The 57,671-nt window shown below is 71.4% G+C and carries 51 protein-coding genes, 1 tRNA gene and 2 pseudogenes (2 of these 54 running past the window's edge); 38 read left to right on the top strand and 16 right to left on the bottom strand.

The window, feature by feature from the left end; translation table 11 throughout:
• Positions 1–437: the 3' end of a styrene monooxygenase/indole monooxygenase family protein gene (locus ACH4N1_RS13130; RefSeq protein WP_398096839.1), read on the top strand. It extends 817 nt beyond the left edge of the window; only the last 437 of its 1,254 coding nucleotides appear in the window; the start codon falls outside the window, past its left edge; the stop codon is at positions 435–437.
• 55 nt (positions 438–492) lie between these two features.
• The gene (locus tag ACH4N1_RS13125) at positions 493–801 is read left to right on the top strand and encodes a hypothetical protein (RefSeq protein ID WP_398096837.1); all 309 of its coding nucleotides are present in this window, start codon (positions 493–495) and stop codon (positions 799–801) included.
• Here the strand turns inward: ACH4N1_RS13125 and ACH4N1_RS13120 are convergent.
• The 10 genes from ACH4N1_RS13120 to ACH4N1_RS13075 form a co-directional block, all read right to left on the bottom strand.
• Positions 774–1,964 (bottom strand): NlpC/P60 family protein, encoded by a 1,191-nt coding sequence (locus ACH4N1_RS13120; RefSeq protein ID WP_398096836.1) that lies wholly within the window; start codon positions 1,962–1,964, stop codon positions 774–776. The genes ACH4N1_RS13125 and ACH4N1_RS13120 overlap by 28 nt on opposite strands.
• Before the next feature lie 260 nt (positions 1,965–2,224).
• Complete coding sequence (locus ACH4N1_RS13115; protein WP_398096834.1) at positions 2,225–2,542, bottom strand: hypothetical protein; 318 nt, start codon at positions 2,540–2,542, stop codon at positions 2,225–2,227.
• Positions 2,543–2,556: 14 nt separating this feature from the next.
• Entirely contained in the window at positions 2,557–3,207 is a 651-nt protein-coding gene (locus ACH4N1_RS13110) for a TetR/AcrR family transcriptional regulator (protein WP_398096832.1), read from the bottom strand.
• Between the two features lie 35 nt (positions 3,208–3,242).
• Positions 3,243–4,181, bottom strand: coding sequence for a diiron oxygenase (locus ACH4N1_RS13105; RefSeq protein WP_398096830.1), 939 nt, complete (start codon positions 4,179–4,181; stop codon positions 3,243–3,245).
• 292 nt (positions 4,182–4,473) lie between these two features.
• The gene (locus ACH4N1_RS13100; RefSeq protein ID WP_398096828.1) at positions 4,474–5,931 is read right to left on the bottom strand and encodes a peptidoglycan D,D-transpeptidase FtsI family protein; all 1,458 of its coding nucleotides are present in this window, start codon (positions 5,929–5,931) and stop codon (positions 4,474–4,476) included.
• Positions 5,932–5,980: 49 nt separating this feature from the next.
• A complete protein-coding gene (locus ACH4N1_RS13095; RefSeq protein ID WP_398096826.1) occupies positions 5,981–7,348 on the bottom strand; it encodes an FtsW/RodA/SpoVE family cell cycle protein in 1,368 nt (455 codons plus the stop codon).
• 53 nt (positions 7,349–7,401) lie between these two features.
• Positions 7,402–7,764, bottom strand: coding sequence for an SH3 domain-containing protein (locus tag ACH4N1_RS13090; protein WP_398096825.1), 363 nt, complete (start codon positions 7,762–7,764; stop codon positions 7,402–7,404).
• A gap of 42 nt (positions 7,765–7,806) precedes the next feature.
• Positions 7,807–9,264: an ATP-binding protein gene (locus ACH4N1_RS13085; protein ID WP_398096823.1), complete on the bottom strand. Its 1,458-nt coding sequence runs from the start codon at positions 9,262–9,264 to the stop codon at positions 7,807–7,809.
• On the bottom strand, positions 9,261–10,019 hold the full coding sequence (locus ACH4N1_RS13080; RefSeq protein WP_398096821.1) for a hypothetical protein: 759 nt from the start codon (positions 10,017–10,019) through the stop codon (positions 9,261–9,263). Before ACH4N1_RS13080 ends, ACH4N1_RS13085 begins: the two co-directional genes overlap by 4 nt.
• Positions 10,020–10,330: 311 nt before the next feature.
• Positions 10,331–10,837: a protein phosphatase gene (locus ACH4N1_RS13075; RefSeq protein WP_398096820.1), complete on the bottom strand. Its 507-nt coding sequence runs from the start codon at positions 10,835–10,837 to the stop codon at positions 10,331–10,333.
• A 110-nt stretch (positions 10,838–10,947) separates the two neighbouring features.
• Here ACH4N1_RS13075 and ACH4N1_RS13070 point away from each other — a divergent pair, with 110 nt between their 5' ends.
• The 8 genes and pseudogenes from ACH4N1_RS13070 to ACH4N1_RS13035 all read left to right on the top strand — a co-directional run.
• Positions 10,948–11,754: a nuclease-related domain-containing protein gene (locus tag ACH4N1_RS13070; RefSeq protein WP_398096818.1), complete on the top strand. Its 807-nt coding sequence runs from the start codon at positions 10,948–10,950 to the stop codon at positions 11,752–11,754.
• A gap of 136 nt (positions 11,755–11,890) precedes the next feature.
• Complete coding sequence (locus ACH4N1_RS13065) at positions 11,891–12,901, top strand: Ku protein (protein WP_398097110.1); 1,011 nt, start codon at positions 11,891–11,893, stop codon at positions 12,899–12,901.
• Between the two features lie 196 nt (positions 12,902–13,097).
• On the top strand, positions 13,098–13,355 hold the full coding sequence (locus tag ACH4N1_RS13060) for a helix-turn-helix domain-containing protein (protein WP_398096817.1): 258 nt from the start codon (positions 13,098–13,100) through the stop codon (positions 13,353–13,355).
• Positions 13,356–13,833: 478 nt separating this feature from the next.
• Complete coding sequence (locus tag ACH4N1_RS13055) at positions 13,834–15,591, top strand: glycoside hydrolase family 35 protein (protein WP_398096815.1); 1,758 nt, start codon at positions 13,834–13,836, stop codon at positions 15,589–15,591.
• A gap of 350 nt (positions 15,592–15,941) precedes the next feature.
• Positions 15,942–17,018 carry a LacI family DNA-binding transcriptional regulator gene (locus tag ACH4N1_RS13050; RefSeq protein WP_398096813.1) on the top strand — a complete coding sequence of 359 codons (1,077 nt, stop codon included), beginning with the start codon at positions 15,942–15,944 and terminating at the stop codon, positions 17,016–17,018.
• A gap of 242 nt (positions 17,019–17,260) precedes the next feature.
• The gene (locus ACH4N1_RS13045) at positions 17,261–19,858 is read left to right on the top strand and encodes a SpoIIE family protein phosphatase (RefSeq protein ID WP_398096812.1); all 2,598 of its coding nucleotides are present in this window, start codon (positions 17,261–17,263) and stop codon (positions 19,856–19,858) included.
• A gap of 709 nt (positions 19,859–20,567) precedes the next feature.
• Complete coding sequence (locus ACH4N1_RS13040; protein ID WP_398096811.1) at positions 20,568–21,242, top strand: hypothetical protein; 675 nt, start codon at positions 20,568–20,570, stop codon at positions 21,240–21,242.
• 313 nt (positions 21,243–21,555) lie between these two features.
• Positions 21,556–21,843 (top strand): annotated as a pseudogene (locus tag ACH4N1_RS13035) (site-specific integrase); the annotation flags it as partial.
• Positions 21,844–21,907: 64 nt separating this feature from the next.
• On the opposite strand, the gene ACH4N1_RS13030 reads toward ACH4N1_RS13035, so the two are convergent.
• Both ACH4N1_RS13030 and ACH4N1_RS13025 read right to left on the bottom strand, forming a co-directional pair.
• A complete protein-coding gene (locus tag ACH4N1_RS13030) occupies positions 21,908–22,561 on the bottom strand; it encodes a hypothetical protein (RefSeq protein ID WP_398096810.1) in 654 nt (217 codons plus the stop codon).
• Between the two features lie 280 nt (positions 22,562–22,841).
• Positions 22,842–22,913 (bottom strand) — tRNA-Arg (locus ACH4N1_RS13025).
• Between the two features lie 112 nt (positions 22,914–23,025).
• On the opposite strand from ACH4N1_RS13025, the pseudogene ACH4N1_RS13020 reads away from it, so the two are divergent.
• The 26 genes and pseudogenes from ACH4N1_RS13020 to ACH4N1_RS12895 all read left to right on the top strand — a co-directional run.
• A pseudogene (locus tag ACH4N1_RS13020) lies at positions 23,026–23,511 on the top strand (response regulator); the annotation flags it as partial.
• A 502-nt stretch (positions 23,512–24,013) separates the two neighbouring features.
• Entirely contained in the window at positions 24,014–25,141 is a 1,128-nt protein-coding gene (gene nrtL, locus ACH4N1_RS13015; RefSeq protein WP_398096808.1) for an ArgS-related anticodon-binding protein NrtL, read from the top strand.
• Between the two features lie 15 nt (positions 25,142–25,156).
• The gene (gene lysA, locus ACH4N1_RS13010; RefSeq protein WP_398096807.1) at positions 25,157–26,548 is read left to right on the top strand and encodes a diaminopimelate decarboxylase; all 1,392 of its coding nucleotides are present in this window, start codon (positions 25,157–25,159) and stop codon (positions 26,546–26,548) included.
• 144 nt (positions 26,549–26,692) lie between these two features.
• Complete coding sequence (locus ACH4N1_RS13005; protein WP_398096805.1) at positions 26,693–27,985, top strand: homoserine dehydrogenase; 1,293 nt, start codon at positions 26,693–26,695, stop codon at positions 27,983–27,985.
• 6 nt (positions 27,986–27,991) lie between these two features.
• Positions 27,992–29,050 (top strand): threonine synthase, encoded by a 1,059-nt coding sequence (gene thrC / locus ACH4N1_RS13000; protein ID WP_398096804.1) that lies wholly within the window; start codon positions 27,992–27,994, stop codon positions 29,048–29,050.
• Between the two features lie 354 nt (positions 29,051–29,404).
• Positions 29,405–30,334: a homoserine kinase gene (thrB, locus tag ACH4N1_RS12995; RefSeq protein ID WP_382782626.1), complete on the top strand. Its 930-nt coding sequence runs from the start codon at positions 29,405–29,407 to the stop codon at positions 30,332–30,334.
• A gap of 405 nt (positions 30,335–30,739) precedes the next feature.
• Complete coding sequence (gene rho / locus ACH4N1_RS12990) at positions 30,740–32,758, top strand: transcription termination factor Rho (RefSeq protein ID WP_398096803.1); 2,019 nt, start codon at positions 30,740–30,742, stop codon at positions 32,756–32,758.
• 169 nt (positions 32,759–32,927) lie between these two features.
• On the top strand, positions 32,928–34,673 hold the full coding sequence (locus ACH4N1_RS12985; protein WP_398096801.1) for a trypsin-like serine protease: 1,746 nt from the start codon (positions 32,928–32,930) through the stop codon (positions 34,671–34,673).
• Between the two features lie 163 nt (positions 34,674–34,836).
• Complete coding sequence (locus ACH4N1_RS12980) at positions 34,837–35,991, top strand: LCP family protein (protein WP_398096799.1); 1,155 nt, start codon at positions 34,837–34,839, stop codon at positions 35,989–35,991.
• A gap of 311 nt (positions 35,992–36,302) precedes the next feature.
• Entirely contained in the window at positions 36,303–36,524 is a 222-nt protein-coding gene (gene rpmE, locus ACH4N1_RS12975; protein WP_356567605.1) for a 50S ribosomal protein L31, read from the top strand.
• 105 nt (positions 36,525–36,629) lie between these two features.
• Positions 36,630–37,706, top strand: coding sequence for a peptide chain release factor 1 (prfA, locus tag ACH4N1_RS12970; RefSeq protein ID WP_398096797.1), 1,077 nt, complete (start codon positions 36,630–36,632; stop codon positions 37,704–37,706).
• An 81-nt stretch (positions 37,707–37,787) separates the two neighbouring features.
• Positions 37,788–38,627, top strand: a complete 840-nt coding sequence (gene prmC / locus ACH4N1_RS12965) for a peptide chain release factor N(5)-glutamine methyltransferase (protein ID WP_366057225.1) — start codon at positions 37,788–37,790, stop codon at positions 38,625–38,627.
• A gap of 115 nt (positions 38,628–38,742) precedes the next feature.
• A complete protein-coding gene (locus tag ACH4N1_RS12960) occupies positions 38,743–39,390 on the top strand; it encodes an L-threonylcarbamoyladenylate synthase (protein WP_363090955.1) in 648 nt (215 codons plus the stop codon).
• A complete protein-coding gene (locus ACH4N1_RS12955) occupies positions 39,387–40,064 on the top strand; it encodes a protein-tyrosine-phosphatase (RefSeq protein ID WP_392240921.1) in 678 nt (225 codons plus the stop codon). The genes ACH4N1_RS12960 and ACH4N1_RS12955 overlap by 4 nt, the downstream gene beginning before the upstream one ends.
• Before the next feature lie 116 nt (positions 40,065–40,180).
• A complete protein-coding gene (gene glyA, locus ACH4N1_RS12950; RefSeq protein ID WP_398096794.1) occupies positions 40,181–41,419 on the top strand; it encodes a serine hydroxymethyltransferase in 1,239 nt (412 codons plus the stop codon).
• A gap of 128 nt (positions 41,420–41,547) precedes the next feature.
• Positions 41,548–42,879, top strand: coding sequence for an MraY family glycosyltransferase (locus ACH4N1_RS12945; protein ID WP_398096793.1), 1,332 nt, complete (start codon positions 41,548–41,550; stop codon positions 42,877–42,879).
• Positions 42,880–43,191: 312 nt separating this feature from the next.
• Complete coding sequence (locus ACH4N1_RS12940) at positions 43,192–43,629, top strand: hypothetical protein (RefSeq protein WP_398096791.1); 438 nt, start codon at positions 43,192–43,194, stop codon at positions 43,627–43,629.
• A 273-nt stretch (positions 43,630–43,902) separates the two neighbouring features.
• Positions 43,903–44,670 carry a F0F1 ATP synthase subunit A gene (gene atpB, locus ACH4N1_RS12935; protein ID WP_398097108.1) on the top strand — a complete coding sequence of 256 codons (768 nt, stop codon included), beginning with the start codon at positions 43,903–43,905 and terminating at the stop codon, positions 44,668–44,670.
• 69 nt (positions 44,671–44,739) lie between these two features.
• A complete protein-coding gene (locus tag ACH4N1_RS12930) occupies positions 44,740–44,976 on the top strand; it encodes a hypothetical protein (RefSeq protein ID WP_015657805.1) in 237 nt (78 codons plus the stop codon).
• Positions 44,977–45,014: 38 nt separating this feature from the next.
• Complete coding sequence (locus ACH4N1_RS12925) at positions 45,015–45,563, top strand: F0F1 ATP synthase subunit B (RefSeq protein WP_398096789.1); 549 nt, start codon at positions 45,015–45,017, stop codon at positions 45,561–45,563.
• A complete protein-coding gene (locus tag ACH4N1_RS12920; protein ID WP_398096787.1) occupies positions 45,560–46,375 on the top strand; it encodes a F0F1 ATP synthase subunit delta in 816 nt (271 codons plus the stop codon). Before ACH4N1_RS12925 ends, ACH4N1_RS12920 begins: the two co-directional genes overlap by 4 nt.
• Before the next feature lie 126 nt (positions 46,376–46,501).
• The gene (atpA, locus tag ACH4N1_RS12915; RefSeq protein ID WP_398096785.1) at positions 46,502–48,091 is read left to right on the top strand and encodes a F0F1 ATP synthase subunit alpha; all 1,590 of its coding nucleotides are present in this window, start codon (positions 46,502–46,504) and stop codon (positions 48,089–48,091) included.
• A 20-nt stretch (positions 48,092–48,111) separates the two neighbouring features.
• Positions 48,112–49,029 (top strand): F0F1 ATP synthase subunit gamma, encoded by a 918-nt coding sequence (locus tag ACH4N1_RS12910; RefSeq protein ID WP_382789733.1) that lies wholly within the window; start codon positions 48,112–48,114, stop codon positions 49,027–49,029.
• Positions 49,029–50,465 carry a F0F1 ATP synthase subunit beta gene (atpD, locus tag ACH4N1_RS12905; RefSeq protein ID WP_382789731.1) on the top strand — a complete coding sequence of 479 codons (1,437 nt, stop codon included), beginning with the start codon at positions 49,029–49,031 and terminating at the stop codon, positions 50,463–50,465. The genes ACH4N1_RS12910 and atpD overlap by 1 nt, the downstream gene beginning before the upstream one ends.
• Before the next feature lie 132 nt (positions 50,466–50,597).
• Complete coding sequence (locus tag ACH4N1_RS12900) at positions 50,598–50,972, top strand: F0F1 ATP synthase subunit epsilon (protein WP_398096783.1); 375 nt, start codon at positions 50,598–50,600, stop codon at positions 50,970–50,972.
• A 142-nt stretch (positions 50,973–51,114) separates the two neighbouring features.
• Positions 51,115–51,561, top strand: a complete 447-nt coding sequence (locus tag ACH4N1_RS12895) for a DUF2550 domain-containing protein (protein ID WP_363090944.1) — start codon at positions 51,115–51,117, stop codon at positions 51,559–51,561.
• A 180-nt stretch (positions 51,562–51,741) separates the two neighbouring features.
• Here ACH4N1_RS12895 and ACH4N1_RS12890 read toward each other — a convergent pair whose 3' ends face one another.
• The 3 genes from ACH4N1_RS12890 to ACH4N1_RS12880 all read right to left on the bottom strand — a co-directional run bounded on the left by ACH4N1_RS12890 (position 51,742) and on the right by ACH4N1_RS12880 (position 55,646).
• Positions 51,742–53,562, bottom strand: a complete 1,821-nt coding sequence (locus ACH4N1_RS12890; protein ID WP_398096781.1) for a glycosyl hydrolase family 18 protein — start codon at positions 53,560–53,562, stop codon at positions 51,742–51,744.
• 160 nt (positions 53,563–53,722) lie between these two features.
• Positions 53,723–54,364, bottom strand: coding sequence for a response regulator (locus tag ACH4N1_RS12885; protein WP_398096779.1), 642 nt, complete (start codon positions 54,362–54,364; stop codon positions 53,723–53,725).
• 106 nt (positions 54,365–54,470) lie between these two features.
• Positions 54,471–55,646 (bottom strand): sensor histidine kinase, encoded by a 1,176-nt coding sequence (locus ACH4N1_RS12880; protein ID WP_398096777.1) that lies wholly within the window; start codon positions 55,644–55,646, stop codon positions 54,471–54,473.
• A gap of 150 nt (positions 55,647–55,796) precedes the next feature.
• Between ACH4N1_RS12880 and ACH4N1_RS12875 the strand changes: the two genes are divergently transcribed.
• Complete coding sequence (locus ACH4N1_RS12875) at positions 55,797–56,408, top strand: hypothetical protein (RefSeq protein WP_398096775.1); 612 nt, start codon at positions 55,797–55,799, stop codon at positions 56,406–56,408.
• Positions 56,409–56,412: 4 nt separating this feature from the next.
• Here ACH4N1_RS12875 and ACH4N1_RS12870 read toward each other — a convergent pair whose 3' ends face one another.
• The gene (locus tag ACH4N1_RS12870) at positions 56,413–56,985 is read right to left on the bottom strand and encodes a cob(I)yrinic acid a,c-diamide adenosyltransferase (protein ID WP_398096773.1); all 573 of its coding nucleotides are present in this window, start codon (positions 56,983–56,985) and stop codon (positions 56,413–56,415) included.
• Between the two features lie 448 nt (positions 56,986–57,433).
• Between ACH4N1_RS12870 and ACH4N1_RS12865 the strand changes: the two genes are divergently transcribed.
• Positions 57,434–57,671: the 5' portion of an STAS domain-containing protein gene (locus tag ACH4N1_RS12865; protein WP_086770578.1), read on the top strand. Its footprint extends 86 nt past the window's final position; the window shows 238 of its 324 coding nt (coding positions 1–238); the start codon lies at positions 57,434–57,436; the stop codon falls past the right edge of the window.

Below are 57,671 nucleotides of genomic sequence, written 5' to 3'. Positions count from 1 at the left end.
GCACCCTCGCCGGCCGTTACGCCCCCACCGTCCGCAACCCGATCGGCCGCCTCCCCGGCGGGGGCCTGGTGCTGGGCGTCGCCGACGTCGTCGTCGCCAACGACCCGATCACCGGCCAGGGTTCCAACTCCGCGTCCAAGTGCGCGGCCTCCTACCTCGCCTCGATCCTCGAGCAGGGCGAGAAGGAGTTCGACGAGGCGTGGATGCAGGCGACGTTCGACCGCTACTGGGACACCGCCCGGCACGTCACCAAGTGGACGAACGCGATGCTCGCCCCGCCGCCGGAGCACGTCCTCGACCTGATCGGCGCGGCCGGCGCTCTCCAGCCGGTCGCCGACCGCTTCGCCAACGGCTTCAACAACCCCGCGGACTTCGAGAACTTCTTCTACGAGCCCGAGAAGACGGCCGCCTACCTGGAGTCGCTCGCCGGAGCCTGACAGATCCCCGACCGGGGGCCGGGACAGCCGTCCGCAGCGGTGGCATACTCGCGCGATGTCCAAACTCACCGACCGGGTCTTGGGCCCGCGCCGCGCCGCGATACGTTCCTTCCACGAGACCGAGCGCAACCTCGTGGGAGTGAACGGCCCGGACGTGCTGCCCCACAACGAGACCGGCGTGATCGGCTGGGGCACCTCGTGGCGCATGCAGGGGCATCTGCTGATGGCGGAGCGCACCGGCCGGCCTCCGCTGTGCCGCTGGTCCCGTGAGGTGCCGCGGCTCGTCCGTGCCGTCCGGCCGCCCGCTCCGCCGCTTCCCCTGATGGGCGTGGACACCTACTGCGCGGCCCTGCTGTCCTCCTGACGCCCGGAAGGGTCCTCACCGTCGGGGGCCGGGAGGCCGGTGGTGACGTCGTTGCCCTCGTCCGAGCCGTCCGTCGCGGTCTCCGGGAGGGCGGGCGGCTCGTACCGGGGGCCGGCCGGCTCCAGCGGGTCCGGGCGCACGGCTCCGAGGATCGGGTTGGCCGCGATCGGGGACACCTTCACCGCGGCCCCCGGTCGCGGAGCCTGGACGACCCGCCCCTCGCCCAGGTAGATCGCGACGTGCGTGGCCTCGGGGAAGTAGACGACCAGGTCGCCGGGGCGCAGTTCGGCCAGGGGGATGTGGGCGAGTTCGGCCCACTGCTCCTGGCTGGTGCGGGGGATGGGGGAGCCGGCGGCCCGCCAGGCCTCGGAGGTGAGGCCCGAGCAGTCGTAGGACGCCGGGCCCTCCGCACCCCACTCGTACGGTTTGCCGAGCTGGCGCACGGCGTAGCGCACCGCGCGGTCGCCCTCCTCCGACGGGTTGCGGTCGTCGCTCAGCGCGCCGGACGCCATGATCTCGTCCTGGGCCTCGGCGACACCGTCGCGTTCGAGGCGGGCGAGGGCCGTGAGCTGGTCGGCGGTGAGCGAGGAGAGGAGTTCCTCCACGTCCTCCAGCCGGTGGCGCACCGCGTCGCGGTGCTTCTTCCGGCGCTCGGTGAGGGTGAGCTGCTCGTCGAGGGCGGCGCGGGCCCGGCGGGCGAGGCCGTCGGCCTTGCGTTCGCCGCCCGCCAGCCGGCTCACCGTCGCCACGCGCTCGCGCGCCAACCGGCCGATCACATGGCCCTGGTCGAGGGCGCGCTGCGGGTCGCGGGCGAGCAGCAGTTGTACGTAGGGGGAGAGGTCGGTGCTGGTCTGGTACTGCCGACTGGCCAGCCGGCCGGCCGCGCCCCGGCTCTCCTGGAGCGACAGGCGGGTCCTGGCCAGCGCCGCGGTGAGCCGGTCGGCCTCGGCCCGGCGTTCCGCTAGCTTCTCCTCGGTGGCGTTGTAGGTCTCGGTGGCCCGTTCGGCCTCCCGGTACAGCTTCTGAAGGTCCGTCAGCAGCTCGGCCACCGACCGCTCGCCGCCCGCCGGCGGTTCCGGTACGGCCGCGGCGACCCCGGGGGCCAGCAGCACCTGCGCGGCCAGCGCCGTCGTACATGCCAGACGCAGCAGCCTTCCTGACACTTCATCACCTCCGCCGCGGGGCGGTCCCTCCGCCCCGCACGGCGAGCATCAGGGGTGCGTGCGGACTCCGCGCGCCGGGTGTGAGCGGTTCGGCGCAACGGAGTCACCCGTCGGCGTCGTCCCGGTCGCCTCCCGGCGTGGCGTCGGACTCCGGCTCCTCCGGCGTGACTCCGGCTCCTCCGGCGTGGCGTCGGGCTCCGGCTCCTCCGGCGTGACACCGGGCTCCGGCCCTTCAAGGGTGCTGCGGCGGGCTCCGGCCCTCACGGCGTGGCGCCGGGCTTCCGCCCCTCCGGCGTGGCGTCGGGTCCGGCGTCCGGCTTCGACCACGGCCACTTCAGCCGGGTGTCCTTCTTCCCGCCCTCCGGGTCGTAGGCGTACTTCCAGCCCCGTTGCAGGCCGAGCTTCCCGCCGGGTCCGCGCGGCACGCGCCGGTAGACGAGGACGGTGGGCGGGCCGCCGTCGGCGTCCGGCACCGGGACGCGGTACGTCTTCGGCGGGTGGCCGGTCGGACCCAGCAGCACGGGGAGGACACGGCCGTCCAGGGGGCCGCCCTCGAAGGGGGTGTCTTCGCTCTTCACGGAACCAGTGTCGATCAGGTCTCCGCGGCGAGTGCACCACGGAGCAGCTCGGCGGTCTGGGCGTCCCGCTCCGCGGTCACCGCGAGGACGGCGACGAACTGGTCGACCAGCCAGTCCCGCAGCTCGTCGGCGGGCGGCTGCTTGTCCTCGTCGAGCCAGATCAGCGAGGCCGCCTCGACCGCCGTGATCCACATCCGGACGGTCATCCGCAGCCGGGGCCCGGGATCGGCCACGTCCAGGTGGCTGTAGATGCGCTCGGCCGCCGCCCTCCGCACGCCGTCCACGATGGCGGTCGTACGGGAGGTCTCGACGACGCTGCCGCCCTGGAGGAGGGCGCTGAAGCCGGCGTCGTGCCGGCCGACGAAGGTGAGGTAACGGTCCAGGGCGCGGGCGAGCCGGGGGATCGGCGGGCCCTCGTGGGGCTCGTCGAAGCAGTGCCGCAGCTCGTCGGCGGCGGTCCGCAGCGCGGCCTCGTACAGCTGCTGCTTGCCGCCGGGGAAGTACCGGTACACCAGGGGCCGGGAGACCCCGGCGGCCTCGGCCACGTCGTCCAGCGAGACGTCCTCGGGGACGCGGTGCGCGAACAACGACAGGGCGGCCTCCAGCAGCTGGCTGCGGCGCTCCTCGACGCCGAGGCGACGGTAGGCGGGGGCGGGGGGGCTCATGACGTGCAGCGTAATCGCCCGCCCCCGCGACGTATCTAGGCCAGCAGTCCCGAGGACTTCCACAGCCGCCGTCCCACCCCGCGCAGCACGCCGATGTCGTCGAGGAAGTCCGTCAGGCGCTTCGCGCCGGTCTGCATGACCTCGCGGCGGTGGCCGCTGGCCTTGACCTGGGCGAGCGCCTCCCGCTTGTCCAGGCCGACGTTGGTGTAGACGTCGGGGTTCACGAAGGCCACCGAGAACACCCGGGCGAACTCGCCGGAGGTCACCCGGGTGAACTCCTGCGACCACTTCGGCGCGGTCACCATCTGCCGGCGCAGCTCCTCACGGGCGTACCGCACGTGCCGGGCCTCCTCCACCACGTGGATGCGGGTGACCCCCCGGATCAGGGTCTGGACCCGCTCGTCGGGGAAGGTCAGCCGCTGCATCCAGTCGAGGATCTCCTCGCCGAGCAGGGTGGCCGTGAAGGAGCCGGGCGTGGTGGAGACGGTCTTGAACAGGCGGCCGAGGTGCTGGTGGGCGCGGCTCACCGGGTACCAGGGGGTGCCGCCCTGCGCGATCAGCCGGGCGAACATCTTCGAGTGCCGGCACTCGTCCTCGATCTCGGTGAGCGCGTACCGCACGTGCGCGCTCGTCGCCGCCTTGTCGTAGATGTGCCGGCACAGCAGCTGCATCAGGATGATCTCGAACCAGATGCCGAGCGAGGCGAGTGCGGCGGCCTCGTGCCGGGACAGCAGGATCCGTTGCTCCTCGCCCATCGTCTTCCACAGCGGGGTGTCGTACAGCGACACCAGCTCCGGCGGCCAGAACCACTTGCCCTCCTCGGGGGGCGCGTCCCAGTCGAGTTCCCGGTCCGGGTCGAAGGAGTGCTTGGCGGAAGAGGCGAGCAGCCGCTCGGCCACCTGCTCCCGGTCCTTGAGCAGTCCGAGCGCGTCGCGCAGGCCGTCCACCGCGTCGGCTTCCGTCAGGGTCGTCATGGCTGATCCACTTCGTCGTACGGGGGCGGGTACGGGGTCGTGCTGCGGCAAGCGGGCCGGGGCCGGCGGGGTGCGGGCGCGCGGTCGTGCGGGCAGGGGTGCGCGGTCCCGCGGGGGTTACCGGCGGTTCACTTGCCAAGGCTCTTATGAGACTGCTTGTCAGCAAGCTCGTCAATCCCCTTCGCGCAACGGTTTCCTCCCGGACCGCCCGCCGGGGCGGCCGAACGTCCGGGGGCACGGACGCCCGGGCCCGGCCGCCCCGGCGGGCGGTCCGGGGCAGGAAGGCCCCGGCTCAGGGGCCGAGCACGGCCTCCATGACCGACCGGGCGATCGGGGCCGCGAGCCCGCCCCCGGTGATGTCCCGCCGCCGTGCCGCCGAGTCCTCCACCACCACCGCGACCGCCACCTTCGGCTCCATGTCCCGGTCGCCCTGCGCCCAGGAGACGAACCAGGCGTACGGCGTCCCGGCGTTGCCGATGCCGTGCTGGGCGGTGCCGGTCTTGCCGCCGACGGTCGCGCCCGGAATCGCGGCGTTCTTCCCGGTCCCCTCGCGCACCACGTCCGCCATCAGCTCCCGCAGCCGCCGCGCGGTCGAGGGCCGCAGCACCTGCCGCGCCGGACGCGGACCGGCCGAGGCGACGGTCGCCCCGCCGCCGCGCGTCGTCCGCTCCACCAGGTACGGCGTCCGCACCTGCCCCCCGTCGGCGACGGCCGCCGAGACCATCGCCATCTGGAGCGGCGTGGCCCGCGTGTTGTACTGCCCGATCGAGGACAGGGCCAGCTGGGCCCGGTCCAGCGAGGTGTCGAAGGTGCTCCGCGCGACGGAGAACGGGATCCGTACGTCCGCCGCGTTGAACCCGAAGGCCTCCGCCGTTCTCACCATGTCGGCGAGCCCCACATCCACGCCGAGTTTCGCGAACACCGTGTTGCACGACCACATGAACGCCTCCCGCAGCGGCGCGTCCTCGCAGCCTTCGCCCCCGTTCGCCAGCAGCGTCCTCGTGCCGGGCAGCCGGTACGGCGCCGGCGAGTCGGTCGGCGCGTCCAGATCCCCGATCACCCCCGCGTCCAGCGCCGCCGCCGCGGTGACCACCTTGAACGTCGACCCCGGCGGGTACGTCTGCCACACCGCCCGGTTCAGCATCGGCCGGTCGGGGTCGGAGTTCAGCCGCGCCCACGCCCGCTCGACCCGCGGCCCGTTCCCGGACAGCACGGCGGGGTCGTACGACGGTGCCGACACCAGCGCCAGGATCCGTCCCGTCGACGGCTCCACCGCCGCCACCGCGCCCTTGCGGCCGGCCAGCCCCTCGTACGCCGCCCGCTGGGCCCGCGGATTCAGGGTCGTCACCACGTTCCCGCCGGCCGACAGGGACCGGGTGACGTCGTTCCACAGCGGCAACGGCGCGAGCCGGGGGTCCGTACCGGAGAGGACGCCGTCGTGCGCGTGCTCCAGGAACGTCGTCCCGTACACCTGTGAGGCGAAGCCGGTCACCGGCGCGTACAACGGGCCGTCCAGGTAGGTGCGTTCGTAGCGCAGCTGCTCCCTGGTGTCCCGGGAGCCGGTGACCGGCACGCCCTCCACCAGGATGTCCCCGCGGGGCTGGCCGTAACGGGCGATGGAGGCACGCCGGTTGGCCGGGTTGCCGTCGTAGGTGTCGGACCGGACGACCTGGACGCGGGCGGCGTTGACGAGCAGGGCCACCAGGAGGAGGGCGCAGAAGAACGCGGCGTGGCGGATGTGACGGGCCATCACGGGGTCACCTCGGATCGCGGGCGGCGGCCCGTCCGCCGGGGTCCGTTCACGGCGCGGCCTTCCCGTCGTACTGGCGTCGTGCCGAATTGCTGACGCGGATCAGCAGCGCCACGATCGCCCAGTTGGTGACGACCGAGGAGCCGCCCTGCGCGAGGAACGGCATCGCCATCCCGGTCAGGGGGATCAGGCCGGTCACCCCGCCCGCGATCACGAACACCTGGAGCGCCCAGATCGAGGCGAGCCCGACCGCCAGCAGCCGGCCGAAGGGGTCGCGCAGGGCCAGCCCGGCCCGGTAGCCGCGCTCCACCAGCAGCCCGTACAGCAGGAACAGCGCGGAGAGCCCCGCCAGGCCCAGTTCCTCCCCGGCCGTCGCCAGGATGAAGTCCGACTTGACGGCGAATCCGATCAGGACGGAGTGGCCGCGCCCGAGACCGGTGCCGAAGGTGCCGCCGGCGGCGAAGGAGAACAGCGACTGCGCCAGCTGGTTGGGACCCTCGCCCGCCTCGATCGACGCGAACGGGTGCAGCCAGTCCTCGACCCGGCCGTGGACGTGCGGCTCCAGCAGGCCGACGGCGGCCGCGCCCAGCGAGGCCAGCACCAGCCCGACCGCGGTCCATCCGACACGGCCGGTGGCCACGTACAGCATCACCACGAAGAGGCCGAAGAAGAGCAGCGAGGTGCCGAGGTCGCGCTCCAGGACGAGGACGCCGACGCTCAGCAGCCAGATCGCGACGACCGGCCCGAGGACCCGGCCGGCCGGCAGCTGCATGAACCCGATCCGGCGACCCGCGTGGGCGAGCGCCGTGCGGTTGGCCGCGAGGTACGCCGCGAAGAACACCGCGAGCAGGACTTTCGCGAACTCGCCCGGCTGGATGGAGAATCCGGCGATCCTGATCCAGATCCGGGCGCCGTTGACCGCCGGGAAGAAGATCGGCAGCGTCAGCAGGGCCAGCGCGGTGACCACGCACACGTACGCGTACCGCTGGAGCACCCGGTGGTCGCGCAGGGCGGCGACGACGAAGACGAACAGGGCCACGCCCAGCGTCGACCAGACGAGCTGGGTGGGCGCCGCCCGGTCGCCGGGCGTCTCCAGGTCCAGCCGGTAGATCAGCACCAGCCCGGTCCCGTTGAGCAGCACCCCGATGGGCAGCAGCAGCGGATCGGCGTACGGCGCGCGCAGCCGGACCGTCAGGTGCGCCAGCAGCGCGAGCACACCGAGCCCGGCGCCGTAGCCGGCGGCGCCGGGCGGGACGGTGCCGTTCCTGGCGAGGCCGACGGCGCAGTAGCCGTACACCGACAGCAGGACGGCCAGGACGATGAGGGAGAGTTCGACGCCGCGGCGCCTGGGCAGGCGCGCCACCGGGTCCGGCGCGTTTGCCGTCGGGGCGATGACTTCGGCTCCGGCGTGCATCATGTCCGGAACTTACCCAAATGGGGCTCCTTGTGAGCCTTGGTGGACGGTCGGTGTCAGCAGCGGCGCGGCGTGGGCCCGAGGTCGCGGATGTAGCGCGCCGCGCCGTAGGCCCAGGCGCCGTCCCTGAGGAGGTACCACTGGGAGTCGCCGTCCACCTTCTGGCCGGTGGTCCGGCAGTAGACGGTGACGACGTCGTCGCGGAAGGCGACGCGGACCACCTTGCCGCCGCGGTTCGGCGCGTCGCGCAGCAGCAGCCTGTTCGCGGTGACGACGCCCTTGTACAGGCGCGGGGCCTGACGGTGCGCGCCGCCCTGGGCGCCCTCGCTCGCGGTGGCGGGGGTGACGGCGGACGCGACGGCGAGGGTGCCGGCGGCACCGGCTATGGCGAACCGGACGAGGGCGGAGCGCAAGGGCATGGGGTACCTCCGGCAAGGGGGCAGAACCGACTTACCGCCACATTAGGAGGAGTCGCTGCCGGCCGCCCGTCGCGCTGCGCCATCGGGGAGACCGCGGCCGCCGGGGGGCGTGGTCCCGTCGCGGGGAACCGTCTCCGGGGGCGGTGTGTGAGGCAGCGTCAGCGTGGCCACCGCGCCACCGTCCGGCGCGTTGGAGAAGGTCAGCCGGGCGCCCAGCACCTCCGCCTGACCGGCCGCGATCGTCAGCCCGAGGCCGTGCCCCTTCGCGCCCCCCTCGGTACGGAACCGCTGCGGCCCGTGCGCCGTCAGGTACTCCGGATAGCCGTCCCCGTGGTCCCGCACGGTCACCACCGGCCCGTCCACCGTCAGCACCACCGGCGCCCGCCCGTGCAGGTGCGCGTTGGCGACGAGATTTCCGAGGACCCGCTCCAGCCGGCGCCGGTCGGTCTCGACCCGCGCCTCGCGCACGACCCTGACCTCGGTGTTGGTGCCGGTGCCAGCGCTCGTGCCGGTGCCCGTGATCGGGTGGGTGCCCGGGGAGCCGTTCGACGGGGCGCGGGAGGAGGCCGTCGCCGCCCGCACCACCCGGCGGGCCACCGCCCCCAGGTCCTCGGTGTCCGGCTCCAGCCGCTCACGGCCGGTGTCCAGGCGGGAGATCTCCAGCAGGTCCTCGGTGAGCGTGCGCAGGGCGGCCACCCGGTCGCGCACCAGCTCCGTGGGCCGGCCCGGCGGCAGCAGCTCGGCCGCCGCGTGCAGCCCGGTCAGCGGGGTGCGCAGCTCGTGCGCCACGTCGGCGGTGAAGCGCTGCTCGCTCAGCAGCTTGCCCTGGAGCGAGGACGCCATCGAGTCCAGCGCGACGGCGACGGCGGCCACCTCGTCCTGCGGGCGGGTCGGATCCTTGGTCCGGGGGTCGTCCACGCGCGCGTCCAGATCACCGGCGCTGATCCGCCGGGCGACCCGCGCGGTGGCGTGCAGCCGCCGCGTCACCCGGGTCACCGCGAACGCGCCGACCAGCAGCGTCGCCCCGATCGCCAGCGCCGACGACCACAGGATCGCGTTGTCCAGCGCCTCGATGGTGCGGGCGCTCTGCGCGTAGTCGACGGCGACCGCGAGGGCCCTCCCCCGTCCTCCGGCCGGGGGGACCCCCCTCTCGCTCCGCTCGCCGTCGGCGGGCCCGGCGGCCCACATCGTCGGCCGCCCGCGGTGCTCGGCGACCATCGTGCCGCGCTCTCCCGCCACCGCCAGGTCCCGCAGTGCCGCGGGCAGCCCCGGCGGGTCGACGCCCGCGCCGGGGCCGAGCGTGTCCCCCGCCTCGAACGCCGTCGTGGCGTCCTCCAGCCGGGACAGCGCGAGATCGCGGGCCTCGCCGACGGTCCGGTGGGTCACCGAGACGTGGACGAGGACGCCGAGCAGCGCGGCGAGCGCACAGCACATCACCGTGATGAACACGGCGGCCTTCACGGCGAGCGTGCCGGACCACCGGGGGAGCGCGAGCCTCATCGGCCGCTCACGGAGGTCGAGGGGGAGGCCCCCGAGGTGGACGTCGGCCGGGGCGGGCGGGCCCGCCCGTCGCCCCGCCCCCGCGTCCGCACCATCTCGTCGTGCGTGAGCAGCATCGCCCGCTGGTCCTGGTCCCACGTCCACTGGAGGCGGTACTCGTACCCGGCGACCTCGGAGGGCGAACGGATGATCACCGACCGCCCGGCCAGCTCCACCGCGCTCACGGCGTCCTCCCACCCCATGACCTGAACCAGCCGGTGCTTGTCGACCGTGTACACGCGGACGGCCGTCAGCTCGCCGGGCAACTGACGGAATCCCAGGGTCAGTTCGTCCCGTCCGTCACCGGTCAGATCCCGGTAGTACGGCCGCAGCACCGGGCAGGGGGCCCGCCCGGCGCCGCTCTCGTCGCAGTCGGCGATCCGGTCGGCCGTCTCGCGGTACGGCGCCCCGGAGCCGGCGTAGTCGCCCGGATGCGCGGCGATCTCGCGGCGGACGACCTCCACCGGGTCGACCCGGTGGAGGTCGTCGGCGGGAACGGCGACCCCCTTGACGACCTCGGTGTTCACCTCGTCGATGTCGAACGCCGGACTCGACGCCGACGGCAGGTCCGGCCAGAGTTTCTCCGGGCCGACCGCGGTCGGTGTCGGCCCCGCGCCCCGCAGCCCGCCGGCATCGCCGCAGGCCGCGGTCGCCGACGCGAGCAGGGCGACGGCCGCCAGCGCGAGGGCGGTGCGGGTGGGGCGTGGGTGCGGCACGGGGCTCCTGCGCTCAGGGTGACGGGCGGCCCCGTCCACCCTATTCATGGGGAAGTCCTTTTTGCGTACCGGCCGGGCGCCGGGCGCCGCTCGACGGGCCGCTCGGCGCATGCGGGACGCGTGACGGCCGCCCGGCGGGCCCGGCGGCCGCCCGCCCGCTCCGAGGCCGGGCGGCCGGGGAGCCGCGGGAGGGCGGCGACGGGAGGGCCGGGAGGGCGGCGACGGGACGGCCGGGAGGGCGGCGACGGGACGGCCGGGAGGGCGGCGACGGGACGGCCGGGAGGGCGGCCGCGGAACGCCGGGAGAAACGATTACTCAGCCAGCTCCTCCAGCAGCCGGGCCGTCGGCAGCCCCGCCCGCAGGTACGCGACGAACAGCTCGTTGTGCAGGGCCCAGGGAGAGCGCCGCGACCGTATGAGCCCGATCGCCTCGTCGGGCGAGTGGCCCCGGCCCACCAGCGCGTGGGCGACGACCAGGCCCGAGCGGTTGTATCCGTGCCAGCAGCGGACCAGCACCGAACGGCCCTGGTCCAGCGCCTCACCGGCCGCCTGCGCCAGCCGCATCACCCCGGCGAGCTGAGTGCCGTCCAGCGGCCCGTCCGGTATGGGCCAGACCTGATGCGGAACGCCCCGGTCGGGCCCGTGTCCGGGCAGCCGCAACAAGGTCTGGACGAGGTCGAACTCGCCCCTCACCACCACGAACTCCCGCTGTCCGCTCCGGCCGCGGAACTCGTGCCCGCCCATCCACAGGCCGGGCACGATCTCGCTCCACGGACTGTCCGGAGCCGGTACGTCGGGCTGCTTCCTGTGGGTCCGCAACGGCGCCTCCCCAACCGCGTCCCTGGGGCATGCCCAACTCCTCCCCAAGGTAATCGCCTCCTTGCCCCCGCGGCGCCCCTCCTGTTCCCATGGTCATGGGGTGATGGTGCATGAACGGACTGCGCGTCGTACCGACCTGGAGCCACGGCCGGGAGCGGCTGTACGTCTGCCTGAAGGACGGCAGGAACATCGCCTGGTACGACAGGGAGGCCGGCCGGGTCAACATCATCGGCGACGACCGCCGGGCGGACGTCCTGGAGGCGCTCGAACCCTTCCTGACCGGCTCCGTCACGGTGGGCCCGCCCCCCGTCCCCACCCCCGCCGAACTGGCCCGCCTCTCCCTCCACCCCGACGACGACCTCGCCCCCAACCGCCCCGGCGAGGCCCTGCTGATCGACCTGGAACGCGCCCCCGGCCCCGCCCGCCTGCTGCGGCCCGACCCGCGCCGCCGCGCCCTGGAGGCCGAGCAGGCGGTGGGCGAGCTGCTGGACCGGCTGGACGGCGCCGGCTGGCACACCCTGCACTCCGTCCCGCTGCCCGGCGGCGACCGCGTCCACCACCTGGCGATCGGCCCCGCCGGACTGTTCACCGTCCACACCGTGTACGCCCGCAGGCAGCGGGTCCGCGTCACCGACCCGGAGGTCGCCGTCGGCCGCCGCGACCCCCGGCCCCTGCTGCGCCGGGTCCGCGCCGACGCCGACCGCGCCTCCCACGCGCTGACCGCCGAGGTCCGCCCGGTGCTTGCCCTGGTCGGCCCGGCCGACGTCCGCCTGGTCACCGCCCCGCGCGAGGTGCGGGTGCTGCGGGACACGGAACTGGCGGGGCTGGCCCGGCTGGGCGGCGTACTGAAACCGGCGGACGTGGAGGCGCTGCACGCGATGGCGCGCGACAGGAGGACCTGGGCCTCCGGCGGCTGAGCCGTGTCGTGCGCGCGAGGCCCGTGAAGAGGCGCGGGCCGACGCCCTTCCCCCCCCGTGAGGGGCCGCACGACGAGGATCGCGTGGATAATGGCCATATGTCCCATGCGTGACTTTCGTCGGAGAGGTCAGGAGGGTGCTGCACGTGCGATCCCTATGGAACGGCGCCATCTCGTTCGGCCTCCTCAGCATCCCGGTCAAACTGGTGAACGCCACCGAGAGCCACTCGATCCCGTTCCGCCAGGTCCACATCGAGGACGGCGGGCGCATCCGCCACCGCAAGGTCTGCGAGCTGGAGGACCGTGAGGTGAGCCAGGCGGAGATCGGCAAGGGCTACGAGGCGGCCGACGGCACGATCATCCCGATCACCGAGGACGACCTGTCCCGTCTGCCGCTCCCCACGGCGAAGACGATCAAGATCGTGACCTTCGTGCCGGCCGACCGGATCGACCCGCTCCAGATGGACGCCGCGTACTACCTCCAGGCGGGCGGCGTCCTCGCGGCCCAGCCGTACACGCTGCTGCGGGAGGCGCTCAAGCGCAGCAACAAGGTCGCCATCACCAAGTACGCGCTGCGCGGCCGCGAGCGCCTCGGCATGCTCCGCGTCGTCGGCGACGCGATCGCCATGCACGCCCTGCTGTGGCCCGACGAGGTCCTCGCCCCCGAGGGCATCGCCCCCGACGCGGACGTCACGGTCCGCGTCAGGGAACTCGACCTCGCGGACACCCTGATGGACATCCTCGGCGAGGTCGACCTGGAGGACCTCCACGACGAGTACCGCGCGGCCGTCGAGGAGGTCGTCGCCGCGAAGGTGGCGGGCGAGGCACCCCCCGAGGCCCCCGGCACCGCCCCCGGCGGCGGGGTCCTGGACCTGATGACGGCCCTGGAGAACAGCGTCCGCGCCGCGAAGGAGTCGCGCGGCGGACCGGCGGGGCGCGAGGAGGCCGAGGCGGGACGCAGGACGGCCCGCACGGCCCCGAAACAGACCGGCGGCAAGAAGTCCACGTCGACGGCGAAGAAGACGGCGGCGTCCGCGAAGAAGGCGACGAAGTCTGCCCAGCCGGCGAGGAGGACGGCGGTGACGGCGAAGAGCGCGACGAAGAAGACGGCGGCGAGGAAGGCGACGGCCCGCAAACGGTCGGCGTGAGGTTCCGGCTTCGGCCGAACGCATCCCAGGCGACCTCGCGCGCGCCCGGCACTCCGCTCCCCGCACGCTCGGTCCGCGGCCGACGGTCATCGGGTCCACCCAGGGGCGGAGATTGCGGCTTCATGTCACGGAACGTGTCCACGCTGTCCTGATCTGCAACCGACCAGGGGGTTTTGAAGGGAAGGGCAAGCCGCGGATGACTGTTTCCGAGCAGGTGGGGAGTGCGGAGGCCGAGGAGGCCTACGACGAGGCCGAGCAGCTCGACGACCTGAACAGGGCGGTCGGCAAACAGGTCGGACTGCTCAGGGAACGGTCCGGCCTCACGCAGAAGGAGATCGGCGACCGGCTGGGCTACGGCCCCGACCTGATCTCCTCGCTGGAGAGGGCGTACGAACGCCGCAGCGCGAGTTCCTGGAGGCGGCGGACGAACTCCTCGACGCCGGTGGGCTGCTGAAGGCGCTGACCGAGGGCGTGGAGCGGGCCAAGGCGAAGGCCCGCGCGCGCTCAACTCACCTTCTCCGCCACGGAGTGGACGGCTTTCCTGACGTTCGCGGTCCGCGACTGACGACCGCTCGAACCCGGCGGTGCGCCTCGCCGGACCGAGGCCACCGCCGACCCCGGTGAGCGGTGCGGGCGCGACTGCCGAAAAGGCTCGCTGCACACGACGACCCTGACGGTCCGCGAACGCGGCCGGATCTCTTGACGCGTGAATTGTTACCGGTAACATCGCCGTCGTCAGAGATTGCGCACCGCGCCCCCACGCTCCCGTCGTGGGCCGGCCGGCCTCGGGAGTTCGCATGGCGGAGCAGCCCACGGCGCAACGCGCGAAGGCCGCGCAGGGCGACCCGCACCGCCGGCCCTCGCCATCCGCACCGCCGGCACCGGCCCTCAGCCCCCGGCCCTCCAGCCCCCAGCCCCCGAAGGGACCGCACATGTCCGCCCTGACCACCACCCCCGACGGCTTCCTCCTCGACGGCGCCCCCCTGAGGATCATCTCCGGCGCCCTCCACTACTTCCGGGTCCACCCGGACCACTGGCCCGACCGCCTCCGCAAGGCCCGCCTGATGGGGCTGAACACGGTGGAGACCTACATCCCCTGGAACCTCCACCAGCCCGAGCCCGGCACCCTCGTCCTCGACGGCCTCCTCGACCTCCCCCGCTTCCTGCGCCTCGCCGCCACCGAGGGCCTGCACGTCCTGCTCCGCCCCGGCCCGTACATCTGCGCCGAGTGGGACGGCGGCGGCCTGCCCCACTGGCTCACCGCCGACCCCGGCATCCGCCCGCGCAGCAGCGACCCCCGCTTCACGGACGCCGTCGACCGCTACCTCGACCTCCTCCTCCCCCCGCTCCTCCCGCACATGGCCGCGTCCGGCGGTCCGGTCATCGCCGTACAGGTGGAGAACGAGTACGGCGCCTACGGCGACGACACGGCCTACCTCAAGCACCTGGAGGCCGCCCTGCGCACCCGCGGTGTGGAGGAACTCCTCTTCACCTGCGACCAGGCCGACCCCGAACACCTCGCCAAGGGCAGCCTCCCCGGCGTCCTCGCGACCGGCACCTTCGGCAGCCGGATCGACCGCTCCCTGGCACGCCTGCGCGAGCACCAGCCCCAAGGCCCCCTGATGTGCTCGGAGTTCTGGATCGGCTGGTTCGACCACTGGGGCGGCCCGCACCACGGCCGGGACGCCGCCGACGCCGCCGCCGACCTGGACCGCCTGCTCTCCGCGGGCGCCTCGGTCAACATCTACATGTTCCACGGCGGCACCAACTTCGGCTTCACCAACGGCGCCAACCACCACCACACCTACGCCCCCACCGTCACCTCCTACGACTACGACGCCCCCCTCACCGAGCACGGCGACCCCGGCCCGAAGTACCACGCCTTCCGCGAGGTCATCGCCCGCCACGCGCCGGTCCCGGACGAACCGGTTCCCGCACCGGCGCGCAAACTGCCGCCGACCACAGTGGAGTTGACCCACCGCAGGCCTCTCCTCACGTGGGCCGCCGCGAAGTCCGTCCCCGCGCCCGCGGACCCCCTCTCCGCCGACGCCCTCGGCCGGCGCGCCGGCTACGTGCTGTACCGCACCACGCTCCCCACGGAGGGACCCGGTCTCCTCCACTTCACCGGCGGGGTGGGCGACCGCGCCCAGCTCTTCGTGGACGGCGCCCCCGTCGGCGTACTCGAACGCGAGCGCCAGGAGGAGACCCTGCCGGTCCTGGTCCCGCGGGCCGGAGCCGAACTCCACGTCCTGGTCGAGAACATGGGGCGGGTCAACTACGGTCCCCGCATCGGCACCCCCAAGGGCCTGCTGGGGCCGGTCACCTTCGACGGCACCCCCCTGCACGGCTGGGACTGCCACCCCCTGCCCCTGGACGTCCCGCCACCGCTGCCCTTCGCACCGGACCCCACCCCCCGGTCGGCGGAACCGGCCTTCCACCACGGCACCTTCGAGGTCGGGACCCCGGCGGACACGTTCCTCGCCCTGCCCGGCTGGATCAAGGGCCAGGCGTGGATCAACGGCTTCCACCTGGGCCGCTACTGGAACCGGGGCCCCCAGCGCACGCTGTACGTCCCGGCCCCCGTCCTGCGCCCCGGCACCAACGACCTGGTCCTCCTGGAACTCCACGGGACCACCGCCACCCGCGCCCACCTCACGGACGCACCGGACCTCGGCCCGGCCGCGCACTGACCCTCCCCGGCGCCGCCCCGCTCCCGTCACCTGACCACAGCCCCCGGCACCGACCGGCCTATCCTGTGGACCGGCGGGAGCGGGCCCCGATGCCCGCGCCGCCACCCGCAGCACCCCGTCACCCGCAGCACCCCGTCACCCGCACCACCCCGTCACCCGCACCACCAGAACCGGACCTGGGCCCGTACCCGGACCGGGACCCGGAGCCGTACCCGGACCGGGACCCCGAGCCGTACCCGGGCCGGAACCCGCACCCGGACCCGCACGGGGGCCCGGACCGGCCGTACCCGGACCGGCCGGATTCGGACCCGGACCGGCCGGATGCGGCGAAGGACAGAAGAGGGCACCCGATGACCCCGAGCGCCGCCGACGACGACCCGGCGACCAAGGGAGGCCGCAGCCGCCGCAACTTCGCGGGCGCGCGCCCCGTGATGGCCGACGTGGCGCACCTGGCCGGCGTCTCCAAGCAGACCGTCTCGCGGGTGCTGAACGACCACCCGGCCGTACGCCCGGAAACCCGCGAGGCGGTCCTCGCAGCGATGCGCACGCTCGGCTACCGCCCGAGCCGCAGTGCCCGCTCGCTGGCCAGCGGCCGGACCCGGATGCTCGGGGTGATCTCGTTCGACGCGGCCCGCTACGGCCCCGCCTCCACCCTGACCGCGATCAACACGGCCGCCCAGGAAGCCGGTTACCTGGTCAGCGCGATCGCCCTGGACACCGCCGACCGCGACACGGTCGTACGGGCGGCGGACCGCCTGGCGGCGGAGGGCGCGGACGGCGTGATCGCGATCGCCCCGCAACTGCGCGTGGCGAAGGCGCTGGCGGAAGCCAGACTGGACACCCCGCTGGTGGTCCTGGACAACGACCTCGGCGACGGCACCCCGGTGGTCACCTCGGACGCCCGCACCGGCGCCCGCAAGGCCACCGAACACCTCCTGTCCCTCGGCCACCCCACGGTCTGGCACGTGGCCGGCCCGAGCGGCTGGGCGGCGGCGGACCGCCGGGCGGAAAGCTGGCGGGCCGCCCTGGAGACCGCCGGAGCCCCGGTCCCCGCCCCCCTCCTCGGCGACTGGAGCGCCGACTCCGGCTACTGCCTCGGCCGCGAGCTGGCGCGGAACCCGCGGATCACCGCGGTCTTCGTGTCCAACGACCAGATGGCCCTCGGTGTCCTGCGCGCCCTGCACGAGGCGGGCCGCCGCGTCCCCGACGACGTCAGCGTGGTCGGCTACGACGACATCCCGGAGGCGGCCCACTTCCTCCCCCCGCTGACCACCGTCCGCACGGACTTCGGGGACATCGGCACCCGCGCCCTCCACGTCCTCCTCGACCGCATCGACACCCCGGCGGCGCCCCCGCCGGCCCTGACGGTCACCCCCGTGGACCTGATCGTCCGCGACAGCACGTCGGCACCCGCAGGGGAATGCTGAGGCGTCGGGCCGGAGGCCGGTGGGGCTGTCGATGCTGCTGGGGCGTCGTGCAACTTCAGTGACTGTTGTGGCGACAGGGGCGATCGATCGTCCATGGGCACGGAGTGCGCGAGGGCAGGCCCGTGACTAAGCGGGGTGAGCAGTGCTAGAAAGACCGGATGGAAGACCGTTTCGCCCGATTTGGTCACATGTCGCGGCTATGGTCACTGGCGCGGAAGAACACGCGAAGCGTCGCGGGCCAGATGTTCCTCATGCAGGTGACACTGGTGGTGCTGCTCGTGGCATTCGCCGTCTTCGCCCTCGTCCTGCAGTCACAGCGGCACACCGACGCCGAGGCCAAACGAAGATCCATAGCCGTCGCGCAGACTTTCGCGCACTCCCCGGGCATGCTGTCCGCACTGCGAGCCCCCGATCCCTCGGCAGTCCTGCAGCCGCTGACCGAGGCCGGACGCAGGTCCGCGGGCGTCGACTTCGTCGTGGTCATGGACACGAAGGGGATCCGCTACACCCACCCCCTGCCGGACCGGATCGGGAAGCGGTTCGTGGGGAAGATCGAGCCGTCGCTGGCGGGAAAGGTCTACACCGAAAGCGTGGACGGCCCCCTCGGCCAGGAAGTCCAGGCGACCGTGCCCATCCGGGACACCCGGGGCCACGTGGTGGCCCTCGTCTCCGCCGGGCTGAAGGTCAAGAACGTGACCAGTCTGGTGGAGCGGCAGATACCGATCATCCTGACCGCCGGGGCGGGCGCGCTCGGAGCGGCCACCGCCGCCACGGTGCTGGTGAGCAGGCGGCTGCGACGGCAGACCCACAGCCTTGCCCCGAACGAGATGGCCCGCATGTACGAGCACCACGACACCGTGCTGCACTCCGTGCGCGAAGGGGTGCTCATCGTCAACGACGAGGGGCGATTGCTGCTGGCGAACGACGAGGCCAAGCGGCTCCTGGAACTGCCCCCGGAGGCGGAGGGGCAGCAGGTGTCCCGGATGCCGGCCCTCGAACCCGAGATCATGTCGTTGCTCAGCTCCGGCCGCGAGGCCAATGACGAAGTACACCTGGCCGGACCGCGGCTGCTGGTGGTCAACCAGAGGCTCATGGACCGCGGCGGAGGCCCCAAGGGCACCGTGGTGACGCTGCGCGACTCCACGGAACTGCGGGCCGTGTCGGGCAGGGCCGAAATCACGGGTGAGCGGCTGAAACTGCTCTACGACGCCGGACTGGGCATCGGCACCACCCTGGACGTCGTCCGGACGGCCGACGAACTCGCCCGGATCGCCGTCCCCCGTTTCGCCGACTTCGTCACCGTGGACCTGGCCGACGCCGTACTGCACGGCGAGGAACCGGCGACCACGGCGAAGGGGATGCGACGTGTCGCCGTGTGCGGCATCCGCGACGACCATCCGCTCTACGAGAAGGGCCGGCTGATCGACTTCCTGCCCTCCACACCCCAGGCACGCGGCTACGGCACCGGCCGCTCGGAACTGGTCGCCGACCTGTCCACCGCGACGGGCTGGCACCTGCAGGACCCGGAACGCACCGAACAGATCGTGGACTACGGCATCCATTCGCTCATAGCGGCTCCGATCCAGGCCCGCGGCGTCGTGCTGGGCACGGTCAACTTCTGGCGCTCCGAACAGCACGACCCCTTCGACCGGGAGGAACTCTCCCTGGCGGAGGAACTCGTGGCCCGCGCCGCGGTCAGCATCGACAACGCCCGCCGGTACACGCGCGAGCACGCCCTGGCGGTCACCCTCCAGCGCAGCCTGCTGCCGCGAGGCCTGCCCGAGCAGAGCGCCCTCGACGTCGCCTACCGGTACCTCCCGGCCCAGTCGGGGGTGAGCGGGGACTGGTTCGACGTGATCCCCCTGCCGGGCAGCCGCGTGGCGCTGGTCGTCGGTGACGTGGTCGGCCACGGCCTGCACGCCGCCGCGACCATGGGGCGGCTGCGGACCGCGGTGCACAACTTCTCCACGCTCGACCTGCCGCCCGACGAACTGCTGAGCCACCTGGACGACCTGGTCGGGCGCATCGACCAGGACGAGGCGGGCACGGACAGCCCCGCCGCCGTCGTGGGCGCCACCTGCCTGTACGCGATCTACGACCCCACGACGCGCCGCTGCACCATGGCACGCGCCGGGCACCTGGCTCCCGCGCTGGTCCGCCCCGACGGGAACGTCACCTTTCTCGACCTCCCGCCAGGTCCACCACTGGGTCTCGGCGGCATGCCCTTCCAGGCCGCCGAACTGGACATCGCCGAAGGCTCCCAGCTCGTCCTCTACACCGACGGCCTCATCGAGGACCGCACCCGCGACCTCGACGAGGGAATGGAACTCCTGCGCAAAGCCCTGGCGGGCCAACCCGAGCGCGCGCCGGAGGAGAGCTGCCGGGCCGTGCTGGGATCACTGCTGCCCGAACGCCCCAAGGACGACGTGGCCCTGCTCATCGCCCGTACCCACGCGCTGCCGCCGGAACGGATCGCCGAGTGGGACGTACCGCCCGACCCGGCCGCCGTCGCCGGAGTACGCGCCGCGGCGACCGACAAGCTCGACGAGTGGGGACTGTCCGAACTGGGCTTCAGCACGGAACTCGTGCTGAGCGAACTCGTCACCAACGCCGTCCGCTACGGCTGCGAGCCGATCCGCATGAGGCTGATCCACGACCGCACACTGATCTGCGAGGTGGCCGACGGCAGCAGCACCTCGCCCCACCTGCGGTACGCCGCGACGACCGACGAAGGCGGCCGGGGCCTGTTCCTGGTGTCACAGCTGACCGAGCGCTGGGGCACCCGGTACACCCCCCAGGGCAAGGTCATCTGGGCCGAACAGACACTGCCGGAACCCTGAGACGCCACGCGCCTCACCCCTGAGACGCCACGCGCTTCCGCGCCCGGGGCCTACGGCGTCTCCAGCACTCCCGGACCTTCCGGACGCCGCTCCGACGCCCGCCGGGAGTACGTCCGCCGCTGGTAGTACGTCCGCCGCCGGCAGTACGTCCGCCACCGGGAGCGGGCCCGCCGACGCTGACGGTATTGCCCAATTCCGCGGTGAGCCAGGTCAGGACACGGACCGGTGTCCGCACCCCTTTTCCGCACGGATGCGGAGCCGTCCACACAGGCTCTGGTCCAGTAGAACTGGTCGGCCGCGTTCAGCCCGGCAAGCAGAATGCGGTGCAGCCGGTCGAAGAAGCCTGCCTGTTGTCATCGCTCCAGACGGCGTCAGCAGGTATGTCCGGAGCCGAAGCACAATTCCAGCGGCAGGAGTTGCCGGGCCATGTCGTTGCAGAGGACGTGGAGGATGCCCTGGAGACAGCGCCGGTCTGCCACCGGCCATGGCCCCGGCGACCGCTCGGGCCAGGGCGGCGGCAGCGGTTCGGCCAGCGGCCACAAGTCGTCGCCCACGATCCACGGCCGAGTGCTCACACCCTCGCGAACGGCCGAGCCGCCAGACCGGTCACGCCCCACCAGGGCATCCCAACAAGATCGCTTCACGAGCTCTTGGCCATATGGAGTAACACTGCGGGCTGGGAAGTGCGGTTCAAAGCCAAGGTGAGCACATGGAAGACGGTGATGAGGGGGCAACGACACGGCGAAGGGGCTGGTTCGACGCTGTCCACAAGTGGGCAGCCACAGCTGCAGCTGTCGTCGCCCTGGCTATTTCGCTCTACAACCTGGCGGAGCTCCAACAGGAGCCGCAAATCGATGTGACCCTCCCGCACCTCATGCGAATTGGCCCAGCAGGCAAGGGGACCTTGATCTACTTTCAGCCGACGGTATCCACCAGGTTCAAGTCGCAAGATGTCGAGGTGATCGGTGATGCGCGTTTGCGACTTGAACCCACCGGCTCGAATGCTTCACCAAAGAGCCCGCGTTTCTACTGGCAGAGCAACGGGGTGCCGACCTTTGATTTCGAGTCCGACGAAATCAGGATCGAGTGGTCTGGCGACCCGGCCCCGTTCCTCGTCAGTCAGGACAAGCCTCAGCAGCCGATGTTCCAGTTCCAGGACGACAGTTGGGCGCTCCAGCCCGGCCGATACGAGGGGTCCATTCGGTTGAGTCGGTCCGGGAACAAAAAGCCGTTGACCGAGAATTTCTGCCTGATTGTGTCAAAGAAGGCCACTGACGAAATGCGTGCGGGAGGCGAGAGGGGAATCTACTTCTTCCGCAATGACCTGCCCAAGTTCACCTCCTCCGGTCAGTTCTCGCACTGCTACGTCAGAGAAACGGACTGAAGGCCCTCACGGGTGGCACCAGTGGTGTGAGCTTCCAGGGGTGAGACCGCGGTCGGCTGGTCGGGGACTGCGTTTCAGCGAAGGCTGTACCGAGCAGGCAGTACACCGCGTGGCCCGTGGCGAGGAGACGGAACCGCTCGCGCAACCTTTCAGCCGACCGCGGGGAGTGGGCGACCGCTGGCTTGGCCGGCCGCCGCGGAGCTCTCGGCGGCATCGGAGGGTGTGGCGTGGGCGTGTGGTCCGGCGCGCAGGTAGCGGGCAGGCGTCGATTACTGGCCCACACACTCCTCACGCACGAACCGTGAGAAACGGCGAGAAAGGCTCAGTCGTCCCGTCCTCGACGTACCACCGCGTGTGGCAGGAGGCCCGGCTCCTCGCGCTCCCGCCGGCCGCCGCGTCCTCGCCGCTCGCGAGTCGGCCGTACGACCTCCGTCATCCGGCGCTGTCGACGTGGCTCAACGCCGGCGTCGACCCCACCGAGGTGGCCGGGCACGCCGTCAAGAACGTGGAGGTCCTGCTGCCCCGCTACGCGAAGTGCCTCGACGGACAGCAGCACGTCGCCAACCGGCGTATCGAGGACCTCTTGCGTGAGTACGACTGACTGCCCTTGACCGTGTCCGAGGCCCCTGGTGTCTCCCCAGGGGCCTCATCGTTTGCGCGGTGCGTTAAGCAGGCCTGGTGGCCTGGGCCTGTTCGGAGGAGAGCAGGCGTTCAAGGTTTTTCCGCTCGCTGTCGAGCGCAGTGAGCATCTGGATGTGGGTTCGTTCGAAGTCGGGCTCAACCTCGACGCCGAGGTCATGTCGCAAGGTGACCCGCAGCAGGTACACGCCGTCGGACAGCGGTCCGCTGAACCAGGCCTTCGCGCGACTGTATGCCTCGTCCAGGTTGGGACTGCTCGGCAACTGCTTGACCACGGAATACCCGACTCCGAGCGCCCTGTTAAGGGTCGAGGCGGTTTCGAGAACATCCTTGGGCAGGGCCATCTGTGCCTGAGAATATTCCTCTGACCAGGCCTCTTTAGCGGCGTCGAGGATTGTCGGCTCGACATCCTCGCCGCGTTCGGCTGTTCGGACTGCGTCTCGGGCGGCGACCCGGTAGGCGCGAGCCGTGGTGTTCAGGCGGGCATAGAGCTCACGTCTGGCTTGCTGTGCTTGGTCTTGGCGGTCTTCCGCCCGTTCACGATCGGCACGCTCGTTCTGCTCTCGGCTCGCGCGCTGGCTGAGGACTGCCCCGCCCAGTGTTCCGCCCAATGTTCCTCCGACGCCGATGAGCGCGACGGCAAGAGTGGTCACATCCACGAGATCCCCCAACTCGTCCATTCGTCTGCCCGGCCGGCGGCTGGTGGCGACGACAGCTCAGCTTCGCCGGCCTCGTACCTACCCGCGGTGCAGCTGTAGGCCAGGACGACGATAACGAGGGGTAGACCTGCTTGGCTCCGACGAGGGGCACCACCTGCGGCGATGCCTCAAGATCCCGTCCACGCCTCGTCAACGGACCCCGACATACGGCCGCTTCGAGCGGCATCCACCTGCACATACGCGAAGACCCCGGCTCCAGCGTTTCCGCTGGTGACGGGGTCTTTGGGCACCTCATACAAGGTGCCCCCGGCAGGATTCGAACCTGCGCACACGGCTCCGGAGGCCGTTGCTCTATCCCCTGAGCTACGGGGGCGTGTCGGTCGCGTTGCTCGCGGCGACGGACAGAACACTACCAGCTCCCTCGGGGTGATCAGGAACGGGTTTGCCGGGGTGGAGGCGGGGCGGGGCCCGCGGAGGGGGTGGAAGTGGGGAAAACCCGGACGCGGTGGCCGGGTCCGACCTACTCTCGAGTTGTGTCAGGCGCTTCGGGCCGGGTGCTTGTTGTCGACGACAACAAGGTCATCCGGCAGCTGATCAGGGTCAATCTCGAGCTGGAGGGCCTCGAGGTCGTGACCGCGTCCGATGGTGCCGAGTGTCTGGAAGTCGTGCATCAGGTGCGGCCCGATCTCGTGACCCTCGATGTCGTCATGCCCCGGCTGGACGGTCTGCGGACCGCCGCGCGGCTCCGCGCCGATCCGCGCACCCGCGGCCTTCCCCTCGCCATCATCAGCGCCTGCACGCAGTGCGAGGCCGAGGCCGGCCTCGAAGCGGGCGTCGACGCCTTTCTTTCCAAGCCCTTCGATCCCGCCGATCTCGTCAGCCTCGTGCGTCGGCTCATCGAGGGGAAGCGGGGGGAGGGGAGCGGTGGTGACGTCCCTGGCGGTGTGGCCGGCGCTGACGGGGGACCTGGGCTCGACGCCTCGCTCGGCACGGCCCTCGGTCCCACCTTCGGCGCAGCCTCCGAGGCCTGTCGCGGCACTGGTCCCGGTCTTGCCCACGGCCGCAGCTCCGGGCCCGCCCCCGCCCTGAGCCATGACCTCGCCCCCAGCGGTGAAGGCGAAGACAGGGGCGAGGGTGACGGCGGGGGCGGCGGCGTCAGTATGCGCAACGGACACATGCAGCGGCACGGACAGGGCTACGGACAGGGACAGGGACACGGGCGCCTCGGCGCACCTGCGCCCGGCCCCACCTCCCTCCACGGCCCCGACCCCGCCCTCACCCCCACTCCCGGTTCCGCCCCCGCCCCCCTGGCCGAGCCCGTCCCCGAATGAGTCACCGGCGACCTCCCCCTCCCGGGGCACCTCCTCACATCCCCTCTCCCGGGGCACCCCCTCACCGCCCCGCCCCGTCCACATCCCGGACACCCGCAAACCGGCTCGCATACCCACCCCCCTCCTCCCCTACGCTGGTCCCGTGACCCCCGTCGAGTTGTCCCGCACCGTGCTGCACGCGGTGCGGTGTGCCGTCGACGACGGGGCGCTGAGTGTGGTCGTTCCCGCGCGGGTGCTGGTCGGGCCGCCCGGGGCGGGAGGATGCGGGGACTACGCCACCAACGTCGCCCTCCAGCTGGCCCGCCCCGCCGGGCAGCCCCCGTTGCGGGTCGCCGCGCTGCTCCGGCCGTACCTCGTGCGCGAGGCCGGTGTCACCGACGTCGCGATCACCGGGCCGGGGTTCCTCAACATCAGCCTCGACCGGGCCGTCACGTCCGCCGCGCTGGTCCGGCGGATCCTCGACGAGGGGCCGGGGTACGGCCGTACCGACGCCCTCGCCGGTCAGGTGTTCGTGTTGCGCGTGCCGTACGAGGTCCGTGCCGAGGTGCTGGCGGACGTGCTCGCGCGCATGGTCGGCTCGCAGGGCGGGCGTGTCGAGATCGCGCACGGCGACGGGGTGAACCTGCGGCCCGTGCCGGCACCGGAGGACCCCGCTCCGCTCGGGCCGGACGCCGCCCGCTGGGCGCTGCTCCATCCCGCCCCGCACGACCGGCCCCGCATCACCGCCGATCATCTGGTCCAGCGCGAGAGCAACCCCCTCTTCCGGATCCGTTACGCCCACGCCCGCACCCGCGCCGTCGCCCGCAACGCCGCCGACCTCGGATTCCACGCCGCCACCCGGCCCGGGACGGCCCCGGCGGCAGCGGGCCCGGTGGCGACGGACGCGGAGACGCCGGACGCGGAGACGCCGGACGCGGAGACGCCGGACGCGGAGACGCCGGACGCGGAGACGCCGGACGCGGAGACGCCGGACGCCCTGGACACTCCGGAAACCCCGGACCTCATCGCGCTGCTCGGCGACCACCCCCGCGTCCTCGCCTCCGCCGGCGGGCTCCCGCACCCCGATGCCCTCGCCGCTCCCTCCCGGCTCAGCCGCCACCTCCTGGCCCTCGCCGACGTGACCCTCGCCCACCTGCCCGCCGTTCTGCCGCGTGGGGACGAGAAACCCTCGGCCGCCCACCGGTCCCGGCTCGCCCTCGCCGAAGCCGCCGGGACGGTGCTGGCCGGTGGCCTGTCCCTGCTCGGCATCGACGCACCCGACCACCTCTGAGAGAGCACGCCCACGATGAGCCGTTCCGCACACCCCGCCGGGCCCCGTCACGCCGACGTCCTGCCGGAGGGGCATTACTCGGCGCCGCCCGCCGACCTCAACTCCCTCGACCCCAAGGTGTGGTCGCGGACCGTCACCCGTGACGCCCTCGGGGTCGTCACCGTCGGCGGGATCGACGTGAAGACGCTCGCCGAGGAGTACGGCACCCCGGCCTACGTCCTCGACGAGGCCGACTTCCGGGACCGGGCCCGCGCCTGGCGCACCGCCTTCGGGACCGAGGCCGACGTCTTCTACGCCGGAAAGGCGTTCCTGTCGCGCGCCGTCGTGCGGTGGCTGCACGAGGAGGGGCTCAACCTCGACGTCTGCTCCGGCGGCGAGCTGGCCACCGCGCTCTCCGCCGGCATGCCCGCCGACCGCATCGCCTTCCACGGCAACAACAAGTCGACGGAGGAGATCGAGAGGGCCGTCCGGGCCGGTGTCGGGCGGATCGTCCTCGACTCCTTCCAGGAGATCGTCCGCGTCGCGCACATCGCCCAGTCGCTCGGCAGGCGGCAGCCCGTGCAGATCCGCGTCACCGTCGGCGTCGAGGCGCACACGCACGAGTTCATCGCCACCGCCCACGAGGACCAGAAGTTCGGGATCCCGCTCGCCGGGGGGCAGGCCGCCGAGGCGGTGCGGCGCGCGCTGAAGCTCGACGGGCTGGAGCTGATCGGCATCCACTCGCACATCGGGTCGCAGATCTTCGACATGTCCGGCTTCGAGGTGGCCGCCCACCGGGTCGTCGGACTGCTCAGGGACATCCGCGACGAGCACGGCGTCGAGCTGCCCGAGATCGACCTCGGCGGCGGGCTCGGCATCGCCTACACCAGTGACGACGACCCCCGCGAGCCGCACGAGATCGCCAAGGCGCTGACGGAGATCGTCACCCGCGAGTGCGAGTCCGCCCGGCTCCGCACGCCCCGCATCTCCGTCGAGCCCGGCCGCGCCATCGTGGGGCCCACCGCCTTCACGCTGTACGAGGTCGGCACCGTCAAGCCGCTCGACGGACTGCGCACGTACGTCTCCGTCGACGGCGGCATGTCCGACAACATCCGCACCGCCCTGTACGACGCCGAGTACAGCGTGGCGCTCGTCTCCCGCTCCTCCGACGCCGAGCCGATGCTGGCGCGCGTCGTGGGCAAGCACTGCGAGAGCGGGGACATCGTGGTCAAGGACGCGTTCCTGCCGGCCGACCTGGCACCGGGTGACCTGATCGCCGTGCCCGCCACGGGGGCGTACTGCCGGTCCATGGCCAGCAACTACAACCACGTGCTGCGGCCGCCGGTCGTCGCCGTGCGCGAGGGCGAGGCCCGCGTCATCGTCCGGCGCGAGACGGAGGAGGACCTCCTGCGGCTCGACGTCGGATAGGCGCGGGCCGGCCGGGTGGAAGATCTCCTGTCCGCCACCCCGTGGAAATGAAATAGATGTCTCACGATCCGGACCGGGGGCAGAAACCCCGGTCCGGTGAGTGAGACTGGAGCAACCGTAGACGGTATGAGGAAACGAGGTCGGATGATGCGTACGCGTCCGCTGAAGGTGGCGCTGCTGGGCTGTGGAGTGGTCGGCTCAGAGGTGGCGCGCATCATGACGACGCACGCCGACGACCTCGCCGCCAGGATCGGGGCCCCGGTGGAGCTGGCCGGGGTGGCCGTGCGGCGGCCCTCCCGGGTGCGCGAGGGAATCGATCCGGCGCTCGTCACCACCGACGCCACCGCCCTGGTCAAACGGGGCGACATCGACGTCGTCGTCGAGGTCATCGGCGGGATCGAGCCGGCCCGCACCCTCATCACCACCGCCTTCGAGCACGGCGCGTCGGTCGTCTCCGCCAACAAGGCGCTGCTCGCCCAGGACGGCGCCGCCCTGCACGCCGCCGCTGGTGAACACGGAAGGGACCTCTACTACGAGGCCGCCGTCGCCGGCGCCATCCCGCTGATCCGCCCGCTGCGCGAGTCGCTCGCCGGCGACAAGATCAACCGCGTCATGGGCATCGTCAACGGGACGACCAACTTCATCCTCGACAAGATGGACTCCACCGGGGCCGGCTACCAGGAGGCCCTCGACGAGGCCACCGCCCTCGGGTACGCCGAGGCCGACCCCACCGCCGACGTGGAGGGCTTCGACGCCGCGGCCAAGGCCGCCATCCTCGCCGGGATCGCCTTCCACACGCGCGTGCGCCTCGACGACGTCTACCGCGAGGGCATGACCGAGGTGACCGCCGCCGACTTCGCCTCCGCCAAGGAGATGGGCTGCACCATCAAGCTGCTCGCCATCTGCGAGCGGGCCGCCGACGGGGCGTCCGTCACCGCGCGCGTGCACCCCGCGATGATTCCGCTGACCCACCCGCTCTCCTCCGTGCGCGGCGCCTACAACGCCGTGTTCGTCGAGTCGGACGCGGCCGGGCAGCTCATGTTCTACGGCCCCGGCGCCGGCGGTGCTCCCACCGCCTCCGCCGTGCTCGGCGACCTCGTCGCCGTGTGCCGCAACCGGCTCAGCGGGGCGACGGGGCCCGGCGAGTCGGCGTACGCCGCCCTGCCGGTGTCGCCGATGGGTGACGTCGTCACCCGGTACCACATCAGCCTCGACGTCGCCGACAAACCGGGCGTCCTGGCACAGGTCGCCACCGTGTTCGCGGAGCACGGGGTGTCCATCGATACGGTGCGCCAGCAGGGTAAGGACGGCGAGGCCTCCCTCGTCGTCGTCACCCACCGCGCGTCCGACGCCTCCCTGACCGGGACCGTCGAGGCGCTGCGCAAGCTCGACACCGTGCGGGGTGTCGCCAGCATCATGCGGGTTGAAGGAGAGTAACCAGCAATGACCCACCAGTGGCGCGGAATCATCGAGGAGTACCGGGACCGGCTGCCGGTTTCCGACAGCACGCAGGTCGTGACGCTCCGCGAGGGCGGCACGCCCCTCGTGCCCGCGCAGGTGCTCTCCGAGCGCACCGGCTGCGAGGTCCACCTCAAGGTCGAGGGGGCGAACCCCACCGGCTCCTTCAAGGACCGCGGGATGACCATGGCGATCACCCGGGCCAAGGAGGAGGGCGCGAAGGCGGTCATCTGCGCCTCCACCGGCAACACGTCGGCGAGCGCCGCCGCGTACGCCGTGCGCGCCGGCATGGTCTCGGCCGTCCTCGTCCCCCAGGGCAAGATCGCGCTCGGCAAGATGGGGCAGGCCCTCGTCCACGGCGCGAAGATCCTCCAGGTCGACGGCAACTTCGACGACTGCCTCACGCTGGCCCGCTCGCTGAGCGACAACTACCCCGTGGCGCTGGTCAATTCGGTCAACCCGGTGCGTATCGAGGGGCAGAAGACGGCTGCCTTCGAGATCGTGGACATGCTCGGGAACGCCCCCGACATCCACGTCCTGCCGGTCGGCAACGCGGGCAACATCACGGCGTACTGGAAGGGCTACAAGGAGTACGCCGCCGACGGGATCGCCGCGCGCACCCCGCGCATGTGGGGTTTCCAGGCCTCCGGCAGCGCTCCGATCGTGCGGGGCGAGGTCGTCAAGGACCCGTCGACCATCGCCACCGCGATCCGCATCGGCAACCCCGCGTCCTGGCAGTACGCGCTCGCGGCGCGGGACGAGTCCGGCGGTCTCATCGACGAGGTGACGGACCGTGAGATCCTGCGCGCCTACCGGCTGTTGGCCGCGCAGGAGGGCGTCTTCGTGGAGCCCGCGTCCGCCGCGTCGGTGGCCGGTCTGCTGAAGGCCGCCGAGCAGGGCAAGGTCGACCCGGGCCAGACGATCGTGTGCACCGTCACGGGCAACGGTCTGAAGGACCCCGACTGGGCCGTGGCCGGCGCTCCGCAGCCGGTGACCGTCCCCGTCGACGCGGTGACCGCGGCCGAACGCCTCGGGCTCGCCTGAGCGACCCCGCGGGCAGCGGGGGCGCCACCACGGCGACGTGGACGCCCCCGCGCAGGCATGAAGGGCCTCACCTGGGGAAGTTCCTCCACGAAGGACTTTCCCGGCGAGGGTGCACGGGGGGCTTGCGACACGCATCGTGCGCCTCCCGTGCGCCCTATGTCGCCACAGAACCTTCCTTCGATAGGCTGTACCGAACCCGCCTGCCGCATATGCCTCCGCATCTCGCGCGGGCAGCGGCGCCGCGCCGTCATCAGCGGCCCGAGGGTCTTCGCACGTCATCGAAGTCAATCGAAGCCAAACGGATCCAGTCGAAGTCATTCGACCGTCACGCAGCTCAAGGAGAGTCAACGAGCGATGGCCGGTCCAGCGTTCCGCGCCGCCGCCGTCCGGGTGCGCGTCCCCGCCACCAGCGCCAATCTCGGACCGGGCTTCGACGCCCTGGGCCTCGCGCTGGGGCTCTACGACGACGTCGTCGTCCGGGTGGCCGACTCCGGGCTGCACATCGACATCGCGGGTGAGGGCAGCGAGACGCTGCCGCGCGACGAGAAGCACCTCCTCGTCCGCTCCCTGCGCACCGCCTTCGACGTCCTCGGCGGCCAGCCCCGCGGCCTCGAGATCGTCTGCGCCAACCGCATTCCGCACGGCCGCGGCCTCGGCTCCTCCTCCGCCGCCATCTGCGCCGGGATCGTCGCCGCCCGCGCGGTGACCATAGGCGGCGAGGCCCGCCTCGACGACGCCGCCCTGCTGGAGCTGGCGACCGAGATCGAGGGCCACCCCGACAACGTCGCGGCCTGTCTGCTCGGCGGGTTCACGCTCTCCTGGATGGAGGCCGGCGCCGCGCGGGCGATCAGGATGGAGCCTTCGGATTCCATCGTTCCGGTGGTTTTCGTGCCCGGGAAGCCGGTCCTGACCGAGACCGCCCGCGGACTGCTCCCGCGCACCGTGCCGCACGTCGACGCCGCCGCCAACGCGGGCCGTGCCGCCCTGCTCGTCGAGGCCCTGACCAGGCGCCCCGAGCTGCTGCTGCCCGCCACCGAGGACCGTCTCCACCAGGAGTACCGCGCTCCCGCCATGCCGGAGAGCGCCGCACTGGTGGAGCGGCTGCGCGCCGACGGGGTCCCCGCGGTGATCTCCGGCGCCGGGCCGACCGTGATGGCCCTGGCCGACGCGGAGTCGGCCGACAAGGTCGAGCGGCTGGCGGGTGCGGAATGGGCCGCCAACCGGCTGAGCCTGGACCTTCAGGGGGCGAGCGTGCTGCCGCTCGCGCCCTCCGGCGACCTGTGAAAGCACACGGTTGCCGGATTTCGAGAGGGGGAATGTTTGTTGGATCCGGTAGTGTTAACCTCAAGTCTGCACCCGACCCCACCATGGCGAGGTGCTTCATGTCCCCCTCCGGGACAGACATTCTTCCGGGAGCTCCCCAAGCCGCACTGCGTTCCGTACGTCGTACCTGGGCAGTACGCCGTGCAGCGACGCTGAGCGGTCCGACGGGCACGCTCCGGAATCGGTGCGACCACGCCACGTGACACTGGGTGTCACGGATCGTCGAGGAAGCGCCATCACCAGAAATCTCTTCCGCCGCTTTGGCGGACCACCGCCCCGGCTTCGCCACAGCAAGGACCGAAGCCGGACAGCACAACCGGTCGCCGAGCCAGACAGGCCGACGTCCGCTCCAGGGAAGGACCCTTCGTGAGCGACACCACCGATCTGATGGGCGCACGTGTCGAGGAGACCGCTGCCGCGCCCGCCACGGACGCCTCCGCGCCTGCTGCCGGTGCCGGCTCCCGGCGGCGCCGCGGTACCGGCCTCGAGGGCATGGTGCTGGCCGAGTTGCAGCAGGTCGCATCCGGCCTCGGCATCAGGGGCACCGCGCGGATGCGCAAGAGCCAGCTGATCGAGGTCATCAAGGAGGCGCAGGCGGGCGGGGGCGGCGCGCCGGCCGCGAAGGCTCCCGCCGGGGACGCCGCCGAGACCAAGCCCAAGCGCCGTGCCACCTCCAAGGCCCGCACGGGCGATGACGCCGCCGCGAAGAAGGCGGACGCCGCCCCGGCCGAGGCCCCCGCCGAGAAGGCCGTGGCCCAGCAGCAGATCGAGATCCCCGGCCAGCCGGCCGGTGGCAACGAGGCCCCCGTCGAGCGCCGCCGCCGCCGCGCCACCGCCGACGCGGGCAGCCCCGAGACCGTCACGGCCGAGGCGAAGAGCGCCCCGAAGGCGGACACCGCGGTCGCCACGCAGACCGAGCAGGCCCAGCCGCAGGGCGACGCCAGGAACGACGCCGACGGCGCCGAGGGCCGCCGCCGCGAACGCCGGGAGCGCGGCCGCGACCGTGACCGCGACCGCCGCGGCAAGGGCGACGACCAGCAGGGCCAGGGCGGTCAGCGCCAGCAGCAGGGCCAGCAGGGCGGCGGCGGCCGTCAGGACCGCCAGGACCGCCAGCGGGACAACGGGCCGCAGGACGACGACGACTTCGAGGGCGGCCGGCGCGGCCGTCGCGGGCGTTACCGGGACCGCCGCGGCCGCCGTGGCCGTGACGAGATCGGCGCGGCCGAGCCGCAGGTCGCCGACGACGACGTCCTGATCCCCGTCGCGGGCATCCTGGACATCCTCGACAACTACGCCTTCATCCGCACGTCGGGCTACCTGCCGGGTCCGAACGACGTGTACGTCTCCCTCGCCCAGGTCCGCAAGAACGGCCTGCGCAAGGGCGACCACGTCACCGGCGCGGTCCGTCAGCCGAAGGAGGGCGAGCGCCGCGAGAAGTTCAACGCGCTCGTGCGCCTCGACTCCGTCAACGGCATGGCGCCCGAACACGGCCGCGGCCGCCCGGAGTTCAACAAGCTCACCCCGCTGTACCCGCAGGACCGCCTCCGTCTGGAGACCGACCCGGGCGTCCTCACCACCCGCATCATCGACCTCGTGTCGCCGATCGGCAAGGGCCAGCGCGGCCTGATCGTGGCCCCGCCGAAGACCGGCAAGACCATGATCATGCAGGCGATCGCCAACGCGATCACGCACAACAACCCCGAGTGCCACCTGATGGTCGTCCTGGTCGACGAGCGTCCCGAAGAGGTCACCGACATGCAGCGGTCGGTCAAGGGCGAGGTCATCTCCTCGACCTTCGACCGCCCGGCCGAGGACCACACCACGGTCGCCGAGCTGGCCATCGAGCGCGCCAAGCGCCTGGTGGAACTGGGCCACGACGTCGTCGTCCTGCTCGACTCGATCACCCGCCTGGGCCGCGCGTACAACCTCGCCGCCCCGGCCTCCGGCCGCATCCTGTCCGGTGGTGTCGACTCGACCGCGCTGTACCCGCCGAAGCGCTTCTTCGGTGCCGCGCGCAACATCGAGGACGGCGGCTCGCTCACCATCCTGGCGACCGCGCTCGTCGACACCGGGTCCCGCATGGACGAGGTGATCTTCGAGGAGTTCAAGGGCACCGGCAACATGGAGCTCAAGCTCGACCGGAAGCTCGCCGACAAGCGGATCTTCCCGGCGGTGGACGTGGACGCGTCCGGCACCCGCAAGGAAGAGATCCTGCTCGCCCCCGACGAGCTCGGCATCGTCTGGAAGCTGCGCCGGGTGCTGCACGCCCTCGACCAGCAGCAGGCGGTCGAACTGCTTCTCGACAAGATGAAGCAGACGAAGTCGAACGCCGAGTTCCTGATGCAGATCCAGAAGACGACGCCGGCGCCGGGCAACAACGACTGACGCGTTTCTTCGCAGGAGGGCCGCCCCTTTCCGGGGGCGGCCCTTTTCGCTGTTCGGGGACAAGATACGATCGCCGCCTTCGGTCATCCTTTCGACCGTGAACTTCATATCCCTAGGGGGGACTTGAGTGGGTACACCCACGTCCGGGGGCGGGCGTCACAGACGTCGGATGCGGATCGTTCTGCCGGTGGCCGCGGCCGGCCTGGCCGCGGCGGTCGCCGGTACGCTGCTGACCTCCTCGGCCTCGGCCACGGAGGCGCCGCCGACGCCCGGCATCACCGTGCCGTCGGCGAATGAGCTGCAGAAGCGGCTCGACATCGCGCTCGCCGGTGACGACACCGCGGGCCGGACCACGAACACGTCGCAGAGCGCGAGTACGGGCGCCACCACGATCGACCCGAAAATCATCGGCGGCACCACGACGACCATCACCACGGCGCCGTGGATGGCCCAGCTCTGGTACGGCGACGACCGCGGCACCGACACCACGAGCGACGACATCGGCTTCTTCTGTGGCGGAGCGGTCGTGGCGCCGACGAAGATCCTCACCGCCGCGCACTGCGTCAAGGGCTACGACTGGAAGGCGCACGGCGCGATCGTCACCGGCACCTCGCAGCTGGCGACCAGTGACGACCTGCACGGCGGCACCGTCAGCGGCGTCTGGCGCCAGTGGAACCACTGGTCGTACAACGCGACGACGATCGACAACGACATCGCCGTACTGACCCTGCCGAACCCGGTCAAGGCCACGCCGATCAAGATGATCACGTCCGGGAACACCGGGTCGTACGCGCCCGGGACCCAGGCCAAGGTCTACGGCTGGGGCCGCACCACCTCCACCAGCCAGGACATCTCCGACACCCTGAAGACGGCCACGCTGCCGATCCAGTCCGACGCCACCTGTGCGGACGCCTACGGCGCCGACTTCGTCAAGGGCCACATGGTCTGCGCGGGCACGCCCGCCACAGGCAGCGACGCGGGCACCACCTCCGCCTGCAACGGCGACTCCGGCGGTCCGCTGGTCTACGGCGGCCGGATCGTGGGCGTCGTCTCCTGGGGCGTGAAGGACTGCGTGGCGAGCGGCGCGTACAGCGTCTTCAGCAAGGTCACCTCGTACGTCGGCACCGTCTACCCGCGGATCGACGACACCAACATCAGCGGTGACCACAACGCGGACCTGTGGGCGCGCAACGCCTCCACCCAGACCGGGTACGAGCTCGACTCCAAGGGCACCACACTCGCCGCCCGCCAGTCCTGGGGCAACTGGAGCGGGGTCAACGTCGTCCTCCAGAGCGATCTCGACCGGGACGGTTACCAGGACCTGATCGTGCGCCGCACGTCCGACGGCGACGTGTTCTGGAAGCACTTCGTGCCCTCCAGCGGGACCTGGGCGGACAAGCTGATCGGTGACAACTGGAAGACCCGCCTGAGCATCGTCGCCCCCGGCGACGTCACCGGAGACGACCTGCCCGACCTGGTCTCCGTCGACTCGGCCGGCGCACTGTGGATCTACCCGGGCAAGGGCACCGGCAGCTTCGGCACGCGGGTGAAGGCCGGCTCGGGCTGGAACAACTTCAACGTCGTGCGCGGCCACGGCGACTTCAACGGCGACGGCAGGGCCGACCTCCTGGCACGCAACAAGACGAGTGGTGCTGTGTACCTCTACCGGGGCCGCGGCGTGCTGAGCTCGACCGCGTTCATGTCCGGGCTCAAGGTCGCCACCTGGAGCAACACCACCTACAACGCGTTCGCCACCGTCGGTGACGTCAGCGGGGACGGCAGGGCCGACCTCCTGGCCCGCACCCCCGCCGGCACGCTCTACCTGTACCGGGGCAACGGAAGCACCGGGAGCGTGATCTTCTCCGCACGGCTCTCGCTCGGGACGACCTTCAAGCAGTACGACATCCTCGGCTGACGCCGCGGGTGAGCGGGGCCTCCCCGCTCACCCGGTGAGCCGTGACGCCCTGTGCCCGGCCTCCCGCAGGCCGGGCACAGGGCGTCGCGCAACCCCGCGCCGAGTTTCTCCGTCAGACATGGCGGAGGACGATGGTGAGGACGACACGACACGTGAGGAGCACATGTCCGCCGAGAGCACGCCGGAACCCGGCATACCGGGGGAGCCCGGCACACCGGACGAGCCCGGCGCCGACGGCCCGCGGCAGCCGTCCGGCGACCCGCGCCGCAGGACCCGCGCCCGGCGCAGAGGCCTGCTGATCGCGGCCTGGACCGCGGCGGGGGTCGTCGTCCTCGGCGGCGCCGGCCTCGGGTACGTGTACGTCAAGCTCAACGGCAACATCGAGAGCCTCGACATCGACCATGCCCTGGGCACCGACCGGCCCGCGAAGACCGACAACGGTTCGCAGAACATCCTCGTCCTCGGCTCGGACACCCGCTCCGGCGCCAACAAGAAGCTCGGCGGCGGCGCCGACGACGGCAGCGCCCGCTCCGACACGGCGATGGTCGTCCACGTGTACGAGGGCCACCGGAAGGCCGCTGTGGTCTCCATCCCGCGCGACACCCTCGTCGACCGCCCCGCGTGCACCGACACCGAGGGCGGCACCCACGACGCCGCGACCGGCGTGATGTTCAACTCGGCGTACACCACGGGCGGCGCGGCCTGCGCCGTCAAGACCGTCGAGGCGATCACCGGCATCCGGATGGACCACTACCTGGAGGTCGACTTCTCCGGCTTCGAGAAGCTGGTCGACGAGCTGGGCGGGGTCGACATCACCACCACCGAGGACATCGAGGACCCGGACAGCCACCTGGACCTGAAGGCCGGCACGCACACCCTCGACGGCGAACAGGCCCTCGGCCTGGTCCGCACCCGGCACGGCGTCGGCGATGGCTCCGACCTCGGCCGCATCCAGCTCCAGCAGGCCTTCGTCAAGGCCCTGGTCGGCAAGGTCGAGGACATCGGCCTCCTGACCGGCGGCGCGAAGCTGTACGCCCTCGCCGACACCGCCACCAAGGCCGTCACCACCGACTCCGGCCTCGGCTCCCTGAACTCCCTGATGTCCTTCGCCGGCGGCCTCAAGGGCATCGGTGCGGACGACATGACCATGGTCACGATGCCCGTGCGGTACGACCCCGCGAACCGCAACCGCGTCATCGTCGAGAAGGCGAAGGCCCAGCAGGTCTGGACGGCCCTGGAGAAGGACCTCCCGATCCCGAAGTCCGCCACCGAGGGCAACGCCACGGGCGAGGCCGCGGGCGTCGTGTCCTCGTCCTGACCTTCCGGGGTCCTGACCGCTCGGTGTCCTGACGGTCCGGGGTCCTGACCGCTCCACGTCCTGACCCTCCGGGGTCCTGACCGCTCCACGTCCTGACCCTCCGGGGTCCTGACCGTCCGGGCTCCTGGCCGCTCGGAGTCCCGGCAGTCCGGGGCCCGGCACCGGCCGTGGAACCCGCCGGGAATAGATCGCCCCACCCCCCGGTTTTGGGGGATGCGGCCAGTCCTGGCAGACTGGTACGTCGGCTCCGGTTCACGCTTCCGCATCCCGTGGACGGCGACCCGGCGCCCTCCCGAAACCTAGGAGACACCTTGAAGCGCGACATCCACCCCGAGTACGTCGAGACGCAGGTCAGCTGCACCTGTGGCGCGTCGTTCACCACCCGCAGCACCATCGAGTCCGGTGCCATCCGTGCCGACGTGTGCTCCGAGTGCCACCCGTTCTACACGGGCAAGCAGAAGATCCTCGACACCGGTGGCCGTGTGGCCCGCTTCGAGGCCCGCTTCGGCAAGGCCGCCGGCTCCCAGAAGTAGCGAGCCCCATTTCGCCGGTCCACGGCCGTGCCCCCGCCCGGGGCGCGCGCCGGGACCGGCGTTTTTGGTCGCCCTTCCCTTTCGTTCGCAGTACAGGAGCCAGAGATGTTCGAGGCCGTCGAGGAACTCGTCGCGGAACACGCCGACCTGGAGAAGAAGCTCGCCGATCCGTCGGTCCACTCCGACCAGGCCAACGCGCGCAAGCTGAACAAGCGCTACGCCGAGCTGACCCCGATCGTCGCCACGTACCGCTCCTGGAAGCAGACCGGCGACGACATCGAGACCGCGCGCGAGTTCATCGCCGACGACCCGGACTTCGCCGCCGAGGTCAAGGTGCTGGAGAAGCAGCGCGAGGAACTGACGGAGAAGCTGCGGCTGCTCCTCGTCCCGCGCGACCCGAGCGACGACAAGGACGTCCTGCTGGAGATCAAGGCGGGTGCGGGCGGCGACGAGTCCGCGCTGTTCGCCGGCGACCTGCTGCGCATGTACCTGCGCTACGCCGAGCGCGTCGGCTGGAAGACCGAGATCATCGACGCCACCGAGTCCGAGCTGGGCGGCTACAAGGACGTCCAGGTCGCCGTGAAGACCAAGGGCGGCCAGGGCGCCACGGAACCCGGCCAGGGCGTGTGGGCCCGCCTGAAGTACGAGGGCGGCGTGCACCGCGTCCAGCGCGTCCCGGCGACCGAGTCGCAGGGCCGCATCCACACCTCCGCGGCCGGTGTCCTCGTCACGCCCGAGGCGGAGGAGGTCGACGTCGAGATCAACCCCAACGACCTGCGCATCGACGTCTACCGCTCCTCCGGGCCCGGCGGGCAGTCCGTCAACACCACCGACTCCGCGGTGCGCATCACGCACATCCCCACCGGGGTCGTCGCCTCCTGCCAGAACGAGAAGAGCCAGCTGCAGAACAAGGAGCAGGCGATGCGTATCCTGCGCTCCAGGCTGCTCGCCGCAGCGCAGGAGGAGGCGGAGCGGGAAGCCGCCGACGCCCGCCGCAGCCAGGTCCGCACCGTCGACCGCTCCGAGAAGATCCGCACCTACAACTACCCGGAGAACCGCATCTCCGACCACCGGGTCGGCTTCAAGTCGTACAACCTGGACCAGGTCCTGGACGGCGACCTCGACGCGGTGATCCAGGCCTGCGTCGACGCGGACTCGGCGGCGAAGCTGGCAGCCGCGTAAGGCACGTACGCACGACCGAGGACGACACGGAGGACTTGCGTGCAGCGATCATCTGGGGGACGTACCCCGAGCCCCCGCAGCCTGCTGCTCGCTGAGGTAGCTCAGGCCACCCAGCGGCTGGCCGACGCCGGCGTGCCCTCGCCGCGCAACGACGCGGAGGAGCTCGCCGCGTTCGTGCACGGGGTGAAGCGGGGCGGACTCCACTCCGTGAAGGACTCCGACTTCGACGCCCGGTACTGGGAGGTCATCGCCCGGCGCGAGCAGCGCGAGCCGCTCCAGCACATCACCGGGCGCGCCTACTTCCGGTACCTGGAGCTCCAGGTCGGGCCCGGCGTCTTCGTGCCGCGTCCCGAGACCGAGTCGGTGGTCGGCTGGGCCATAGACGCCGTGCGCGCCATGGACGTGGTCGAGCCGCTGATCGTCGACCTGTGCACCGGCTCCGGCGCCATCGCGCTCGCCCTCGCCCAGGAGGTCCCGCGCTCGCGCGTGCACGCCGTGGAGCTGTCCGAGGACGCCCTGGTGTGGACCCGCAAGAACATGCAGGGGTCCCGGGTCGACCTGCGGCAGGGCAACGCCCTGGACGCCTTCCCCGACCTCGACGGCCAGGTCGACCTGGTGGTCTCCAACCCGCCGTACATCCCCCTCACCGAGTGGGAGTACGTCGCCCCCGAGGCCCGCGACTACGACCCCGAGCTGGCCCTGTTCTCCGGCGAGGACGGCCTCGACCTCATCCGGGGCATCGAACGCACCGCGCACCGCCTGCTGCGGCCCGGCGGGGTCGTCGTCATCGAGCACGCCGACACCCAGGGCGGCCAGGTGCCGTGGATCTTCACCGAGGAGCGGGGCTGGGCCGACGCGGCCGATCACCCCGACCTCAACAACCGGCCGCGCTTCGCCACCGCCCGCAAGGCGCTGCCGTGACCTTCCCCCGGACTTCGTCCGCCCCATCGGTCCCATCCGATTCATCTGCTTCATCTGCTTCATCTGCTTCATCTGCTTCATCCGAGAGTTACGTGCACGAGGAGGCCCGCTAGACATGGCACGGCGATACGACACCAACGACGCGACCGACCGCGTGACGGGTCTGCGCGAGGCGGCGTCCGCCGTCCGCCGTGGCGAGCTGGTCGTCCTCCCGACCGACACGGTGTACGGCATCGGCGCCGACGCGTTCTCCAAGGAGGCCGTCGGTGACCTGCTGGAGGCCAAGGGCCGGGGCCGCAACATGCCCACGCCCGTCCTCATCGGCTCCCCGAACACGCTGCACGGTCTCGTCACGGACTTCTCCGAGCTGGCCTGGGAGCTGGTCGACGCCTTCTGGCCGGGTGCGCTCACCCTCGTCGCCAAGCACCAGCCGTCCCTGCAGTGGGACCTGGGGGACACCCGTGGCACCGTCGCCGTCCGCATGCCGCTGCACCCGGTCGCCATCGAGCTGCTGACCGAGGTCGGCCCGATGGCGGTCTCCTCCGCCAACCTCACCGGCCACCCGGCGCCGGAGAACTGCGACTACGCCCAGGAGATGCTCGGCGACTCCGTCTCCGTCTACCTGGACGGCGGCCCCACTCCCGGCAACGTCCCGTCGTCGATCGTCGACGTCAGCCGCGAGGTCCCGCTGCTGCTGCGGGCCGGCGCCATCTCGGAGGACGAGCTGCGCAAGGTGGTACCCGACCTCGAGGTGGCGAATTGACAGCCCCTGACGCGGGGCGTGGCATAGGCAACGGGGAGCGTGCCGCGGAACAGACGACGACGTTCGGGTTCCCGCGCGACACTTTCCGCATCCTCCACGTCAGCACCGGCAACGTCTGCCGCTCGCCGATCACCGAGCGGCTGACCCGGCATTTCGTGTCCCAGCGGCTCGGGGTGCTCGGCGGCGGGCTGATCGTGGAGAGCGCGGGCACCTGGGGCCACGAGGGCGCGCCGATGGAGGCCAACGCGGAGACCGTGCTGGCCGACTTCGGCGCGGACGCCTCCGGCTTCACCGGCCGCGAACTGCTCGACGAGCACGTCATCATGGCCGACCTGGTGCTGACCGCCACCCGGGACCACCGCGCCCAGGTCATCTCCATGGGCCACTCGGCGGGCCTGCGCACCTTCACGCTGAAGGAGTTCACCCGCCTGGTCGACGCGATCGACCCGGCCACCCTCCCCCCGCTGGAGGAGGGCGTGGTGATGCGCGCCCGCGCCCTGGTCCGCGCCGCCGCCGCGCTCCGCGGCTGGCTGCTGGCCCCCACGGCGGAGGCGGACGAGGTGTACGACCCGTACGGCGCACCCCTGCCTTTCTTCCGCTCGATCGGCGACGAGATACACCAGGCGCTGGATCCGGTGGTGACGGCGCTGACGGGAGTCCCGGCGCGGGCCTGAGACGCGCACGACCCGCGGGGTGACGCGCGCGGTGCGCGAGGCGCCGGGAAGCGGGCGGCTCCGGCGGTGGCGGCCTACATTGGACGTACGTCACCGTCGACGCCCCGGAGCCCACCATGCCGGTCACCCCTGCCATCGAGGCCGACGTCCTGCACCGGCAGGACCCCGCGCTCGCCGAGATCCTGCTCGGGGAGCGCGTGCGGCAGGCGTCGTCGCTGCAGCTCATCGCCGCCGAGAACTTCACCTCGCCCGCCGTGCTGGCCGCGCTCGGCTCGCCGCTGGCCAACAAGTACGCCGAGGGCTACCCGGGCGCCCGTCACCACGGCGGCTGCGAGATCGTGGACATGGCCGAACGCCTCGCCGTGGAACGGGCCAAGGCGCTGTTCGGGGCCGATCACGTCAACGTCCAGTCGCACTCCGGCTCCTCGGCCGTCCTCGCGGCCTACGCCGCCCTCCTGCGCCCCGGTGACACCGTCCTGGCCCTGGGCCTCGCCCACGGCGGCCACCTCACGCACGGCTCGCCGGCGAACTTCTCCGGCCGCTGGTTCGACTTCGTGCCGTACGGCGTGGACGCGGAGACCGGGCTCATCGACCACGAGCAGGTCCGTGCGCTGGCCCGCAGCCACCGCCCCAAGGCGATCGTCTGCGGCTCCATCGCCTACCCCCGGCACATCGACCACGCCTTCTTCCGCGAGGTGGCCGACGAGGTCGGCGCCTATCTCATCGCCGACGCCGCCCATCCCATCGGCCTGGTCGCCGGGGGAGCGGCCCCGAGCCCGGTGCCGTACGCCGACATCGTGTGCGCCACCACGCACAAGGTGCTGCGCGGGCCGCGCGGCGGCATGATCCTGTGCGGCGCCGAGCTGGCGGAGCGGGTGGACCGGGCCGTGTTCCCGTTCACGCAGGGCGGTGCGCAGATGCACACCATCGCCGCGAAGGCGGTCGCGTTCGGCGAGGCGGCGACGCCGGCGTTCGCCCGGTACGCCCACCAGGTGGTCGCCAACGCCAGGGTGCTGGCGGCCCGTCTGGAGGCGGAGGGGATGGCCGTCACCACCGGCGGCACGGACACCCACCTCATCACCGCCGACCCGGCGCCCCTCGGCGTCGACGGGCGCACCGCCCGCGGCCGGCTCGCGGCGGCCGGGATGGTCCTGGACTGCTGCGCCCTGCCCCACGCCGACCTGCGCGGCCTGCGTCTGGGCACGGCCGCGGTGACCACGCAGGGCATGGGGGAGACGGAGATGGCACGGATCGCCAAGCTGATGGCGGGCGTGCTGCGGGGCGAGGCCGAGGGCAGGCAGGTACGGGAGGAAGTGCGGGAACTGACCGCGGGGTTTCCGCCCTATCCCGGCTGAAGGGGGTGCGCGCCGACCCGTGCACAGCCGCACGTGCAACCATCGTCGCTACCCGGAAGTCCTCAACCGTATGCGCGCATCGCTAGGGTGTGGGGCTGAGATGGCCAGCGAGACCTGTGGGGAAGCCTGTGCGTGAATACCTGCTGACGCTCTGCGTGACGGCCGCGGTGACGTATCTGCTGACAGGGCCGGTACGGAAGTTCGCGATCGTCGCGGGGGCGATGCCGGAGATCCGGGCCCGTGACGTGCACCGGGAACCCACTCCGCGCCTCGGCGGGATCGCCATGTTCTTCGGCCTGTGCGCGGGACTGCTGGTCGCCGACCACCTGACCAACCTCAACCAGGTCTTCGAGAAGTCGAACGAGCCGCGCGCCCTGCTCTCCGGTGCGGCGCTGATCTGGCTGATCGGCGTGCTCGACGACAAGTTCGAGATCGACGCCCTGATCAAGCTGGGCGGCCAGATGATCGCCGCCGGCGTGATGGTCATGCAGGGTCTGACCATCCTGTGGCTGCCGGTCCCCGGCGTCGGCACGGTCGCGCTGACCCCGTGGCAGGGGACCCTGCTGACGGTCGCGCTGGTCGTCATCACCATCAACGCGGTCAACTTCGTCGACGGCCTGGACGGCCTCGCCGCCGGCATGGTGTGCATCGCCTCCGCCGCGTTCTTCATGTACGCCTACCGCATCTGGTACTCGTACGGCATCGAGGCCGCGGCCCCCGCCACCCTGTTCGCGGCGATCCTGATGGGCATGTGCCTGGGCTTCCTGCCGCACAACATGCACCCCGCGCGCATCTTCATGGGCGACTCCGGTTCGATGCTGATCGGGCTGGTGCTGGCGGCGGGCGCGATCTCCATCACGGGCCAGGTCGACCCGGACGTGATGAACCTGTTCTCCGGTTCGGAGCGCGCCACGGTCCACCAGACGGTCCCCGTCTACATCCCGCTGCTGCTGCCGCTGACCATCATCGCGATCCCGGCCGCCGACCTGATCCTGGCGATCGTGCGCCGTACCTGGCGCGGCCAGTCGCCGTTCGCCGCGGACCGGGGTCACCTGCACCACCGGCTGCTGGAGATCGGCCACTCGCACAGCCGCGCGGTGCTGATCATGTACTTCTGGTCGGCGCTGATCGCCTTCGGCGCCCTGACCTACTCGGTCAACTCCGCGTCCATGTGGATCGTCCTCGGTGTCGTGATCCTCAGCGCGATCGGCCTGGGCCTGCTCCTGCTGCCGCGTTTCACGCCGCGCGCCCCGCGCTGGGCCGAGTCCTTCGTGCCGCCCCGCTACCGGCGCCGCAAGGTCTCGCCGGAGTCGGCGCAGGTCCTGGCGGCGGAGGCCGGGGAGGAGTCCGCGGCCGGCACCCAGGAGGAGGAGCAGGCGCACCGCACGCCCGTGGCGGTGGGGGTCTCCGGGGCCAACGGGGCAACCGCGGTCGGGCCCCGCTCGCGTGCGGCAAGGTAAGAATCTGACTAGAGCATTGCCAACTCGTGGGGAAAGCGCGGGTGGGCAAAGCTGCCCAATACCAGACAAGTGGTCGGGGTTCCCGCGCAGACGCGCACTGTCACTCTCATGTGTGACACCAGGCACACCATCCAGGTAAAGACCTCATCAAATAGTTTGTGATACGGTTCACGAGAACCCCGGATGGAACCGAAGGACCGTGTGCCACGGCCCCTCGGTCGCGAGGTCGGCGTGCGGTCCTTCGCCCCTCGGACGGGGACTACGCTCGTCCATGACGACACCCTGCCCCCCTTTGAAAGCGGAGTTGCCGCCATGCCGTCCAACGACGTCCGGAACCTTCTGCAGTGCGCTGTGCCCACAGCGGCTGCCGGCGTGGTTGCCGTCGCCGTCAGCGCTGCGGTGGCCGGAGGCAAGGGGGCGCTCGGAGCGGCCGTCGGAGCGGGGGTGGCCATCCTCTTCATGGGCATCGGCCTCTATGTCCTGCAGTGGACGGCGAAATCACTCCCGCAGTTGTTCCAGGCGATGGGGCTCATGCTCTACGTCGCCCAGCTCCTGCTGCTCCTGATCTTCGTCGCCCTCTTCCAGGACACCTCGCTCTTCAACGCGAAGGCGTTCGCGGCCACGCTCGTCGCCGCGACAGTGGTGTGGATGGCCGCGCAGGCGCGTGCATACCTGAAGGCCAAGATCTTCTACATCGATCCGGACTCCGTGAAGACCGAGAAGCCCGAGAAGACAGGGCCTTCATCGTGAGGGGTAGGGGCGGGATAAAGGCGAGTGGGATCTCCTGCTATCGTCCGGTGCCAACTGCGGCATCGCGGGCGCGGGCATTCGAGCTGACGCCTGCTCAATCGCGAGGCTCATCGCCCCCCAGCCGCCCCCACATCCGTAACACCAGTCCGGTGCCGACCCGCGGCTTCGCGCCGCGCCGACACAACGAGGTTGCCGTACCCATGCGTCATGCCGAAGGAGCCCGCGGTGAGTGCTGACCAGACCCAGCTCGCCTTTGACTGGAGCTGTCGGATCATGTCCGACGGGTGTGGTTTTCCGGCCCCGGGCCTGCACTCGTTCCTCTTCCAGCCGATCGCCACGGTGGGCGGGTTCGAGTTCAACAAGGTGATGCTGCTCGCGCTGATCACCACCGTTCTCGTCATCGGCTTCTTCTGGGCGGCCTTCGGCAAGGCGAAGGTGGTGCCGGGCAAGCTCCAGATGGTCGGCGAAGCCGGCTACGACTTCGTGCGCCGGGGCATCGTCTACGAGACCCTCGGGAAGCGGGAGGGCGAGAAGTACGTCCCGCTCATGGTCTCCCTGTTCTTCTTCATCTGGATCATGAACATCTGGTCCGTGATCCCGCTGGCGCAGTTCCCGGTCTCGTCGATCATCGCCTTCCCCGCGGTGCTGGCGGCCATCGTGTACGTCGTGTGGGTCTCGGTGACCTTCAAGCGTCACGGCTTCGTCGGCTTCTTCAAGAACGTCACCGGCTACGACAAGTCGCTGGGCGCCGTGCTGCCCCTCGTGATGGTCATCGAGTTCTTCTCGAACCTGATCGTCCGCCCCTTCACGCACGCGGTCCGGCTCTTCGCCAACATGTTCGCCGGTCACCTGATGCTGGTCATGTTCACCGTTGCCTCCTGGTACCTGCTGAACAGCTGGATGGTCCCCGCGGCCGGCGTCTCCTTCATCATGACCATGGTCATGATTCTCTTCGAGCTTTTCGTGCAGGCCGTCCAGGCATACGTCTTCGTGCTCCTGGCCTGCTCGTACATTCAGGGCGCTCTCGCCGAGCACCACTGAGCCCCACCCACACCCTGATCGTCCGGTGGTCCAACTCCCACCGGTCCGTAAAGAGAAGGAAGAATCAGCATGGCTGCCACTGAGACCCTCGCCGCCGTCTCCGGTTCGCTCGGCTCCATCGGCTACGGCCTCGCCGCGATCGGCCCCGGCGTCGGCGTCGGCATCATCTTCGGTAACGGCACCCAGGCCCTGGCCCGCCAGCCCGAGGCCGCCGGCCTGATCCGTGCCAACCAGATCCTGGGCTTCGCCTTCTGTGAGGCGCTCGCCCTCATCGGCATCGTTATGCCGTTCGTGTTCGGTAAGTAATCACCCCTTACTGACACGCATCGACGAAAGGCACTGATGTGATCGCCAACCTGGTTCAGCTGGCGGCCGAGGAGGAGCAGAACCCGCTCCTGCCTCCGGGCCCCGAGCTGCTCGTCGGCACCATCGCCTTCGCCATCGTGTTCTTCTTCTTCTGGAAGAAGCTGCTTCCGAACATCAACAAGGTTCTGGAGGAGCGCCGAGCGGCGATCGAAGGCGGTATCGAAGAGGCCGACGCCATGAAGGTCGAGGCCAAGAGCGTGCTTGAGCAGTACAAGGCTCAGCTCGCCGAGGCCCGGCACGAGGCCGCGCGTCTGCGCCAGGAGGCGCAGGAGCAGGGCGCGACCCTCATCGCGGAGATGCGCGCCGAGGGCCAGCGTCAGCGCGAGGAGATCGTCGCCGCCGGCCACACGCAGATCGAGGCCGACCGCAAGGCCGCCGCGTCCGCGCTGCGCCAGGACGTCGGCAAGCTCGCCACCGAACTGGCCGGCAAGCTCGTCGGCGAGTCCCTCGAGGACCACGCCCGCCAGAGCCGCGTCATCGACCGCTTCCTCGACGAGCTCGAGGAGAAGGCCGAGGCGTCGCGATGAACGGAGCGAGCCGCGAGGCCCTGGCAGCCGCACGCGAGCGTCTCGACGCGCTGACGGACAACACGTCCGTGGACGCGGCGCAGCTCGCCACCGAGCTGGCGGCCGTCACCGCGCTGCTCGACCGCGAGGTGTCGCTGCGTCGGGTCCTGACCGACCCGGCGCAGTCCGGCGAGGCCAAGGCCGAGCTGGCCCAGCGCCTGCTCGGCACCCGGATCAGCGGCACCGCCGCCGACCTGGTCGTCGGCCTGGTGCGTTCCCGCTGGTCGCAGTCGCGCGACCTGGTGGACGCGCTGGAGCAGCTGGCGGACGTCGCGGACCTCACCGCCGCACAGCGGGCCGGCACGCTCGACGACGTCGAGGACGAGCTGTTCCGCTTCGGGCGGATCGTCGCCTCGAACGTGGAGCTGCGCGCCGCACTGACCGACCGGAAGGCCACCGCGTCGGCCAAGGGCGAGCTGCTGCGCAGCCTGCTCGGCGGTCGTGCGGACGCGGCCACCGAGCGTCTGGTGACGCGCCTTGTGACCGCGCCGCGAGGCCGTAGCCTGGAAGCGGGACTCGAGTCCCTGTCCAAGCTCGCCGCCGCGCGCCGGGACCGCATGGTGGCCGTCGTCACCTCGGCGGTACCGCTGAGCGCCCCGCAGAGGCAGCGCCTGGGCGCCGCCCTCGCGAAGCTCTACGGCCGCACGATGCACCTCAACCTCGACGTGGACCCCGAGGTCCTCGGCGGGATCCGGGTGCAGGTCGGTGACGAGGTGATCAACGGCTCGCTCGCGGACCGCATCGAGGACGTCGCCCGCCGCATGGCGAGCTAGCAGCAACTCAACACGTAGCAGTACTTACGGCCCTGGTTGGGCCGTGCAGAGGATGCAAAGTTTCTGGGGGAGTCCCCAGATCCCCCAAAGAAACTTCGGGCCCAACAAGGAGAGCAGGGAACCCAGATGGCGGAGCTCACGATCCGGCCGGAGGAGATCCGGGACGCACTGGAGAACTTCGTCCAGTCGTACAAGCCGGACGCGGCCTCGCGCGAGGAGGTCGGTACGGTCAGCCTTGCCGGCGACGGCATCGCGAAGGTCGAGGGCCTCCCCTCGGCCATGGCCAACGAACTGCTGAAGTTCGAGGACGGCACCCTCGGTCTCGCCCTCAACCTCGAGGAGCGCGAGATCGGCTGCGTCGTCCTCGGCGAGTTCAGCGGCATCGAGGAGGGTCAGCCGGTCACGCGTACCGGTGAGGTCCTCTCGGTCGCGGTGGGCGAGGGCTACCTCGGCCGCGTCGTCGACCCCCTCGGCAACCCGATCGACGGCCTCGGCGAGATCGAGACGTCCGGCCGTCGCGCCCTGGAGCTGCAGGCTCCGGGCGTCATGGTCCGCAAGTCGGTGCACGAGCCGATGGAGACCGGCTACAAGGCCGTCGACGCGATGACCCCGATCGGCCGTGGCCAGCGCCAGCTGATCATCGGTGACCGTCAGACCGGCAAGACCGCCCTGGCCGTCGACACGATCATCAACCAGCGCGACAACTGGCGCAGCGGCGACGTGAACAAGCAGGTGCGCTGCATCTACGTCGCCATCGGTCAGAAGGGCTCGACCATCGCGTCGGTCCGCCGCGCGCTGGAGGAGAACGGCGCGCTGGAGTACACGACCATCGTCGCCGCCCCGGCGTCCGACCCGGCCGGCTTCAAGTACCTGGCGCCGTACACCGGTTCGGCCATCGGCCAGCAGTGGATGTACGAGGGCAAGCACGTCCTCATCATCTTCGACGACCTGTCGAAGCAGGCCGACGCCTACCGCGCCGTGTCGCTGCTGCTGCGCCGCCCGCCGGGCCGCGAGGCCTACCCGGGCGACGTCTTCTACCTGCACTCCCGTCTGCTGGAGCGCTGCGCGAAGCTCTCCGACGAGATGGGTGCCGGTTCGATGACCGGTCTGCCGATCGTCGAGACGAAGGCCAACGACGTCTCGGCGTTCATCCCGACCAACGTCATCTCCATCACCGACGGCCAGTGCTTCCTGGAGTCGGACCTGTTCAACGCCGGTCAGCGCCCCGCGCTGAACGTCGGTATCTCCGTCTCCCGAGTCGGTGGTTCCGCGCAGCACAAGGCGATGCGACAGGTCTCCGGCCGTCTCCGCGTCGACCTGGCCCAGTTCCGCGAGCTGGAGGCGTTCGCCGCCTTCGGTTCCGACCTGGACTCCGCGTCGAAGGCGCAGCTGGAGCGTGGTTCGCGCATGGTCGAGCTGCTGAAGCAGGCTCAGTACCAGCCGATGGCCACCGAGGACCAGGTCGTCTCCATCTGGGCCGGCACCACCGGCAGGATGGACGACGTTCCGGTCAACGACGTGCGCCGCTTCGAGAAGGAGCTGCTGGAGTACCTGCACCGCAAGGAGCAGGGCCTCATGACCTCCATCCGTGAGGGCGCCAAGATGTCGGACGACACCCTGAGCGCCGTCGCGGACGCCATCGCCGAGTTCAAGAAGCAGTTCGAGACCTCGGACGGCAAGCTGCTCGGCGAGGACGCCCCGTCCGCCGCCAAGTGACGTAGGAAGGGACCTGACTCATGGGAGCCCAGCTCCGGGTCTACAAGCGTCGCATCCGATCCGTCACCGCGACCAAGAAGATCACCAAGGCGATGGAGATGATCGCCGCCTCGCGCGTCGTCAAGGCGCAGCGCAAGGTGGCGGCCTCCACGCCGTACGCGACCGAGCTGACCCGCGCGGTCACGGCGGTCGGCACCGGCTCGAACACGCGGCACCCGCTGACCACGCAGGCCGAGACGGTCGTGCGGTCCGCGGTGCTGCTCCTGACGAGCGACCGCGGTCTCGCGGGCGCCTTCAACTCCAACGCCATCAAGGCCGCGGAGCAGCTGACGGCGCGCCTCGAGTCCGAGGGCAAGCAGGTCGAGACGTACATCGTCGGCCGGCGTGGTCTCGCCCACTACAACTTCCGTGAGCGCAAGGTCGCGGAGTCGTGGACGGGCTTCACCGACGAGCCGACGTACGCGGACGCCAAGAAGGTCGCGGCCCCCCTGATCGAGGCCATCGAGAAGGAGACGGCGGACGGCGGTGTGGACGAGATCCACATCGTGTTCACCGAGTTCGTGTCGATGATGACGCAGACGGCGCTCGGCGACCGTCTGCTGCCGCTCAGCCTCGACGAGGTGGCCCAGGAGTCGAAGGCGAAGGACGAGATCCTTCCGCTGTACGACTTTGAGCCGTCGGCGGAGGACGTCCTCGACGCGCTGCTGCCCCGCTACGTGGAGAGCCGCGTCTACAACGCGCTCCTCCAGTCGGCCGCCTCCAAGCACGCCGCCACGCGGCGCGCGATGAAGTCGGCCACCGACAACGCCGGAGAGCTGATCGAGACGCTCTCCCGGCTTGCCAACGCGGCCCGCCAGGCCGAAATCACCCAGGAAATCAGCGAGATCGTCGGTGGCGCCAGCGCCCTGGCCGACGCGACCGCGGGGAGTGACCGCTAATGACCACCACTGTTGAGACCGCGACGGCCACGGGCCGCGTCGCCCGGGTCATCGGCCCGGTCGTCGACGTGGAGTTCCCCGTCGACGCGATGCCGGAGATCTACAACGCCCTCCACGTCGAGGTCGCCGACCCCGCGAACGCGGGCGAGAAGAAGATCCTGACCCTGGAGGTCGCCCAGCACCTGGGTGACGGCCTGGTCCGCACCATCTCCATGCAGCCCACCGACGGCCTGGTCCGTCAGGCCGCCGTCACCGACACCGGCACGGGCATCACCGTCCCGGTCGGCGACTTCACCAAGGGCAAGGTGTTCAACACCCTCGGTGAGGTGCTGAACACCGACGAGAAGTACGAGGGCGAGCGCTGGTCCATCCACCGCAAGGCCCCCAACTTCGACGAGCTCGAGTCGAAGACCGAGATGTTCGAGACCGGCGTCAAGGTCATCGACCTCCTCACCCCGTACGTCAAGGGTGGAAAGATCGGTCTGTTCGGTGGTGCCGGCGTCGGCAAGACGGTGCTCATCCAGGAGATGATCTACCGCGTCGCCAACAACCACGACGGTGTCTCCGTGTTCGCCGGTGTCGGCGAGCGCACCCGTGAGGGCAACGACCTCATCGAGGAGATGTCGGACTCGGGCGTCATCGACAAGACCGCCCTGGTCTTCGGCCAGATGGACGAGCCCCCGGGCACCCGTCTGCGCGTGGCCCTCGCGGGTCTGACCATGGCGGAGTACTTCCGCGATGTGCAGAAGCAGGACGTGCTGTTCTTCATCGACAACATCTTCCGCTTCACGCAGGCCGGTTCCGAGGTGTCGACCCTGCTCGGCCGCATGCCCTCCGCGGTGGGCTACCAGCCGAACCTGGCCGACGAGATGGGTCTCCTCCAGGAGCGCATCACCTCGACCCGTGGTCACTCGATCACCTCGATGCAGGCGATCTACGTCCCCGCGGACGACCTGACCGACCCGGCCCCGGCCACCACCTTCGCCCACCTCGACGCGACGACGGTTCTGTCCCGTCCGATCTCGGAGAAGGGCATCTACCCGGCCGTGGACCCGCTGGACTCCACGTCCCGCATCCTGGACCCGCGGTACATCGCGCAGGACCACTACGACGCCGCCATGCGCGTCAAGACGATCCTGCAGAAGTACAAGGACCTCCAGGACATCATCGCGATCCTCGGTATCGACGAGCTGGGCGAGGAGGACAAGCTCGTCGTCCACCGCGCCCGTCGCGTGGAGCGCTTCCTGTCCCAGAACACCCACGTCGCCAAGCAGTTCACCGGCGTCGACGGGTCGGACGTGCCGCTGGAGGAGTCCATCCGGGCCTTCAACGCGATCTGCGACGGCGAGTACGACCACTTCCCGGAGCAGGCGTTCTTCATGTGCGGTGGTCTCGAGGACCTCAAGAAGAACGCGAAGGAGCTCGGCGTCTCCTGACCTGGGGAGCCGCTAGGTCCTGAGCTGTGAGTTCGTGAGAGGGGGCGGGGGCGTCCCGCCCCCTCTTCCACGCCTATTAGACTTGTAACCAACACCCGGCAGACCCGCCGGGTGGTGACCCGAGGAGCCACCTTGGCTGCTGAGCTGCACGTCGCGCTGGTCGCGGCCGACCGAGAGGTCTGGTCCGGCGAGGCCACCCTGGTCGTCGCGCGCACCACGTCCGGCGACATCGGCGTCATGCCCGGTCACCAGCCGCTGCTCGGTGTGCTGGAGTCGGGCCCGGTGACCATCCGTACGAGTGACGGTGGAACGGTCGTCGCCGCGGTGCACGGCGGTTTCATCTCGTTCGCGGACAACAAGCTGTCCCTGCTGGCCGAGATCGCCGAGCTGTCGGAGGAGATCGACGTCCAGCGCGCGGAGCGGGCGCTCGAGCGCGCGCATGCGGAGGCCGACGCCGCCGCCCAGCGCCGGGCCGACGTACGACTGCGTGCGGCGGCGGTCCACTGACCCGGCTCGCCGTGTGACGACGTCACTCAGCCGCGGCCGGCACCGGAGCGATCCGGAGCCGACCGCGGCTGAGGCAGATCTGGATGTTTTTTCCGTTCCGTTACCTATTTTCGGTACCTAGGAGACGAGGAGGTCGGTGTCGATGGTCCTCGCTCTGACTGTGTGCGGAATTGTCGTGGCCCTGGTGGTGCTGGGGCTGTTCGTCTTCGGCCTGCGCCGCAGGCTCATCCAGCGTTCCGGCGGCACCTTCGACTGTTCCCTGCGCTGGGACGTACCCGAGAACGCGGACACGAGCGGAAAGGGCTGGAGCTACGGCGTCGCCCGCTACAACGGCGACCGCATCGAGTGGTACCGCGTCTTCTCCTACGCCTACCGCCCGCGCCGCGTGCTGGAGCGTGCCTCGATCGAGGTGGCCGGCCGCCGGCTGCCCGAGGGCGAGGAGGAGCTGGCGCTGCTGTCCGACGCGGTCGTCCTCACCTGCGTGCACCGCGGCACGCGTCTCGAACTGGCGATGAGCGAGGACGCGCTGACCGGATTCCTCGCGTGGCTGGAGGCGGCACCGCCCGGCCAGCGGGTGAACGTCGCGTAGAGCGGCGTTCAGGGGCCCGCTGGGTGGGGGTGCCCCCGGCAGCGGAGCTGCTGGGGGAGGGTGAACGTGGCGTAGCCACGTGTTCCCCGCGGGGTGTGAGCGGGGTGCGCCGGACGGGAAGAACCGCGGGCGGGCCCTGAGGCCCGCCCGCGGCGTCGGTGCGGGGAGAGGCGGCTGTTCCTACAGGCCGCTGTTGATGGCGCTCACCAGCTCACCGTTCGCGGTGTCGCCGCTGAACTCCCAGAAGAAGGCGCCGCCCAGGCCCTGGTTCTTGGCCCAGGTCATCTTTCCGGCGATCGTCGACGGGGTGTCGTAGGACCACCAGTTGGTGCCGCAGTACGCGTAGGCCGTGCCGGCGATGGTGCCGGTGGCGGGGCAGGACGTCTTGAGGACCTTGTAGTCCTCGATGCCCGCCTCGTAGGTGCCGGGGGCCGCTCCGGTCGCCGTGCCGCCGGGGGCGGCCTGGGTGACGCCGGTCCAGCCGCGGCCGTAGAAGCCGATGCCGAGCAGCAGCTTGGCGGACGGGACGCCCTTCGCCTTCAGCTTGGCGATGGCGTCGGCGGAGTTGAAGCCCGCGGCCGGGATGCCGGCGTACGAGGTGAGCGGGGAGTGCGGGGCGGTCGGGCCGTCCTTGTCGAAGGCGCCGAAGTAGTCGTACGTCATCACGTTGTACCAGTCGAGGTACTGGGCGGCGCCGCCGTAGTCGGCCGCGTCGATCTTGCCGCCGGAGGAGCCGTCGGCGGTGATGGCCGCGGTGACCAGGTAGTTCGGGCCGAACTCGGCGCGCAGGGCCTGCGAGAGGGTCTTGAAGGCGGCCGGCCCGCTGGTGTCACAGGTCAGGCCGCAGGCGTTCGGGTACTCCCAGTCGATGTCGATGCCGTCGAAGACGTCGGCCCAGCGCGGGTCCTCCACGACGGCCTTGCAGGACTTGGCGAAGGCGGTCGCGTTGGCCGCGGCCTGGCCGAAGCCGCCGGAGTAGGTCCAGCCGCCGAAGGAGTACAGCACCTTGATGTGCGGGTACTTCGCCTTGAGCTGGCGGAGCTGGTTGAAGTTGCCGCGCAGCGGCTGGTCCCAGGTGTCGGCGGTGCCGCTGACGGACTGGTCGGCGGTGTAGGCCTTGTCGTAGGCGGCGTAGGTGTCGTCGACGGTGCACTGCCCGTTCTTGACGTTGCCGAACGCGTAGTTGATGTGGGTGATCTTCGCGGCGGAGCCGGAGGTCACCAGGTTCTTGACGTGGTAGTTGCGGCCGTAGACGCCCCACTCGGTGAAGTAGCCGAGCTTGACCTTGCCGCCGGTGGGCGGGGGCTCGGTGGTGCCGCCGGTGGTGCGCACGGCGCGGGCGCCGCTGACCGGGCCGGTCTGGTCAGCGGTGTCACGGGCCTGCACGGTGTAGGAGTAGTCGGTGCCGGCGGTCAGGGCGGTGTCGGTGTACGAGGTCGTCGTCACCGTGGCGACCTTGGCGCCGTCGCGCAGGACGTCGTAGTTCTTGACGCCCTTGTCGTCGGTGGCCGCGCTCCAGGCCAGCTTCACCGAGGTGTCGGTGATGTCGGAGGCGGTGGGGGTGCCCGGCGCGGAGGGGGCCGCGTCACCGGGGACCGAGGTGCCGTCGCAGCTGCCGCCGTTGAGCCTGCAGTTGGACGGGGAGCCGGTGCCGGCGCCGTTGAAGCCGAAGGAGACGGAGGCGCCGGGGGCGAGGGAGCCGTTCCAGGACTTGTTCTTGGCGGTCCAGTGGGTGCCGGCGGAGGTGACGTCGGCGTCCCAGGCGGAGGTGACGGACGTGCCGGAGGGGAAGTCCCACTCGACGGTCCAGGAGCTGATGGTCGTGGTGCCGGTGTTCTTCACCGTCCACTTGCCCTCGAAGCCGGTGCCCCAGTCGGAGGGCTTGGCGTAGGTGGCGGTGGCGGATGTCGCGGCCTGGGCCGGGCTCGCGAGGCCGACCAGACCGGCCAGCGGGAGCAGCAGGGTCGCGAGACCTGCCACGGCTCTGTGTCCGAAGCGCATGCAGCGCCTCCTCTGTGAAAGAGCGGGGGTGGGGGGTGTGACTGAGCCTTCACACCCACGGTGCCGCGAGAATAGAAAGGTCTGGACCACAGGTCAATAGGTCTGGACCACTTTGCGGTGCCCGGTTCCGGCCCGGTCCCGGTTCGGTTCCGGCCCGGTTCTAGATCCCCAACTCCTGCGCCAGTACGGCGGCTTGCACCCGGCTGCGCAGCTCCAGCTTGCCCAGCAGCCGGCTGACGTGCGTCTTCACCGTCGCTTCGGCCATGTCCAGACGCTCCGCGATCCCCGCGTTCGACAGCCCCTCGCCTAGGCAGACCAGTACCTCCCGTTCGCGCCGGGTCAGCGCGTCCAGCACCGCCGGATCGGACTTCGGCCCCGGCGCCGGGCTCGCGGCGAACTCCGCGATGAGGCGCCGCGTCACGCCGGGCGCCACGACGCCCTCGCCGCGCGCGACGGTACGGACCGCCTCGATCAGGTCCCTCGCCTCGGTGTTCTTCAGCAGGAACCCGGCCGCGCCCGCCCGCAACGCCCCGAACACGTACGCGTCGAGGTCGAAGGTGGTCAGCACCAGCACGTCCGCGAGCCCCTCCTCGACCACCTTCCGGGTCGCCGACACCCCGTCCAGCCGCGGCATCTGTACGTCCATCAGCACCACGTCCGGCCGCAACTCGCGGGCCAGCGACACTGCCTGCTCCCCGTCGGCCGCCTCCCCGACCACCTCCAGGTCGGGGGCGCTGCGCAGGATGAGGACCAGACCGGCGCGGACGGCGGACTGGTCCTCGGCGACGAGGACGCGGATCATGCGGTGACTCCCTCGGTGACGGCGGTGACGGCAGTGACGGCGGTGACGGAGAGGGTGGCGACGGCGGTGACGGAGAGGGCGGCGGCGACGGGTTCGGGGGCGCGGGTCACTCGGGAGGGTCCCCCTCGGCGATCGGCAGCGAGGCGCGGACGGTCCACGACGTGTCCTCGGGACCGGCCGTGAAGGTACCGCCCAGCAGCGTGGCCCGCTCCCGCATCCCGACCAGACCGGCCCCGGAGCCGGGCACGCGGGGGCCGTCCCGGTGCCCGTACGGGCTGGTCACCCGCACGTCGAGCGCCCCGTCCCGCCGGGCGAGCGTGACGGCGACCGGGCCCGCCGAGGCGTGCTTGAGGGCGTTGGTCAGGGACTCCTGGACGATGCGGTAGGCGGCCAGTTCGACCGGCGTGGGCACCGTGCCGTGGTCGGCGTGCAGGGTGACGTCCAGCCCGTTGGCGCGGGCCCCCTCCACCAGGTCGCCCAGTCCGTCGAGGGTGGGGGCGGCGGCCGGTTCGCGGTCCCTGCTGCCGTCCCGCAGGATCCCGATCAGCCGCCGCATCTCGGCCAGCCCGGCCACGCTGTTCTCCCGGATCACCGACAGCGCCTGCCGCGAGGTGTCCGGGTCGTCCAGGGAGAGCGCGGCCGTGGAGTGGATGGCGATCGCCGAGAGGTGGTTGGCGACCATGTCGTGCAGTTCGCGGGCCATCCGGGCGCGTTCCGCGGTCACCGCCTGGGTGCGGTCCATCTCGGCGAGCAGCGCGGTCTGTTCGGCGCGCAGCCGGGCGGCCAGGGCGGCGTCGCGGTGGTTGCGGACGATCAGACCGGTGGAGGCGGGTGCGAAGGACACCACCCCCACGGCCACCCCGATCAGCAGCGCCTCGGGCACCCGCCAGAGGGCGAACGGCACCACCGTCGCCGCCACCGTCAGCAGCCCGGTGATCCACGGGACGCGCCGGGCCGCGGCGGGCGTGCCGTACAGCACGGCCGCGTACACGAGGTCGGTGAACATGATCAGCGTGATGACGCTGCCCTGAGTGACCGTGTCCAGGGCCAGGGCGGCCGTGCCGGTCAGCAGCGCGGTGCGCGGGGCGGCCCGGCGCAGCAGTTCGCAGCCGGCCATCACCAGGAGCGGCAGCAGGACCGGCCAGCGGCCGTCGAACAGCACGGGCGGCTCGTCGGCCGGCCGGACGCCCAGGCCGATGCCCCACAGCAGCACTCCGCCGAGCAGCCCGCCGACGGCGGCGACCACGTCGAACCGGTGCGGGCGGGGGAGGGGTACGGCCATGGCCCCATCCAACACGGCCCGCGCGTCCGTCGCCTTGTGCCCGGGGACGGTTCCGCACTGCATCTTTCGATGTACCGGAGGTTCGTCACCGGCGACGACGAACCGGGCCGCTCCGCGCGGGAGCCTGAGGGGGAGCGAGAGGAGCCAACCGTGATCGTCTGGTTGATCGCCGCCTGTGAGATCGGCTTCTGGGTGCTGCTGGCCCTGGGGCTGGCCGTCCGCTACCTGCTCGGGTGGCGGCGCACCAGCGTGGTGCTGCTGCTGTGCGAGCCGGTGCTGGAACTGGTCCTGTTCGCCGTCACGGCGACCGACCTGCGCAACGGCGCCGAACCCGGCTGGGAACACGGCCTGGCGGCGCTCTACATCGGCTGCACCGTCGCCTTCGGCCACTACACGATCCGCCGGCTCGACGGCCATGCCGCCCACCGCCTCGCCGGCGGCCCGCCGCCGCCCCGGCCGCCCCGCTACGGCCGCGCCCGCGCCCGCCACGAGGCGAAGCTGTGGCTGCGGGCCGTGTTCGGCGGAGCCGTCGCCCTGGCCCTGCTCGAGTGCGCCGTCCGGTACGTCGGTGACTCCGGCGACGTCAGTTCACTGCGCGCGTTCCAGTGGACGACCGTGCGCGTGGTCGGCATCCACGGCCTGATCGCCCTGTCCTACACGGTCTGGCCCCGCAGGGCCCCGGCGGGCGGCCACGCGGAGGCGGAGGGGAACGGGTCCGCGAAGGACCGGCCGGCGCGCACCTCCGCCGGCGACCGTTGGTGAACCCTCAGCGCTCCCCGCCGGGGACCCACAGGACGTCGCCCGCGGCCTTGTTCGCCGACCGCGCCAGGATGAACAGCAGGTCCGACAGGCGGTTGAGGTAGGTCGCCGTCAGGGGGTTCATCACCTCGCCGTGCGCCTCCAGCGCGGCCCAGGTCGAGCGCTCGGCGCGGCGGACCACCGTGCACGCCTGGTGCAGCAGGGCCGCGCCGGGCGTACCGCCGGGGAGGATGAACGACCGCAGCTTCTCCAACTCCGCGTTGAAACGGTCGCAGTCGGCCTCCAGCCGGTCGACGTAGAACTGCTCGACCCGCAGCGGCGGGAAGTCCGGGTTCTCCGCCACCGGCGTCGACAGGTCCGCGCCCACGTCGAACAGGTCGTTCTGCACGCGGGTGAGGACCGCGACGATCGCCTCGTCGAGCCCGCCCAGCGCGATCGCCGTACCGATGACCGCGTTCGCCTCGTTCGCGTCCGCGTACGCCGCGATGCGCAGGTCGGTCTTGGCGACCCGGCTCATGTCGCCGAGGGCGGTGGTGCCCTGGTCGCCGGTCCTGGTGTAGATGCGCGTCAGATTGACCATGCCGCCAATCTAGACCGTCCCCGGCGCCGTGCGGCGTGCCGTCCGTCACGGCCGCCGGACGCCGTCCGGGAGGGGGTCAATCGGTGCGAATCCGGCAGGAATTGAGGACGTGACCGGTGTCTCACGCCCTGAGACGTGAAACGCGTTACTAACCGGTCACACAGCGCCTCACGCCCGCTAGTGTCCGGCCGAGAGCCATGCGGAGGGGAGTTCGCTCCGTCGGTGCGCAATGCGCCGGATGGTTGACGCCGGTGATATCGGACGCCAGAGCGGGCAGGGCTTTCTGGAAGCGCTGAAACCGCACGAGCCCCATGGGCCTCACCCCTGCGGGTGAATTCGGTATCGGTTCGCTCACAGACGGCAACCTCTGACCGCTTGGCGCAGTCAGACGATGCAACACCGGACATTCACCACCGCGGAGCACGAGACGCACGCTTAGGGGAGCGCTATGCACATCAGGGGCGACCACGTCGAGCTGGCCGTCGGGGGCCGCCTCGACGTCCGCAGCGCGGCGGACGCCCGTACGGTCCTGCACACGGCGGTCGACGACGGTGTCGGCGACCTGGTGCTCGACCTGTCCGAGCTCGACTCCTGGGACGCCACCGGACTCGGCGTCATCATGGGCGCCCACCGCCGGGCGGGCCGCTGCGGCCGGCGCCTGGTGCTGCGGGACGTACCGCCCCAGA

The sequence above is a fragment of the Streptomyces sp. NPDC017202 genome, assembly GCF_044331705.1.
Classification (GTDB): Bacteria; Actinomycetota; Actinomycetes; order Streptomycetales; family Streptomycetaceae; genus Streptomyces.
This window is presented reverse-complemented; position numbering and strand designations above follow the sequence as displayed.

Coding starts and splice junctions, on each gene's coding strand:
- ACH4N1_RS13125 (WP_398096837.1), top strand. CDS start 493: ATGTCCAAACTCACCGACCGGGTCTTGGGCCCGCGCCGCGCCGCGATA.
- ACH4N1_RS13110 (WP_398096832.1), bottom strand. CDS start 3,207: ATGAGCCCCCCCGCCCCCGCCTACCGTCGCCTCGGCGTCGAGGAGCGC.
- ACH4N1_RS13105 (WP_398096830.1), bottom strand. CDS start 4,181: ATGACGACCCTGACGGAAGCCGACGCGGTGGACGGCCTGCGCGACGCG.
- ACH4N1_RS13100 (WP_398096828.1), bottom strand. CDS start 5,931: ATGGCCCGTCACATCCGCCACGCCGCGTTCTTCTGCGCCCTCCTCCTG.
- ACH4N1_RS13095 (WP_398096826.1), bottom strand. CDS start 7,348: ATGATGCACGCCGGAGCCGAAGTCATCGCCCCGACGGCAAACGCGCCG.
- ACH4N1_RS13090 (WP_398096825.1), bottom strand. CDS start 7,764: ATGCCCTTGCGCTCCGCCCTCGTCCGGTTCGCCATAGCCGGTGCCGCC.
- ACH4N1_RS13085 (WP_398096823.1), bottom strand. CDS start 9,264: ATGAGGCTCGCGCTCCCCCGGTGGTCCGGCACGCTCGCCGTGAAGGCC.
- ACH4N1_RS13070 (WP_398096818.1), top strand. CDS start 10,948: ATGAACGGACTGCGCGTCGTACCGACCTGGAGCCACGGCCGGGAGCGG.
- ACH4N1_RS13060 (WP_398096817.1), top strand. CDS start 13,098: ATGACTGTTTCCGAGCAGGTGGGGAGTGCGGAGGCCGAGGAGGCCTAC.
- ACH4N1_RS13055 (WP_398096815.1), top strand. CDS start 13,834: ATGTCCGCCCTGACCACCACCCCCGACGGCTTCCTCCTCGACGGCGCC.
- ACH4N1_RS13050 (WP_398096813.1), top strand. CDS start 15,942: ATGACCCCGAGCGCCGCCGACGACGACCCGGCGACCAAGGGAGGCCGC.
- ACH4N1_RS13045 (WP_398096812.1), top strand. CDS start 17,261: ATGTTCCTCATGCAGGTGACACTGGTGGTGCTGCTCGTGGCATTCGCC.
- ACH4N1_RS13040 (WP_398096811.1), top strand. CDS start 20,568: ATGGAAGACGGTGATGAGGGGGCAACGACACGGCGAAGGGGCTGGTTC.
- ACH4N1_RS13030 (WP_398096810.1), bottom strand. CDS start 22,561: ATGGACGAGTTGGGGGATCTCGTGGATGTGACCACTCTTGCCGTCGCG.
- lysA (WP_398096807.1), top strand. CDS start 25,157: ATGAGCCGTTCCGCACACCCCGCCGGGCCCCGTCACGCCGACGTCCTG.
- ACH4N1_RS13005 (WP_398096805.1), top strand. CDS start 26,693: ATGATGCGTACGCGTCCGCTGAAGGTGGCGCTGCTGGGCTGTGGAGTG.
- thrC (WP_398096804.1), top strand. CDS start 27,992: ATGACCCACCAGTGGCGCGGAATCATCGAGGAGTACCGGGACCGGCTG.
- thrB (WP_382782626.1), top strand. CDS start 29,405: ATGGCCGGTCCAGCGTTCCGCGCCGCCGCCGTCCGGGTGCGCGTCCCC.
- ACH4N1_RS12985 (WP_398096801.1), top strand. CDS start 32,928: ATGCGGATCGTTCTGCCGGTGGCCGCGGCCGGCCTGGCCGCGGCGGTC.
- ACH4N1_RS12980 (WP_398096799.1), top strand. CDS start 34,837: ATGTCCGCCGAGAGCACGCCGGAACCCGGCATACCGGGGGAGCCCGGC.
- prfA (WP_398096797.1), top strand. CDS start 36,630: ATGTTCGAGGCCGTCGAGGAACTCGTCGCGGAACACGCCGACCTGGAG.
- ACH4N1_RS12960 (WP_363090955.1), top strand. CDS start 38,743: ATGGCACGGCGATACGACACCAACGACGCGACCGACCGCGTGACGGGT.
- glyA (WP_398096794.1), top strand. CDS start 40,181: ATGCCGGTCACCCCTGCCATCGAGGCCGACGTCCTGCACCGGCAGGAC.
- ACH4N1_RS12940 (WP_398096791.1), top strand. CDS start 43,192: ATGCCGTCCAACGACGTCCGGAACCTTCTGCAGTGCGCTGTGCCCACA.
- atpB (WP_398097108.1), top strand. CDS start 43,903: ATGTCCGACGGGTGTGGTTTTCCGGCCCCGGGCCTGCACTCGTTCCTC.
- ACH4N1_RS12930 (WP_015657805.1), top strand. CDS start 44,740: ATGGCTGCCACTGAGACCCTCGCCGCCGTCTCCGGTTCGCTCGGCTCC.
- ACH4N1_RS12920 (WP_398096787.1), top strand. CDS start 45,560: ATGAACGGAGCGAGCCGCGAGGCCCTGGCAGCCGCACGCGAGCGTCTC.
- atpA (WP_398096785.1), top strand. CDS start 46,502: ATGGCGGAGCTCACGATCCGGCCGGAGGAGATCCGGGACGCACTGGAG.
- ACH4N1_RS12910 (WP_382789733.1), top strand. CDS start 48,112: ATGGGAGCCCAGCTCCGGGTCTACAAGCGTCGCATCCGATCCGTCACC.
- atpD (WP_382789731.1), top strand. CDS start 49,029: ATGACCACCACTGTTGAGACCGCGACGGCCACGGGCCGCGTCGCCCGG.
- ACH4N1_RS12895 (WP_363090944.1), top strand. CDS start 51,115: ATGGTCCTCGCTCTGACTGTGTGCGGAATTGTCGTGGCCCTGGTGGTG.
- ACH4N1_RS12890 (WP_398096781.1), bottom strand. CDS start 53,562: ATGCGCTTCGGACACAGAGCCGTGGCAGGTCTCGCGACCCTGCTGCTC.
- ACH4N1_RS12885 (WP_398096779.1), bottom strand. CDS start 54,364: ATGATCCGCGTCCTCGTCGCCGAGGACCAGTCCGCCGTCCGCGCCGGT.
- ACH4N1_RS12880 (WP_398096777.1), bottom strand. CDS start 55,646: ATGGCCGTACCCCTCCCCCGCCCGCACCGGTTCGACGTGGTCGCCGCC.
- ACH4N1_RS12870 (WP_398096773.1), bottom strand. CDS start 56,985: ATGGTCAATCTGACGCGCATCTACACCAGGACCGGCGACCAGGGCACC.